This window comes from Blastococcus sp. SYSU DS0617, from assembly GCF_054051075.1.
Genome location: NZ_JBJHAO010000014.1, coordinates 1 through 56,508, shown reverse-complemented (window position 1 = coordinate 56,508; position 56,508 = coordinate 1). Strand labels below are relative to the sequence as shown.

Here is a 56,508-nt window from a genome sequence, read left to right as displayed (position 1 = left end):
GGCTGGGCGCGGCCGCCCTGCTGGCGGCCGGCCACGCGGTCGGGCTGCTCTGGGCGCTGGTCGCGCTGCTGGGGCTGCTCCTGGTGCAGATCCGCAACTGGTACGGCCTGTGGTCGGTGCTGGTCAGCGGCGGCCTGGTGCTGGCGGCCACCTGGTGGCTGCCGGCGGAGGCCCAGGCGGCCTTCGCCGCCGTCACCACCTGGTTCCTGCTGCTGGCCGCGCCGCGCGCCGTCCTCGAGCTGCAGCGCGCCCGCCGCCGGCGGCAGGCCGCGGACTCCGACGCCGACCAGCTGGCCCGGCTGACCCGGATCCCCGGTGTGGTCTGGGTCGGGCTCTTCCTCGTGGTCGACGTCGGGGCGCTGCTGCTCGGGGGCAGCTGGCTGCTGGCCTGACGGCTCAGCCGTGCTCGTCCACCGTCCGGTGGTCGCGCGGCGGCGTGCCGGAGCGGACCCGGCGACGGGGTTCGCAGCCGGGCGGCTGGGTCACCCGCTCGACCTGCGGCGCCGGCGGGACGTCGAGCACCAGGTCGTCGTGGTCGACGATCACCTGCCGGCCGTGGTGGCGGATCTCCAGCGGATCGCCGTCGACCAGCCGGTACGTGGCCTGCCGCTGCGTCACCGACACGACCAGCTTGCGCCCCCGGTAGACCACCCGGAACCGCATCCGGGTGAGCCGGGACGGCAGCCGCGGCGCGAAGGTCAGCTCCCCGTCGTGGTCGCGCAACCCACCGAACCCCGCCACCGCGACCGTCCAGCCGCCGGCCAGCGAGGCGATGTGCAGCCCGTGCCCGGAGTTGTGGTGCAGGTTCTGCAGGTCGGTGAGCGCCGCCTCGGCCCAGTAGTCGTAGGCCAGGTCGAGGTGCCCGGTCTCGGCGGCGACGACGCCCTGCTCGCTGGCCGACAGGGACGAGTCCCGCGTCGTGCGCGCCTCGTAGTAGGCGAAGTTCGCGATCTTCTCCTCGAGGGTGAACGCGTCACCGCGCAGGTGCAGCGCCATCACGAGGTCCGCCTGCTTGACCACCTGCTTCCGGTAGAGCTCGAAGTAGGGGTAGTGCAGCAGCAGCGGGTAGTGGTCGGCGGGCGTGCCGGCGAAGTCCCACTCCTCGTGGTGGGTGAACCCGTCGGACTGCATGTGCACGCCGCGCTGGGTGTCGTAGGGCACCGCCATGAGCGCCGCCGCCCGCAGCCACACCTCCACCTCGTCGTCCTCCACGCCCAGCCGCCCCGCCACGGTGGGCTGCCGGGCCACCGCCCGCGCCCCCTCCCGCAGGTTGCGCTGGGCCATGAGGTTGGTGAAGACGTTGTTGTCCACGACCGCGGTGTACTCGTCCGGCCCGGTCACGCCGTCGATGCGGAAGCCGTGCTCGGCGTCGAAGTGCCCCAGCGAGGCCCAGAGCCGGGCGGTCTCGATGAGCAGCTCGGCGCCGAAGTCGCGGTCGAAGTCCTCGTCCAGGGTGGCGTTGTAGTAGCGGACGACGGCGTCGGCGATGTCGGCGTTGATGTGGAAGGCCGCCGTCCCGGCCGGCCAGTACCCCGAGGTCTCCTCGCCGCGGATGGTGCGCCACGGGAACACCGCGCCCCGCAGCCCGAGCACGCGGGCCCGCTCGCGGGCCAGCTCCAGGATGGAGTGCCGCCAGCGCAGCGCGTCGCGGGCGGCCTCCGGCGCGGTGTAGGTCAGCACCGGGAGCACGTAGGTCTCGGTGTCCCAGAAGGCGTGCCCGTCGTACCCCGGGCCGGTCAGCCCCTTGGCCGCGATGGGCTGGCGCTCACCGCGCAGCCCGGCCTGCAGGACGTGGAACATGCCCACCCGCACCGCCTGCTGCAGCTCGTCGTCGCCCTCGATCTCGACATCGGCCTCGTCCCAGTGCCGGTCGAGCAGTTCCCGCTGCTCGCGCATGAGCCGGTCGAACCCGGCCAGCTTGGCGGTGGCCAGCGCGGCCTCCACCTGGTCGCGCAGGGCCGCGGCGGAGCGGCGGGAGGACCAGCCGTAGGCCAGGAACTTGACCAGCTTGAGCGACCCGCCGGGCGGGATGCGCGCGGCCAGCGTGTACCGGGCGAGGTCGCCGTTGGCCAGGATGTCCTCGGTGCTGGTGTCGGGGATGTCGACGAGGTGGTCCATGCCGGCCGCGATCCGCAGCCGGCTGCGGGCGGTCCGGTGCACCAGGACGGCACGCCGGCCGCGTCCCGCGGAGAACTCCGCCTCCAGCGGGCGGTCGAGGGACGCCGCCGCCCGCGGGTCGTCGCTGCCGGTGGCGTTGGTCTCGTTGGCCAGCAGGTCGGACTGCAGCGCCACGTAGAGGTCGCCGAGGTCGTCGATGACCTCGACCTGGTACTCGATCGCGGCGATGGACCGGCGCGCGAGGGAGACCAGCCGGGTGCTGGTCACCCGCACGCTCCGGCCACCCGGGGACCGCCACTCGGTGATCCGCCGCAGCACCCCCGCCCGCAGGTCCAGGGTGCGCCGGTGCCCGATGATCTCCCCGTAGTTGAGGTCCAGCGGGGAGTCCTTGACCAGCAGCCGGATCAGCTTGCCGTCGGTGACGTTGACGACCGTCTGCCCCTGCTCGGGATAGCCGTACCCGGCCTCGGCATAGGGCAGCGGCCGCTCCTCGAAGAAGCCGTTGAGGTACGTGCCGGGGACGACGACGGGCTCGCCCTCGTCGAACGAGCCGCGCATGCCGATGTGCCCGTTGGCCAGCGCGAACACCGACTCGTGCACGCCCAGCGAGGCGTGGTCCAGCCCCACCTCGGTCAGCGACCACGGCTCGATCGGGAAGGTGGCCCGACCTTCGGTCATGCCCCGTCCTCCAGCAGCTCGGCGAGGTCGGTCACGACGACGTCGGCGCCCGCGGCGGCCAGCCCGTCGGCCTGCCCCACCCGGTCGACGCCGACGACGTAGCCGAACTGCCCAGCGCGGCCGGCCGCCACCCCGGACAGCGCGTCCTCGAACACGACGGCGTGCGCGGGGTCGACGCCCAGCAGCCGGGCCCCCGCCAGGAAGGTGTCGGGTGCCGGCTTGCCGCGCAGCCCCTCGCGGGCGGCGACGACCCCGTCCACCCGGGCGTCGATGAGGTCGGCGAACCCGCCGACGGCGATCACCTGCTCGCCGTTGGCCGACGCCGTCACCACCGCGGTGGGCAGTCCGGCCTCCTTGACCGCGCGGAGGTACCGGACCGACCCGGGGTAGACCTCCACGCCGTGCTCGTCCAGCTCGCGCAGGACCAGCACGTTCTTGCGGGCGGCGATGCCCTGCACCGTGGCGGTCTCGGGCGCGTCGTCCGCCGCGCCCTCCGGCAGGGTGATGCCGCGACTGGCGAGGAAGTCGCGGACGCCGTCGGCGCGTGGCTTGCCGTCGACGTGGCGGTTGTAGTCGTCCTGGTCGAACGGTCGCTGCGCGGGATCGGTGGCCTGCAGGTACTCGTCGAAGGTGCGTTTCCAGGCGGCCATGTGCACGGTGGCGGTGCGGGTCAGCACACCGTCGAGGTCGAAGAGGCAGGCGCGGACGGACTCGGGCAGCCCCAGGCCGGATTCAGGCACGGCCAGGACGCTACCGGCGCGGACGTCCCGGCACCGTCTCGGCGGGGGCACGCTCGCGTTCCCTTCCCCGCACGACCGCGCCCGGCCGACGCGCGCGGCGTCCCGCCGCTGCCTAGGGTCGCTCCGAGGACGCGTCCCCGGGACGACGTCCGCGTCCGACCCGCCGTCGAGAGGACCGACATGGCCGACCGGCCGACCCCGCCGAACCCCTACGACTTCCTGCCCCAGGTGCCGTCCTTCACGGTGACCAGCACCGACGTGTCCGATGGCGCGACCCTGCCGATGCCGCACGTCAGCGGCGTGATGGGTGCCGGTGGCGAGGACCGGTCGCCGCAGCTGTCGTGGTCGGGCTTCCCCGAGGGCACCCGCAGCTTCGCCGTCACCGTCTACGACCCCGACGCCCCCACGGCCAGCGGCTTCTGGCACTGGGCGGTGGCCAACATCCCCGCCTCGGTCACGGAGCTGCCCGCCGACGCGGGGAGCAAGGACACGCCCCGGCTGCCCGACGGGGCGCTCCAGCTGCGCAACGACGGGGGCTTCGCCGGGTACGTGGGTGCCGCTCCCCCGGCGGGTCACGGGCCGCACCGCTACTTCGTCGTCGTGCACGCGGTGGACACCGAGACGCTCGACGTCGACGGCGACACCACACCGGCCGTGCTCGGCTTCAACCTGTTCTTCCACACGCTGGCACGGGCGACGCTGGTCGCCACCTACGAGCAGTAGGCCCCCCACGTCCCGGGTGCGCGCGGCTCCCTCCCGTCGAGCGCAACCGGGAGGCGTGCGATCCGGAGGAGTGGCGTCGATCCTGCCGGCCGGGGTACCGCCCGTGGGGTGCCGACGACCACGACTCGTTCCGCATCCCGTAGCCGCTCTGCCGCTGGGGCTGTCCTGACGGCCCTGGCCCTCGCCGCCACCGCATGCTCCGGCGCCGCAGGCGGGGGCAGCCTGCCCACCGCGGAGGACTCGCCGGCCAGCACGGACGCCGGCATCCGAACCGGCACCGAGACCGGCACGGAAACCGGCACGGAAACCGGCACGGAGACCGAGGACCCGACGAACCGCGTGGCGACCCAGGCGACCGCGGCGACCGCGGCCGACGCCTTTGGCGACGTCGGGACGGTGTCGGTAGCGCTGGCCGCGGTGCGCCCCGGCGCCGGTCCGGACACGAACTGTGCCGGCGATGCGGTGCCGGTGGCCCGTGCCGGGGATGCCGAACCGTCCGCCACCGCGTCGCTGGTCAAGGTGTACGTGATAGCCGAGCTGCTCCACCGGGACCGCGCGGGCGAGCTGCAGCTCAGCGGCGACGACCGCGCTCTCATGGAGGCGATGGTGGTCGAGTCCGACGACCGCGCCATGTCCGAGCTGTGGGTCCGGCACGGCGGGGGTCGGCTCGTCACCGACCTGGCGGCGCGGTACGGACTCACCGGGACCGCCCCGCCCTCGGACGACCCCGGCCAGTGGGGGCAGACCACCACCACGGCCGGTGACCTGGCCTGCTTCTTCGCGTTGCTGCCGTCGCGGGCCGGAACGGAGGACTCGGCATTGCTGCTGGGCTGGATGCGCTCGACCGCGCCGATCGCCGCCGACGGCTTCGACCAGCGGTTCGGGCTCTTCGGCGCCGGCGACGGCGAGGCGGCGGTCAAGCAGGGCTGGTCCTGCTGCCTGGACGGGATCCGGGTGCTGCACTCGGCCGGCATCCTGGACGGCGTCGCGGTGGCACTGCTGGCGCGTTCCGGGCCGGAGGTCGGCTACCCGACGCTGGCGCGGGGACTCACCGCCGCTGCGACCACGCTCGCCGGTCGCTCCTGATCGTGCGGTCCCGCAACCGTCAGCCGGCACCCTCGCGAGGGCCGGCCACTCCGACCCTGGCGAGCCAGGCGAAGCCGATCCGCTCGTAGACCCGGGCCACGTCGTCGTCGCCGGCCGCCAGGAAGACCAGGTCGGCCGTCTCGCGCGCGTGGGCGACCAGCGCCGAGGCGATACCGGCGCCCAGCCCGCGCCCGCGGAGCCGGGGCGTGGTCGCGAGGCCCAGGATCTCGCTGACCACCGCGCCGTCGATGTCCACCGGCTGGTGCAGCCCGACGGCCACCGGTGCCTCGTGCTCGATGGCCACCATCATCACGGTCGCGCCGGTCGCGATGCGCTCGCGCAGCACCGCGATCGCGGCGTCGTCCTGCCGCGAGGGCTCCGCCGGGGTGGCCGGCACGTCGTCCGGTGCCCCCGGGTTGGCGAAGGCGACCGCGGAGACCTCCAGGTAGCGCGGCAGCTCCGGGTCCTCGGCGCCCACGACGTAGAGCCGCACCCCGGCGGGGAACAGCAGCTCCACCGGTTCGTCGGCGACCAGCAGCGGCAGCTCCTCCACCTCGAGCCCTGCCGCACGGGCCGAGGCCGCCACCTCCGGTCTGCACTCCGGGATCCACTCCAGGGCGACGGGCAGGCCCGCGGCCTGCTGCAGGTCGGCGGCGGCCCGCACGTCGGCGACGGTGACCCGGGACTCCGTGCCCCGCGTGGGGCGCGCCGGATAGGGCCACGAGGGGTCACCCAGCGGGACGTCGAGAGCGCCGGCCTGCTCGATCCGCGCGTCCGCGAGCGGGGCGGCGGCGTAGTAGCGCTCGATGCACTCGAGCAGTCCCGGGCGGGCTGACACAGGGCGAACCCTAGACCGCCCCGGCTGCGGTGCACGGTCGCCGGCGCCCGCCACGGCCGCTTCCCTACCCGCACGGGTGACCCGCGCGCAGGGGTCCGGGGTGCCGGACGGCACGATGGGGGCGTGACGGCAGGGACACGCGGCTCCATCTCGCCCTACGCGGTCTTCGACCGCGCCTCGTGGCGAGCGCTCGCCGCCGGCTCCCAGCTCCCCCTGGACGAGGCGGACCTGGCCTCGCTGGCCTCGCTGGGCGACCGCATCGACCTCGACGAGGTGGCGACGGTCTACCTGCCGCTCGCGCAGCTGCTGGGGCTGCATGTCACCGCCAGCCGGCGCCTCTGGGCCGCGCAGAGCGCGTTCCTGGGCGACTCGACGGCGAAGGTGCCCTTCGTCATCGCCGTCGCCGGCAGCGTCGCAGTCGGCAAGAGCACCACCGCCCGGCTGCTCCAGACGCTGCTGGCCGCCAGCCCCGGCGCGCCCCGGGTCGACCTGGTGACCACCGACGGCTTCCTCATGCCCAACGCCGTGCTGGAGGCGCGGGGCCTCATGGGCCGGAAGGGCTTCCCCGAGAGCTACGACCGCCGGGCCCTGCTGCGCTTCCTCGCCGACGTGAAGAGCGGCCGCGAGGAGGTCTTCGCCCCGGTGTACGACCACCAGTCCTACGACATCGTGCCCGGGATGCAGCAGGCGGTGGACCGTCCCGACATCCTCGTGGTCGAGGGGCTCAACGTGCTGCAGGCGGGGCGCCGCTCCGACGGCACCGCCCCGGAGGTGTTCGCGTCCGACTTCTTCGACTTCTCCGTCTACGTCGACGCCTCGGAGAGCGACATCCAGAGCTGGTACGTCGAGCGCTTCCTGGCGCTGCGACGGACGGCCTTCGCCGACTCGTCGGCCTTCTTCCACCGGTTCGCCGCCCTGACCGACGAGCAGGCACGGGACACCGCTCTGGGCATCTGGTCGGCGGTCAACGCGCCGAACCTGCGCTCGAACATCGCACCCACGAGGTCGCGCGCCCGGCTGGTGCTGCAGAAGGCGGCCGACCACTCGGTACGCCGGATCCTGCTCCGCAAGCTCTGACCCGCCGACCGGCGACGGCGGCGGTGTTGGCAACATCGCACCACTCGACGGGATGATCTGGTGACCTGGATCACTTCTCGACCCGCGGTGCCATGCGCACACTGGAACCGTCCGGTGATCGACCATTTACTCTCAGCTACAAGGGCCCTCCGGGGCCCGGACGGACGGAACCGCCATGTGCTCTCACGTAACCCCGTGCCCCGACGCCGCCAGTGACGCGCGTGACCTCGCCGCCGTCATCCGCAGCCACCCCGAGCAGGGCTGGAGCCTGCTGTGCAACGGCGTCGTCCTCTTCGACGACGACGGCGAGCTGCTCCCGGACGGACGCGCGATCGCCCATCCGCACACCTGGCTGGCCGCCGAGCTCGTCAGCGCCTGACCCCCGCGCTACTCCCCCGCGGCCTGGCGCGCCACGGTCTCGAGCCGTTCCCGGTACTCCTGCCACCAGGCGGCGTCGTGCTCGGGCAGGTTGTCCCCGACCGACTGGGCGCCGGCCGATCCGTCGACCAGTTCCCGGACGATGTCGGCGTGCCCGGCGTGCCGGTGGGTCTCGGCGATGACGTGGACGAGCACGCGGTGCAGCGACACCTGCGGGCGGGACCACCACGGCACCGTCCCGGCGGCGTCGAGCGGCAGCTCGGCCACCGTCGCGTCGGTCACCGCCCAGGCCCGCCGGTAGAGCGCGACGACGTCGGCCCGCGACTCCTCGGCCGTGGCCCACATGTCGGCGTTGTCCTCCATGTCCTCGGTGATCCACGGCTCGATCTCGGGCACGGGCCGGCCGAACGTCGGGCCGAAGTAGCCCATCTCGACGTACGCCAGGTGCTTGAGCAGGCCCAGCAGGTTCGTGCCGGTCGGGGTGAGCGGACGGCGGAGGTCGTACTCCGACAGCCCGTCCAGCTTGAACACCAGGACGTCGCGGCCCCTCTGCAGGTAGGACAGCAGGTCGGCCTTGACGTCGTCCGCAGCGGTCATGCGGGGCACCGTGCCACGCGGGTACGACAGGTCACCAGCCCCGGGCGCGCGCCCGGCCCTGCTCCCCCGCCGTACGCCGGCCACGGAGCAGCGCGACCAGCGAGCCCACCGCGGCGAGGAGGAGCAGCAGCCCCGTGCCGGGGCCGGTCACCGCCGTCGGAGGGACGTCGGTGAGCGCTCCCACCAGCAGGGCCGCGCCGGCGACCGCCGTGACGCCCGTGCCGAGCAAGGGCAGGCCGAGACCAGGGAGGACGCGGGCCGGCGGGAGGAAGTGCAGGCCCACGACGGCGCGGGCCAGCGTGGGCCCGTCGGCGGTCATCGGGCCCGTCGCCCTCCGGGTCAGGCCCGCGCGCCCACCACGTCGGCCGTCGTCCCCAGGTCGTCCGGAGCCCCGGCCGACCGCTCCGGCGTCGAGCCGTTCGCAGCAGGCGCGTGGTCACCGAAGTCGTGCTCGGCGAAGGCCTCCGGCGGCGGGCAGGCGCAGACCAGGTTCCGGTCGCCGTAGGCCTGGTCGATCCGCCGGACGGGGCTCAGGTAGCTCCGCCCCTGCAACCCGCGGACCGGGTAGATCGCGGTGGTCCGCGGATAGGGCCGCTCCCACTCCCCCGCCAGCATGGCCAGCGTGTGCGGCGCGTTGCGCAGCGGGTTGTCGGTGCGGTCGTACTCGCCCGACGCCACCTTCTCGATCTCGCCGCGGATGGTCACCATCGCCTCGACGAAGCGGTCCAGCTCGGCCTTGTCCTCGCTCTCGGTCGGCTCGACCATGAGCGTGCCGGCGACCGGGAAGCTCATCGTGGGGGCGTGGAAGCCGAAGTCGATGAGCCGCTTGGCGATGTCGTCGTTGGTGATCCCGGTGGCCTTGGTGAGCGGCCGGATGTCCAGGATGCACTCGTGGGCGACCATGCCGTCCGCACCGGTGTAGAGCACCGGGAAGTGCTCGCGCAGCCGAGTGGCCAGGTAGTTCGCCCCGAGGATCGCGTGCTCGGTGGCCCGGGTCAGGCCGTCGGGCCCCATGAGCCGGACGTAGGCCCACGAGATGGGCAGGATGCCGGCCGAGCCGAACGGCGCACCGGAGACCGCGGGCCCGGACGCCCCGGTGTCGACCAGCGGGTGGCCCGGCAGGAAGGGCACCAGGTGCTCCGCGACGCCGATCGGACCGACGCCGGGCCCGCCGCCGCCGTGCGGGATGCAGAAGGTCTTGTGCAGGTTGAGGTGGCTGACGTCGGAGCCGAAGCGGCCGGGCCGGGCGAGCCCGACCAGGGCGTTGAGGTTGGCCCCGTCGACGTAGACCTGCCCGCCCGCGTCGTGCACCGCGGCGCAGATCTCGCGCACCTCGGTCTCGTAGACGCCGTGGGTCGAGGGGTAGGTCAGCATGATGGCCGCCAGCCGCTCGGCGTGCTGGCCGACCTTGGCGCGCAGGTCGGCGAGGTCGACGTTGCCGGCCTCGTCGCAGGCCACGACGACGACCCGCATGCCGGCCATGACCGCGCTGGCCGCGTTGGTGCCGTGCGCGGAGCTCGGGATCAGGCAGACGTCGCGGTTCTCGTCCCCGCGGGAGCGGTGGTAGCCGCGGATGGCCAGCAGGCCGGCGAACTCGCCCTGCGACCCGGCGTTGGGCTGCACGCTCACGGCGGCGTAGCCGGTCACCTCGGCCAGCCAGCCGCACAGCTCGTCGATCAGCCGGGTGTAGCCGCGGGCCTGCTCGGCCGGCGCGAAGGGGTGCAGCCCGGCGAACTCCGGCCAGGTGATGGCGGCCATCTCCGTGGCCGAGTTGAGCTTCATCGTGCACGAGCCCAGCGGGATCATCGTGCGGTCCAGCGCCAGGTCCTTGTCGCTCAGCATGCGCAGGTAGCGCAGCATCGCGGTCTCGGAGCGGTGCGCGGAGAAGACCGGGTGCGTCAGGTAGGCGGTCCGCCTGCGGAGGTCGGCCGGGAGGGCGTCGCCGCCGTCCTGGTCCAGCGCCGCGTCGTCGAGGGCCACGCCGAAGGACTCGGCCACCGCGCGCAGGACCGCCGGCGTGGTGGTCTCGTCGCAGGCGACCGCCACCGTGTCGGCGTCGACCAGGCGCAGGTTGATCTTCCGCTGCGCGGCCGCGGCGACCACCTCGGCCGCCCGGCCGGGTACGGGGACGGTCAGGGTGTCGAAGAAGTGCTCGTGCACCGGCACCAGGCCGCCGTCGCGCAGCGCGGTGGCCAGCGCGTGCGCGCTGCGGTGCACGCGGGCGGCGATCGCCGCCAGGCCCTCGGGCCCGTGGTAGACGGCGTAGGCGCCGGCCATGACGGCGAGCAGCACCTGCGCGGTGCAGATGTTGCTGGTCGCCTTCTCGCGGCGGATGTGCTGCTCGCGGGTCTGCAGCGCCAGCCGGTAGGCGACGTCGCCGTCGGCGTCGACCGAGACCCCGACCAGCCGGCCGGGCAGCTGGCGGGCCAGCCCCTCGCGGACCGACAGGTAGCCGGCGTGCGGACCGCCGTAGCCCATGGGGACGCCGAAGCGCTGGGTGGTGCCGCAGGCGACGTCGGCGCCCCACTCCCCCGGGGCCTCCAGCAGCGTGAGGGCCAGCAGGTCGGCGGCGACGACGACGGAGGCACCGGCCTCGTGCGCAGCCGCGGCCAGGGCGCGGTGGTCGCGGACGGCGCCGCTCGCTCCGGGGTAGGACAGCAGCACGCCGAAGGCGCCGGCCTCGGGCAGGTCGGTGGGCCAGCCGGCGGACAGGTCGGCCACGTGCAGGGCGATGCCCAGCGGCTCGGCACGGGTCTCGAGCACCGCCAGCGTCTGGGGCAGCGTGTCGGCGTCGACCACGAACACCGCGTTGGCCTTGGCGCGTCCGGCCCGGCGCACGAGGGTCATCGCCTCGGCGGCGGCGGTGGCCTCGTCGAGCATCGAGGCACCGGCGACGTCGAGCCCGGTGAGGTCGGCGACCATCGTCTGGAAGTTGATCAGCGCCTCGAGCCGGCCCTGGCTGATCTCGGGCTGGTAGGGCGTGTAGGCGGTGTACCAGGCCGGGTTCTCCAGCACGTTGCGCTGGATGACCGTCGGGGTGACGGTGCCGTAGTAGCCCAGGCCGATCATCGAGGTGTGCACGTCGTTCTCGGCGGCCCGCTCGCGCAGCTCGGCCAGCACGGCCGCCTCGTCCGCGGCCGGCGGGAGCGCGAGCGGCGTCCGGTCCCGCACCTTCTCGGGCACGCAGGCGTCGGCCAGCGACTCGAGGCTGGGGTGGCCCACCACCTCGAGCATCGCGGCGGTCTCGTCGCCCCGCGGCCCGATGTGCCGCCCCGCGAAGGACCCGGCGGGGTCCAGTGAGTTCAGCGACGGGAGTGATCCGGTCAGCGGCGGAAGCGCTCCGCCCTCGGTTCCAGCGACGGTCTCAGCGTGGTCTGCCACTGGCGGAACGCTACCAGCGGGATGTCACCCGGAGCGGGGGCCCGGAGGGTCCCCCGAGGGGTGACGGGACGCGACACGAAGACGCTATGACTCTGTCGTCCTGCCGGACGACACCGCGACCACGTGCCGAGCCCAGACAGCTGAGCCGCTACGTCGTGCCTGCGCGGATCCCTCCGGGGCCCACTCGGCACGACAGAACCGAGATGAACTACATCGCCCGGCGGCGGCGGCGCATCGCGAGCTCGTCGTCGGCGGTGGCCAGCGGCGCACCGTCGAGACGCTCGGCCGGGAGCTCGGCCAGCTCACCGGAGAGCTCGCGCAGTGCGCCGGAGACGGCGATGCCGAAGACACCCTGACCGCCGGCCAGCAGGTCGACGACCTCCTCGGCGGAGGTGCACTCGTAGACCGTGGCACCGTCGGAGAACAGCGTGACGTTGGCGAGGTCCTTGATCCCGCGGTTGCGGAGGTGGTCGACGGCCTTGCGGATGTTCTGCAGGGAGACGCCGGTGTCCAGCAGCCGCTTGACGACCTTGAGGACGAGGATGTCGCGGAAGGAGTACAGCCGCTGCGTCCCCGAGCCGGTGGCGCTGCGGACCGACGGGGCGACGAGCCCGGTGCGGGCCCAGTAGTCGAGCTGCCGGTAGGTGATCCCCGCAGCGGCACAGGCGGTCGGGCCGCGGTAACCCACGAGGTCGGTGTCCACCTCGTCGTACGCGGGAGCCCCGACTGCGGCGTCGCTGAAGAGCTGACCCTGGGAGCCCTTGTCCTGGTCGCTCACGTCGGCGTCCTCCTCTGTCCCGGTCCGTTCGCACGGACCGGGTCGACGGCTTGCCACTCCTGCGCGCCGGGCTGGTTCGCCGCCCGGTGACCTCAGGTGTCACACCGTTGTTGTTCGCCGACCGTAAGCCGGGCCCGGGGGCCGGTCAACTGAGCGGGGCGGCGTGTCGCCTCGCTCATCATTTCGAGTGGAGCGCCGCGCGGCGCTGCCGATGGTCTCGGGATGGCCGCGTTCAGGCGGGGCCGCCGGACCCTCCGCCCGATCCCGAGCCGGCGCCGAAGTCCTCCGGCGAGATCTGGTCGAGGAACTCGCGGAACTTCTCGACCTCGTCCTCCTGCTCGTCGGGGATCTCGATGCCCACCTCGTCGAGCAGCTCCTCGGAGCCGAAGATCGGTGCCCCGGTCCGCACGGCCAGGGCCACGGCGTCCGAGGGCCGGGCGCTGACCACCCGCTCCTCGCCGAGGACGAGTTCGGCGATGTAGATGCCGTCGCGCATCTCGGTGATGTGCACGGCCTCGAGCTCGGCGCCCAGGGCGGTGATGACCTCGCGGAGCAGGTCGTGGGTCATGGGCCGCGCCGGGCGGACGCCCTGCTGCTCGAACGCGATGGCCGCGGCCTCGACCGCGCCGATCCAGATCGGCAGGTAGCGCTCCCCCTGCGTCTCCTTGAGCAGCAAAATCGGCTGGTTGCCGGGCAGCTCGACGCGGACGCCGACGACTCGAAGCTCCTGCACGGTACGGCTCCCTCGGCTGCGTGCCCGGACGGACCGACGTCGGCCGGTTGCGGGCGGTGTGGTGGCGGAAACGGTTCGGCGGTCGGGGACAGCGACGCCGTCCACGGTACGCCGGAGTCAGGGGCGCAGGAGATCCCGGAGGCGTGCCTCCAGCAGGGCGGTGTGCAGCTGCGCGGACAACCCGGCCAGCTCGCGCAGTTTCTCGGTGGCCCGCGTCCGGGCCTCCTCGGACCGCGCGCGCAGGACCGGCGCGACGAGCTGCTCCACCAGGCCGGCCTCGCGCTCCACGCCGCTCTTGTAGACCCGCAGGTGCCGCGGCTCGATGCCGTGGCGGGCCAGGCCGGCGGCCGCCCGGGCGATCGCGAGGTCGCCCACCGGGTGCCGGCCGTCGGCGTCGGTCGCCAGGAGGCCGAACTGCACGCAGTCGGCGAGCTGCTCGGGCTCCAGCCCGGCCGCGCGCGCGAACTGGTCCGGGGTCAGGGGCGCCGCCTCGCCGCTCCCGTCGCCCGGTGCGGGCGGGGGCACGGTCGCCGGCGCGGCCGTACCCGGGATCGGCTCTCCGCGGTCCAGCGCCTCCAGGTGGTCCTTGATGACCCGCAGCGGCAGGTAGTGGTCGCGCTGAGCGCTCAGCACGTAGCGCAGCCGGCTGACGTCGGCCCGGGAGAACTTCCGGTACCCCGACGGCGTGCGCTGCGGGTGCACCAGGTCCTCGGACTCGAGGTAACGGATCTTGCTGATCGTCACGTCGGGGAAGTCGTCGCGCAGCACCGCGAGCACCTCGCCGATGGTGAGGCGCGGCGTGTGCTGGTCGCCGGCGTCCCCGGGCGCGTTCTCGCGCTCGGGCACTGCCGTCATGTCCTAGCGAGCAGCCGGCTCGCCGGTCCGCGGACCGGTCAGGTAGACGAGGCGGAACTTGCCGATCTGCACCTCGTCGCCGCCGGCCAGGTTGGCGACGTCGACCGGCTCCCGGTTGACGTAGGTGCCGTTCAGGCTGCCGACGTCGTGCACCGAGAAGCCACCACCCTCGCGGTGGAACTCCACGTGCCGGCGGCTGACGGTGACGTCGTCGAGGAAGATGTCGCTGTCGGGGTGGCGCCCGGCGGTCGTGACGTCCTGGTCGAGCAGGAACCGGCTGCCCGCGTTCGGGCCCCGCTTCACCACGAGCAGCGCGGACCCTGCGGGCAGGGACTCGACGGCGCCGGCGTGCGCGTCGGCGGGCGACTCGGTCGTCTCCGGCTGCTCACCGGAGTCCTCTCCCCCGACCTTGGGGATCACGCTGGTCGACTCGCCGATCCGCTCCGGGGGGAGCGCCGAGCCGCACTGCGCGCAGAAGCGACTGCCCTCGGGGTTCTCGTGTCCACATCGAGTGCAGTGCACGTTGCGTCTCCTCCGGTACGAGGGGCGTCGCCGCGGGCCTTGACAGGCCGCGGGCGGCCGGCGGTCGACGGGCCGGCTGGCCCGCCGTGTGTCGGCCACCGCGGATGCGGCGGGCCGTGGTCATGGAACCAGCGGTCGACCCGAGGGTCAACCGCACGTGCGGGGTCGGGGTGGGGAGCTGCGTTGCTGGTCACCCGCGTCTCCGTGCCCCGTCGCGATCATAGTGATCGGCAGGCGTTCCGGCCCCGCAGGCGGGGCCGTCAGGACCCGTCGACGAGGGCCTGGTAGGCCTCGGCGTCCAGCAGCGCACCGATGGGGTCGCCCCCTTCGCCGGGCACGCTGATGTCCACCAGCCAGCCCGAGCCGTACGGATCGGCGTTGACCGTCTCCGGGGCATCGGTCAGCGCCTCGTTGACCGCGGCCACGACGCCCGCGACGGGCGCGTAGACGTCGGAGACCGACTTGGTGGACTCCACCTCGCCGATCGGCGTCCCCGGGGTCACCTCGTCGCCCACGGCGGGTAGCTGCACGAAGACGATGTCCCCCAGGGCGTCCTGGGCGTGGTCGGTGATGCCGACGCGGACGACCGTCGACGTGCCGTCGGTGCCCTGCACCAGCGCCCACTCGTGCTGGTCGGTGTAACGGCGGTCGTCCGGAGTGGCCATGCGGGGATCTTCTCCCAGGGGTGCGGCGGGGCGGCGCCCGGGGGCGGCCGGCTGGTCAGTCGTCGACCGGATCAGCGTATTGAGCCTCCGGGAGCGGCCGCAACGCGTCGACGACGAGTTCGGGCACCTGCTCGACCGTGACCGACCCCCCACGGCTCCCGATGTTCTGCACCACTCCCCCGGGGATGTTCAGCGCCGTCTCCATGTCCTGCGGAGAGCCGAGCACGAGCACCTCGTAGGGAGCGGTGATCGGCCGGCCGTCGATCATCAGCGCGCCCGAGGTGCCGGTGACCGCGGTGCTCAGGCCCACGCGGACGCCGTCGATCTGCATCGTCTCCGCCCCGGCGCCGCGGAGCTCCTGGATCACGTCGACCAGGTCGGTGACCCGCAGCGCGTCGTCCGGGTCCCGGAGCGTCATGCGCAGCCCCGGACCCAGCGCGGGATCGGTGCCGTTGAGCACGCCGAGGGACGCCGCCCGGTTGCGCGCCTCCTCGAGCGCCGAGGCGGTCTCGCTGTCGGAGCTGGTGAGCTGCCGCAGCGCCCGGCGCTCGTCCGCGATCAGCTCCCGGAGGCGGACGCCCCGGGAGCTGACCTCGTCGACGATGCGCACGAGGTCCTCCTCCCGGGCGCCGGCGAGCAGCTGCTCGTCGTCGGAGTTGCGCACCTGCACGGTGAAGGCGAAGCCGAGGAGCAGCGTGAGGACGCCGATCAGGGCGGCGGCCCGCAGGTCGCGGCGACGGCCGGGGCCCGGCTCCTCGGGCGCGGACGACCCCGGGGCCGACGACTCCGGCGCGGACGACTCCGGCGCGGACGACCCCGGCGCGGACGACCCCGGCGCGGACGACCCCGGCGCGGACGACTCCGAGGCGGACGACTCCGGCCCGGACGACTCCGGCCCGGACGACTCCGGCCCGGACGACTCCGAGGCGGACGACTCCGGCGACGACGGGGTGCCGGGTGTCGGGTCGGTGGTCATGCCCGGAAGACGTGCCGCCGGATCGCCGCGGCGTTGCCGAAGATCCGGATGCCGAGCACGACCACGACGGCGGTGGACAGCTGGGCGCCCACGCCGAGCTGGTCCCCGAGGAACACGATGAGCGCCGCCACGACGACGTTGGAGACGAAGGAGATGACGAAGACCTTGGCGTCGAAGATGCCGTCGAGCCGCGCGCGGAGACCGCCGAAGACCGCGTCCAGCGCCGCCACGACCGCGATCGGGAGGTAGGGCTGCAGCCACAGCGGCACGGTGGGGTCGACCAGCAGGCCGAGCAGGACGCCGGCCACCAGGCCGAGGATCGGGATCACGGGTCAGTCTCCGGTCACGGGGTCGGTCGGCGGGGTGCGGGGCTCGTCGGGCACCGGCCGCGCCCAGCGCAGTTCCGGGGTGCTGGCGGCAGGCAGGCGCAGGTCGTCCTTGCGCCCGAAGTCGAAGCCGAGCCCGAAGGACTCCTCGACGAGGGCGAGCGCAGCCACGTCGGGGCTGGCGAGGAACCCGCTGCGGAGGGTCTCGGGGTCGCCGATCGCACTGATCTCGTAGGGGTTGGTCACCGGGCGGAAGTCGACGAGCACCGCCTCGCCGGCGAACCTGATGGCGCTGGTGGGGCCCAGCCGCTGGCCGTTGATGCTGATCGCCTCGGCTCCGGCCGCCCAGAGGGCGTTGACCACCAGCTGGAGGTCGCCGTCGCGGACCCGGCCCCGGACGTCGGCCTCGGTGACCCCACCGACGGGGTCGTCGTCGGCGTCGGACCCAGCGTTGGCGAGGGTGACCAGCAGGCCCGGACCGCTGACGGGGACCGCCGCGGCGCCGACCTCGGCGCGGGCGAGCTCGTCGAGCGCGCGCTGGCCCGTCGCGGAGGACGCGAGCAGCTCGTCGCGGGCCCGGCTCACCTCCGCCCGCAGCTGCTCCAGCTCGGTGGCGAGCTCGTCACTGGCGTCGGACTCGGCACGGATGTCGTCGACGAGAGTGGCGCGGATCTCCTGCCGGCCCTGCACCCGGGCGGCGGCCTGGTCGTACGTGACCGCGGCGAGGACGCCGGCCACCACCATGGTCAGTGCCACCACCGCCGCTCCGCGCCATCGGGGCGCGGTGGTGGCCGGGCCGGCGGCCGCCCGGGCCTCCGCGGCCTGGGCGTAGGAGGGGTCCAGGGTCTCGGCGAGCACGTCGTCGAGCAGCGAGGCACCCAGGGAGCGCTGGCCACCGCCCGGCGGGTGCGCGGTCACGACACCGCGCCCGTGGGAGCGGCCCGCTCGGCGCGCACGATCCCGACGACCTGCACGACGTAGAAGACGCCGGCCAGCAGGTAGAGGGCGGTGCCCCAGATGGCGAACGCCCAGGCGAAGGGGGCGATGGCCGTGGCCAGCCAGCCGCTGCCGTCGGCGAGCAGCAGCCCGGGGAAGGCGTAGAGGAGCAGGAAGGTCGCGGCCTTGCCGAGGTAGTGCACCTGCAGCGGCGGATAGCCGTACCGGCGCAGCACGAGCAACCCGACGCCGAGGACGAGCTCGCGGCCCAGCAGGAGCGCGACCATCCAGACCGGCGCGATGTCGCGCAGCGCGAGGGCGACCAGCGTGCAGACGATGTAGAGCCGGTCGGCCGCCGGGTCCAGGAGGGCGCCGAGGCGGCTGCCCTGGTCCAGCCAGCGGGCAAGCTTGCCGTCGGCCCAGTCGGTGATGCCCGAGATCATCAGGACGATCACCGCCCAGCCGTCGGCCTCCGGCCCCAGCAGCAGCCAGAGGAACAGCGGCACGCCCAGCAGGCGCAGGACCGACAGCGCGTTGGGCAGCGTCCACACCCGGTCGGGCAGTTCGTCCCGCCCGACGGGGACGGCGCCGTGCGACGTCGTCGACTCGGCCGATGGCCCGTTCGACGACGTCACGATCCCTCCAGCCCGCTGATCACCCTGCGCAGAGGCTAGTAGAAGGACCCCGTGCCCCCCGCCACTCGCCTGCTCGCGGCGGGTCCCCGCACGGGGCCTCGCCTCAGGCGGGGACCGACAGCGACGCGGGAGCGGGCTCGTGGCCCAGGGGACGCCGGTCGAAGGAGCCGGTGCCGTGGCTGATCGAGCGCAGCGCCCCGGGATACCCGAGCAGCTCCACCTCGGGGATCTCCGCGCGGACGGTCGCCCGGCCCGCGGCGGGATCGGTGTCGCTCCCGGTGACCCGCGCCCGTCGGGCGGACAGGTCGCTCATCACCGCGCCGACGTACTCCCCCGGGACCTCCACCGCCACCTCGCACCACGGCTCCAGCACCCGCGTCCCGGCCGCCGCCGCGAGCTCGCGGAGGGCGAGCGCGCCGGCTGCCTGGAACGCCGCGTCCGAGGAGTCCACGGAGTGCGCCTTGCCGTCGACCAGGGTGACCCGGACGTCCACGACGGAGCGGTCCGCGCCCAGGCCGCGCTCGGCCTGCGCCCGGATGCCCTTCTCCACGCTCCCGTGGAACTGGCTGGGCACCGTCCCGCCGACGATGCGCTGCTCGAAGACGATCCCGCTGCCCGGCGGCCCCGGTTCCCCCTCGACGACGACCACGGCGTACTGCCCGTGCCCGCCGGACTGCTTGACGTGCCGCGCCGTCACCCGCGCCGGCCCGGCCAGCGTCTCCACCAGGGGCACCCGGACCGGGACGGTGGTGACGGAGACGCCGTGCCGGCTGCGCAGCCGCTCCAGCAGCACCTCGGCGTGCGCGTCACCGACGCACCACAGCAGCAGCTGCCCCGTCTCCGGCCGGCGTTCCAGGCGGACCGTGGGGTCCTCGGCGACCAGCCGCCCCAGCGCGGTGGCCAGGCGGTCCTCGTCGCCGCGCGAGGCGGCCTCCACGGCCACCGGCAGCTGCGGCGTCGGCAGGTCCCAGGGCGGGACGAGCAGCGGGTCCTCCGGGGAGGACAGCGTGTCCCCGGTCTCGGCGCTGGTGAGCCGGGCGATCGCACACACGTCGCCGGCGGGGCAGGCGGGGACGAGCCGCAGCAGCGATCCCAGGGGCGAGCTGACCGCGCCGATGCGCTCGTCGACGTCGTGGTCGGGGTGCCCGCGATCGGCCATGCCGTGCCCGGAGACGTGGACCGCGATGTCCGGGCGCAACGTGCCGGAGAAGACGCGCACCAGCGACACCCGGCCCACGTACGGATCGGTCGTCGTCTTCACCACCTCGGCGACCAGCGGTCCGTCCGGATCGCAGGACACCGCCGGTGCCGCTGCGCCGTCCGGCCGGGTGACCGGCGGGCAGCCGTGCTCGCCCGGGCACGGGAAGCCGGAGACGACGAGCTCGAGGAGAGCGGCGACGCCGATCCCGGCCGGCGGCGCCGCGCACAGCACCGGGTGGAAGTGGGCCCTGGCGACGGCGGTCTCGAGATCGGCGATCAGATCGGACTGCACGAGCTGGTCACCGGCGAGGTAGCGCTCCATGAGCACCTCGTCCTCGCTCTCGCCGATGATGCCCTCGATCAGCTCGGCACGGAGGCGGCCGGCCCCCTGCCGGCCGGCCGGTCCGCTCGCCGCGTCGGGATCGAGCAGGGAGACGAGGTCGCGCACCGAGCCGTCGGGGGCCCGGTCGACCAGGTGCACGGGGAAGACGCCCTCTCCCAGCAGCGTCTGGCACAACCGCACCGCCTCGTCCACGTCGGCCTGCGGCCGGTCGATCTGGGTGAGCACCACCGCGCGCGGCATGTCGACGGCCGCGCACTCCTGCCACAGCGCCACCGTGGTGGCGTCCACCCCGTTGACGGCGGAGACGACGAACAAAGCGGCGTCCGCCGCCCGGAGCCCGGCGCGCAGCTCGCCCACGAAGTCAGGTGCCCCCGGGGTGTCGAGGAGGGTGATCCGGTGCCCGGCGTGCTCGACGGTCGCGACGCCCAGCGACACGGACCGCCGCTGCCGGATCTCGACGTCCTCGGTGTCCAGGCACGTCGTGCCGTCCTCCACCCGGCCGGCCCGGGGCAGCGCCCCCGTGGCCACCAGCAGCGCCTCGGCCAGCGTCGTCTTGCCCGCGCCGGTGTGCCCCACGAGCGCGACGTTGCGCACCCGTTCGGCCGCCCGTGGCGCGGGCGCCGCTGCGATCTCCTTCGCCATCGGCCCGGCTCAGCTCTGCGCGCCGGCGGAGCGCGACACGGACGCCGTGCCGGCCGAGGACGGTGGGCGACGGTCGGCGATCCGGTCTCCGGCGAGCACTTCCACGGCAGCCTCCTGGCGACGGGACTGTGGTCTGGCTCACAGCCTGCCCCGCCGTGGTTCGTGGATCAAGGGAGACCGGAGCGGCGGCCGCACCTCTGGCCGTGTCCGCCCGGTTCCCGGCGCACCCGCCACTATCGTTCGCGCTGCACCTGTGACCCATGACGTCTGGATTTCCGTGATGACCACCAGCCGGATTGGGCAGCTCCCCCCGGTGCCGCCGCCCCTGGAGCGAGCGGCACCCGCACGGCCCTCGCGGACCGGGAGCCGGCGCAGGGGCGTGGTCGTCACCGTCGCGCTCCTGCTGCTCGCGGGCCTGCCGGCCCTGGGCGGTCTGGCCGGCCTGTGGCAGGGCCGTGGGGATCCCTACCTGCCGATCGGCGATCACGCGCTCATGGCCCTGGTCGTCGATGCCGTGGGCGAGCACGAGGTGCTCCTCGGGGCCTACTCGCGCTTCGACTGGTACCACCCCGGGCCGATGGCGGCCTACCTCCTCGCGGTTCCGTACAACCTGCTGGGCGAGGCCCTCCAGGGCCTGTCGGCGGGAGCGCTGGTCATCAACGGGGTCAGCGTGGCCGTGGCGGTGTGGCTGGTCCGCCGGCGCGCAGGTCTGGTGCCGGCCGTCTGGACGCTGCTGGTGATCACGCTGAGCGTGCAGATCATGGGCGAGGGCTTCCTCCGGGATCCCTGGAACCCCTATCTCCCGGTCCTGCCCTTCCTGGCCGGGGTGCTGCTGTGCTGGACCGCGCTCCGCGGGGACGCATGGGCGCTGCCGCTCGCCGTCGTCCCGCTCTCGCTCGCGGCGCAGAGCCACGTCGGATTCCTCCCGGCGGTGGGGGCCGTGGGCGCGCTGCTGGTCGCGGGGCTGCTGCTCCGGGCGGTGCGGCGGCGGGTTGCGGCGGACGCTCCCCGTGGATCCGGGCAGGCGGTGCGGCAGTCCCGTCGATGGCTGGTCGCGGGCATCGTCGCGGTGGCCGTCGGCGCCCTGCTCTGGACACCGACCGTCGTCCAGCAGCTCACCGGGACGCCCGGCAACGCCGGGGTGCTCTACGACCACCTGCTGCGGAGCTCGCCCGAGCAGACCGCGGGCGTGTCCGTCGGTCTGCGCGCCGTTGCGGACGAGTTCGGCAAGGTGCCTGCGCACCTCGTGGGGGCGGGCCTCACCGGAGCCCCCCTCCTGCCCGCTCGGTGGCCCGCACCGGCGATCGCGGTCGGCCTCGCCCTGTTCGCCGTGGCGCTGGGCGTGGCCGCCGCTCGGCGGCGCGGGGACGTGCTGTGGCTGGGCGGGCTCACGCTGGCCGTCGCCGCGGCCGGGGTCGTGGCGGTCGCCCGGATCGAGGGTCTCGCCTTCACCTACCTCGTGCAGTGGACCGTCGTCATCGGCATCCTGGCCTGGACGACGGTCGGGCTCAGCCTGCTCCCGGAGCTCGAGGGCGGGCTGCGGCGGGTGCTCGGTGGCCGGTTCCCGGCACTGCCACCCGGAACCGTGCTGGGGGTCCCGCTGGCGGCGCTGACCGTGGTGGCGGTGGGGGTGGCCGCGGTCGGCACGGCCCGGGCGGACGCCCCGACGACCGATTCCACCGGCGAGGTCGCCGCGCTCGCGGATGCGGTGGTCGCCGACCTCGACCGGCGGGGACCGGGGCCGGGCGAGGACCCGCCCGTCGTCCGCATCGACTTCGCCCCGACCACCACGCCGGTCATCGTCGGCACGATCCACCCGGGCGCAGGGGTGGCGCTCGCGCTGCACCGCGCGGAGGTCGACGTCCAGGTGCTCGACGTCTGGCGCATCCCCTTCGGGTCGCGTTTCACCGACCGGGCGGACGACGCCGGCTACGTGGCCACCGTGGCGTTCGCGGACGGGACCTCGCCGCCTCCGGAGCCCTGGCAGGAGGTGCTCGCCGTGCGTGGCGGTTACCAGGTCTACGGCGGGGTGCCACCGACCCGGTGAGCCCGAGGCCCCGGTGGCGAGGTCCTCGCCCCGCGGTCGCTCCTCCACCGGCCGGGTCTGCCGCGGCGGCTACCCTGCCTGCGGTTCCGCGCCCTACGACGTCTGGACAGCCCGAGTGACCACCAGCCGCACCGGCGAACCGCCCACGGCCACCGCGACGGTCCCCCAGGCGGCGCCCGGCGACGAGGGAGCCCCGACCTCCCGCACCGCCCGCCGGGGGCTGGGCGTGGCCCTGGGACTGCTGGCCGCGCTGCCGGCGATCCTGGGCCTGGTGGCGCTCGCGCTCGACCGGGACGAGCCCTACTTCTCCTTCGGCGACCAGGCCATCCTGGCGCTGTCGGTGGACGCCGTCGGTGAGCACGACGTGCTGCTCGGCGCGTACTCGCGCTTCGGCTGGTACCACCCCGGGCCGATGGCCACCTACCTGCTGGCCGGCGTCTACCGGTTGCTGGGCGGCGCGACCCAGGCCATGGCCGTCGGGACGCTGATCATCGGGGGGCTCGCCTCGGCGCTCGCGGTGTGGCTGGTGTACCGCCGCGCGGGCGCGCTGCCCGCCCTGTGGACCGTGCTCGTCCTGGCGCTGAGCGTGCGCATGCTCGGCGCGGGCTTCCTCTACGACTCGTGGAACCCCCTCCTGCCGGTGCTGCCGTTGCTGGCCGGGGTGCTCCTGTGCTGGACGGCGATCCTCGGGCACTCCTGGGCGCTACCGGTGGCGGTGGTGCCGATGTCCCTGGCCCTCCAGGCACACATCGGCTACCTGCCCGTGGTGGGCGCGGTCGGCGCGGTGCTGGCACTGGGGCTGCTGCTCCGCGCCGTCCGACGGCTGCGGCAGAGGAACGCCCCGGCGCCGGACGGGCCCGGCCGGCCGCGCGGGGCCCTGCGCTGGCTGGTCGCGGTCGTCGCCGCCCTCGCCCTGGCCGCTCTGCTCTGGACGCCGCCCCTCGTCCAGCAGGTGACCGGGTCGCCGGGCAACCTCGGCGAACTGACCGAGTACCTGCTCGAGGGCTCACCCGAGGATCCCGCCGGGCTCGGCGCCGGTCTCCGCGGCGTCGCCGACGAGTTCGGGAAGATCCCGGCCTACCTGGTGGGCGCCGGGTCCCCCACCGAGCCGTTGCTGCCGGAGTCGTGGCCGCCGGTGGCCATCGCGGTCGGCCTGGCGCTGTTCGTGCTCGCGCTGGCCAACGGCGTCCGCCGCAGGCAGGAGGACGTCGTCTGGCTGGGCGTGCTGACCCTCGCCGTCGCCGCCGCCGGAGTGGCCGCGATCGCCCGCATCGACGGCTCTCCCTATCCCTATCTCACGCGGTGGACCGTCGTCGTCGGCATCCTGGCCTGGACGACGGTCGGGGCGAGCCTTGTGCCCGAACTGCGAGCGGTGGTCCAGCGGTGGGCCGGCCCACGCCGCGGCGCCGCCCTGCTGGCGGTCCCGCTCGCGGCCCTGGCGACGGCCGCCGTGCTCGTCACCGGCCTCGGCACGGCCCGGGCGACTCCCCCGATGACCGACGTGACCGGGCAGATCGGCCGCCTCGAGGAGGCGGTCCTGGCAGACCTCGACCAGCGGGGCCTGCGCTCCGGCGCGGACGAGCCGGTGGTCCGGGTCGACTTCCCCGGCACCACCCGTCCCGACGACCTGGTGGGGACCTTCTGGCCGGGCACGGGCCTGGTGCTGGAGCTGCTCCGCGACGACGTGGACGTACAGGTGTCCCCGTTCTGGCGCATGCCGTTCGGGGACCGCTACACGGATCGGGCCGACGACGCCGGCTACGTCGTCACGCTCGCCTACTCCGACGGGACCTCGCCGCCGCCGGAGCCGTGGCAGCAGATCCTGCTCGTCGACGGCGAGCTGCAGGTCTACGGCGGGGTTCCTCCCACCGGCTGACCGCGTCGCGCGGATCGCCCGGCCGCCGCCGGTCAGGCGCGGGCCGAGGGCGCCGGCCGGGCGTCGGCACGGCGCCGCAGGTCGCGCACGCCGCGGCGGTGCACGAGCCAGCCCACGGCGATGAGCGCGACGCCGGAGAGCAGGAAGCCGATGTCCCAGCTCAGCGGGGCGCCCAGGTCGTCGCGCACGTGGTGGACGCCGAGGATCTGGTGGTCGATCAGCCCCTCGACGAGGTTGAACAACCCCCAGCCGGCGACGACGAGGCCGAGGTGGAAGCTCCAGCTGGGCGCGATCCGCCCCTGGCGCCAGGCGACCAGCGCCGTCACCATGCCGGCGACCGCCGCCACCCAGGTGCCGAGGTGGAAGAACCCGTCGGCGACCGTGTTGGCCTCCAGACCGGCGAGCGTGCCGGGGTCGTGGTCCTCCACCGAGCTCACCATGTGGTGCCACTGGAGGATCTGGTGCAGCACGATGCCGTCGACGAAGCCGCCGAAGCCGATGCCGTAGAGCAGCCCGGAGGCCCGCGAGGGCAACCGCTCCCCCGCCGTCGTGGTCGCTGTCGCCATGCCCGGGCGCTACCCCGGCGCCGGCCCGCGCACCCGCCATCCGGTGAGGGCGCCTCCGGCCGGTCAGGGCCACCGCTCCCCCGCCGTCCGCCCGCGCGACGCGCCCCGCATGCTGGAGCACATGAGCAGCAGCGACCACGCCGCCGGCCGGAACCAGAGCACGGGCACGGCGCACGCCGTGCTCGCCGCCACCGCGGATCTGCCCGCGCCCTGGGCCGCGGTCTGCGGGGCGTCGGTCGACGTCGTCCAGGGGAAGTGGAACGGCCCGCGCGGACTGGGCGCGGCCGACCCCTGCTCCGAGTGCCGCCGCCTCACCGGGTCCTGAGGGCCACCCCGCCCCTTGTTGCGGGGCTTGTCGTTCGACGCCTTCGGCGGATGGTTGTTGGGGATAACGGTCGTAGCCGGCTCGCGACATCGACGATCCGGTCGGCACCCGGGGTGGATGGCGACCGGATCGGCGAGGTCGTGCCGGGTCAGCTCTCGACGAAGCGGGTGAGCCGCTCGACGGCCTCCACGAACTCCTCGACCATCTCGTGCACCACCCGCCGGGTGGGCCGGACCGAGCTCATGCTCGCGCTCCCGACGATCTGCCCGACGAAGTAGGTGGCCAGGTCGTTGGCCGGCGTGCCGGGTGTGCCCGCGACCCGGTTGATGCGGGCCTGCGCCTCCCCCACGAGCATCGGCTGCAGCGGCATCGGCAGCGTCCCGGGACCGTCGGCCGACTCCCACTCCTCGGTCCACGGGCTGCGCAGCATGCGGGCCGGCTTGCCGGTGATCGACCTCGAGCGGACGGTGTCGCTCAGGCCGGCGCGGAGGAACTTCTCCTTGACCGCCGGGTTGGTCTCGGCCTCCTCGGTGGTCAGCCACACCGAGCCGCACCACGCGCCGTCGGCGCCCAGGGCCATCCCCGCGGCCAGCTGGCGGCCGCGGCCGATGCCCCCGGCGGCGAGGACCGGCAGCGGGCCCACGGCGTCGACCACCTCGGGCACGAGCACCATGGTGGCGATCTGGCCGGTGTGCCCACCGGCCTCGGTGCCCTGGGCGACGACCAGGTCCGCGCCGGCGGCCTTGTGTCGGACGGCGTGCTCCACCGATCCGGCCAGCGCCGCGACCGGGATGCCGGCGCCGTGCGCCCGCTCGATGAAGTGCGGCGGCGGCGGGCCCAGCGCGGAGGCCACCAGCTTGGTCTCGTGGGCGAAGAGGACGTCGAGCAGGGGCGCCATGCTCTTGGGGTCCACCCGCATGCCGCCGACGCCGGAGCTGCGGCCCCCCGTCGGCGTGTCGGCGGGCAGCGGCGGGATGCCGTACCGGTCCAGCAGTCCGTCGAGCCACTGCCGGTGCCCGGCAGGCAGCAGGTCGCCGAGGGCCGCCCGGTCCAGGCCGCCGGACTCCGAGCCGGCGAACTTCTCGGGCACGAGCAGGTCGACGCCGTAGGGCCGGCCCTTCACCTCCCCCTCGATCCAGGTGAGGTCGATGTCGAGCTGCTCCGGGGTGTGCGCCACGGCCCCCAGGACGCCGAGCCCGCCGGCGTTGGTGACCGCGGCGACGACGTCGCGGCAGTGGCTGAAGGCGAAGATCGGGACGTCGATGCCGACGAGGTCGGTGGCGGCAGTGCGCACGGGAGTGCCTCTCTGGTGGGTCTCGGGGTGGCTTTCGGGGTGGGCTGGAGGTGCGTCGTCGAGGGCGGTCGAGGGTGGGGCGGGTCCGTCAGCGGTTCCGCGAAGCAGGCCCGGTGGTCGCTGGGGTGGGCGTGGCCCACTGCGCGTCGGGCAGCTCACCGAGGACGGCGTCGAGCGCCTCGTGCTCGGCGACGAGGTCGGCGGCGACCGCGGAGACGTCGCTCATCGCAGCAGTCCCTTCAGGATGATCTCGACCGCTTCGTCGGCGGCCTGCGGGGGCGAGCTGCGCAGCGTGCGCGCGACCTCGGGGTCGGCGAAGCTCCGGCCGAGTCCGGCGAGCACCCGGGCGACCGCGGCGGTGTCGACGTCGGCGATGTCGCCGCGGCCGACCGCGGTGTCCAGGAGGATGCGGGTGACGTCGATCAGGTACTGGTTGTGGCTGTCGACGAGCGCCTTCACCGCCGGGACGGTGCCGATGTCGCGGGACCAGGCGTCGGTCGCGCGGCTCACCGCGACGTGCGCTGCCCGCAGGTAGGCCCGGATCGCGTCCAGCGGGGGCATCTCGTCGGCGATGATCCGCTGGGCGTTGCCGCCGATCCGCCACAGCTGCCGGTCGACGACCATCAGCACGAGCTCGTCCCGGCTGGGCGCCAGTGCGTACAGCGTGCGCAGCGAGCAGCCCGCCCGCGCCGCGATCTCGGCCATGGTGAGCTCGGCGAAGCCGTCGCGGAACATGGCGTCGAGCTGCCGGAGCACCTCGCGCTGCCGCTCGGTGAGCTGCTCCTCGCGCTCCCGGCCCAGCACCGGGCGGGGGCGCTCGACCGTCGCCAGGTTGCTCATGCGCCGTCCTCCAGGAGGGCCACCGGGACGTCGGCGTACCGGGCGCGCAGCCGCTCCCCCAGGCTCTCGGTCTGCCCGGCCTGGCGCGTCGAGGCGGCCACGCCCTCACCGAGCAGCCCGTGCACGACGACGTCGAGCGAGCGCGGCGCCGGCAGCCGGTGGCGCTCGACCCGCAGCGGCGCGGTCTCGGGCAGCAGGTCGGCGAGCCGCTCGGGGGTCAGGACCCCGTCGAGCCAGGCGGGGCCGCCGATCTCGCGGCGCTGCGGCGAGGTCACGGTGCCCACCGACACCTCGCCGCCTGCGCCGTCGTGCTCGCCGATGACGCTCGTGCCATGCGCGGAACCTAGGACGGTAATCAAGCCACGTCAACGTTACCGGCGTGGCGCGGCTCCGTGGCCCGACCCGCCGAAGGAGGGCCTCCTGCGCCCGCACGGCGGCCACCGTCCCGCGGTCGGCCCACCCGGGCGAGCCGACGTGCAGCCGCGCCGGTCCCACCGTGCCGCCGCGCCGTCCGCGCGGTACCGTCGGTGATAGTTGAGCGCGCAACGACCTGCCCGCTCAGCACCCCGACCTCGCACCACCGAGCCACCCAGGAGCGACCATGACCAAGATCGCCGTCGTCTACTACTCGTCCACCGGCAACACCCACCAGCTGGCCCAGGCGCTCGCCCAGGGCGCCGAGGAGGCCGGCGCCGAGGTCCGCCTCCGCCGGGCCGCCGAGACGGCCCCGGCTGCCGCCATCGACAGCAGCCCGGCCTGGCGGGCGCACCTCGACGCCGTCGCCGACATCCCGCTCGCCGAGCCGGGCGACCTGGAATGGGCCGACGGCTACGCCTTCGGCACCCCCACCCGCTTCGGCACGCCGTCGGCCCAGCTCAAGTCCTTCATCGACACGCTCGGCCCCCTGTGGGCCACCGGCAAGCTGGCCAACCGGGGCGCGACCGCCTTCACGAGCGCGCAGAACACCCACGGTGGCAACGAGTCGACGATCCTCACGCTGTTCAACATCTTCTCGCACTTCGGTGCCGTCATCGTCCCGCCCGGCTACACCGACCCGCTGCTGTTCGCCGCCGGCGGCAACCCCTACGGCGCCGCGGTGGCCTCGGGTGGCGAGGCCGGCGCCGCCTCGGACGAGGTCCTCACCGCCGCCCGGTACCAGGGCCGCCGGCTCGCCGAGATCAGCGCCAAGCTCGTCGCCTGACGGCCCGCGACGTCGTCCGGGGCGGCCCCGCCGGGCCGCCCCGGAGACGGTGGGCACCGCTCACGTCGGATCCGCGGTGTCGGCGCGGACCGCGACCGGGGCGACGTCGTCGAGGGCACCCCGGACCGGGGTGTCAGCGCTGCACCTCGACCTCGATGATCGGGTAGCCGGAGGCGCCGTCCGGCGCGACCCGGGTCCGCTCGTCGGTCTGCACCTCCCCTGCGCCGTCGGTCGCCCGCGCGGCGATCACGTGCCGGCCGGGAGTGGCCTCCCAGGGCAGGAACCACTGCCGCCAGCAGTCGACGTCCAGCGGCTCGGCCAGCTCCGCCTTCCGCCACGGCCCGTCGTCGATCCGCACCTGGACGCCCTCGATGCCACGCGTGGGTGCCCAGGCCACCCCGGCGACGACCGCCCGTCCGGCGGGCACGGACCGTCCCGACCGCGGGACGTCGATCCGGGCCTGGGTCTTGATCGGGCCCTCCTTGGCCCAGCCGCGCGGGATCCAGTACCCGTCGACGTCCCAGTCGGTGAGCTCGATGGCCGAGAGCCACTTGGTGGCCGAGACGTAGCCGTACAGCCCCGGCACGACCAGCCGCGCGGGGAACCCGTGCTCGGCCGGCAGCGGCTCGCCGTTCATGGCGACCGCCACCATGGCCTCCTCCACGTCCAGGGCGGTGAGCACCGGGAACCCGGCCGTGAAGCCGTCGACCGACCGGCCCACGAGCTGGGTGGCGCCCTCCTGCAGCCCGGCCCGGTCGAGCAGGGCCCGGAGCGGCACGCCCTGCCAGCGGGCGTTGCCGACGAGGTCGCCGCCGACCTCGTTGGAGACGCAGGCCAGCGTGACGTCGGCCTCGATCTGCGGCAGCTCCATCAGCTCGGCGTAGGTCAGGGTGAACGGCTCGTCGACCATGCCTTGCACCTCGAGCTGCCACTCGTCCGGGTCGACGATCGGCACCCGGAGGGCGGTGTCGATCCGGTAGAACTCCTCGTTCGGGGTGAACAGCGGGGTCAGGCCCGGGATCTCGAGATCCGCGCCGGCCGGGACGGGGCCGGCCTGCCGTACCGGCCGGGGCAGGCGGATGGCCGCGCGCAGCTCGGTCAGCCGCTCACGCCCGGAGAGCAGGTAGCCCCCGACCCCGGCCAGGACGGCGAGCGCCGTCGTCCCGCCGGCCAGGGACAGGAACCGCCGCCGGTCGACCGGCGGCCGCCCGGCCGCGACGGACGTGCTGCCCGCCGGCGCCCCGGCCACTCCGGCGCCGTCGCCCCCGTCTGCGGCAAGTGCCGAGGGGCCGGCGCGGGCCACGCGCAGCAGGAGGACGAGCACGGCCACCCCGACCGCCGCCCCGACCGCCCCGACGAGAACCGTGATCCCGACCTCGCTGCGCGGGTCGGACAGTGCGGCCACCACGCCGAGAGCGGCGAAGGCGACGAAGCCGGCGGCCGCGACGGCGAGCCACCGCCTGGCCAGCACGCCCAGGGCCGCACCGAGGAGGACCGAGACGACCAGCACCCCACCGATGAGGACCGGCTTGTCCGCGGTCCCGAGCGTCGAGATGGCCGCCCGCTCCAGCCAGCCGGGCACGCTGTCGATGACGGCGTCACCGACCGAGACGACCAGCGATCTGGCGTCCGGGATCAGGCCGGCGACCAGTTCGGCCACGCCCAGCGCCGCCGCCACCGCCGCGATGCCCGCGACCGCGCCGGTGCTCCGGCGCACCGCCCGGGGACCGACGTCCTGCACCGGCGACCGTGCTCCGCTCTCCGTCACACGGGACGCGATGTCCCGGCTCGCGGGCGGCGACACGGGGGCCGGCGGCTTCGACTCCGGATCGTCATGCTCGCACCGTGGGCGGGATCACCGGCCGGATCGGCCGGTTTCCCGGCCACATCGGCCGGTGCCTCGTAGCCTCGTCGAGGTGAGCGCGTTCCGGCAGCAGGCGGAGGACCAGATCCTCGACCGCGCCGCCGCCCTCCTGGCCCGGCGCGGCGCCAAGACCTCCGTGCAGGAGATCGCCGACGCGGTCGGCCTGTCCAAGGCCGGCCTGCAGCACCACTTCCCGACGAAGGACTCGCTGCAGGCCGCCGTGGTGGCCAAGGCGGGCCAGATCGGCCAGCAGGTGCTCGACGTGGTGGCCGGGCTGCCGATCGGTCCCGAGCGCGACCTGCGCGCGATCGAGGCCTGGGTCGACGTCGCCCTGGCGCACCCGGGACTCGTGTCGCTGCTGCTGACGCCGGTCAGCAGCGGCGTTCCCGGCGAGGCGGCCGACAGGGACGCCGAGGCGATCCTGGCCTCGGCCACCGCGGCCCTCGCCGCCTTCGGGGTCGACCCCGACGCAGGCACCGCCGAACGCACCGTGCGGGTCGCGGCCGCCCTGGCCGCCCTCGGCGTCCTGACCCTCGCCGCCCACCAGCAGAACCTCACCGTCGCGTGGCGGCCGCACATGGTCGTCGCCTGCTTCGACGCACTCGGCCACCGCCGATCCGTCCCCACCCCGGAGGCCTGACCCCATGGCTCACCTGCTGTCCCGGATCGGGGCGTTCTCGCACCGCCGCCGGCTCGCCGTCGTGCTCGTCTGGCTGGCGGTCCTCGTCGCCGGTGGCGCGGGCGCCCTCACGCTGTCCGGCGCGACGTCGAACTCCTTCTCGATCCCCGGCCAGGAGTCCACGGTCGCGCAGGAGAAGATCACCGAGGAGTTCGGCGCCGGCGGTGCCACCGTGCGCGTCGCCCTCGCCGCGCCGGAGGGGCAGACGCTCACGGACCCGGAGACCGCGGCGACCGTGGCCGACGTGGTCGACACCCTCGGCGCGCTCCCCGGCGTCGTCTCGGTCTCGAACCCGCTGGACCCGGCGGCGCCCGCGGTCAACGCCGACCAGACCATCGGCTACAGCACCGTGGCCTACGGCGGCCTCGTGGAGGACGTGACCGACGACCAGCGGGCCGCCCTGCTGAGCGCGGTCGAGGACGCCGGCGCCGGTGACCTCACCGTCGAGGCGTCCGGCGAGGCGCTGAACGCGGGCGCCCCCCACATGGGCGTCGGCGAGGTCATCGGCGTCGTGCTCGCCGTGATCATCCTGGCGCTCACGTACGGCTCGCTGGTGACCGCCGGGATGAACCTGCTGACCGCCTCGGTCGGCGTCGGGGTCGGCGTCCTGGGCATCACCATCGCCACCGGCTTCCTGGAGCTGTCCTCCACGACGTCGGCCCTCGCGGGCATGCTCGGCCTGGCGGTCGGCATCGACTACGCCCTGTTCATCATCAGCCGCTACCGGCAGGAGCTGCTCCGCGGGGCCGACGTCCCGACGGCCATCGCGACGGCCACCGGCACGGCCGGCTCGGCCGTGGTCACCGCCGGGCTCACCGTGGTCATCGCCCTGCTCGGCCTGTCCGTGGTCGGCATCCCGTTCCTGACCCAGATGGGCGTCGCCGCGGCCGCGACGATCGTCATCGCCGTCCTGGTCGCGCTCACCCTGGTCCCGGCCGCGATGAGCTTCCTGGGCGTACGGGCCCTGCCGCGGAAGGCGCGCGCCGGTGCCGGCAGCCCGGACGACGCCGGCCGGCGCACCCGCGGTCCGGGGTTCCTCGCCCGCTGGGTGGCCACGGTGACCCGGCAGCGCGTCCTCACCGTGGTCGCCACGGTCCTGGCGCTGAGCGTCCTCGCCATCCCGTTCGCCTCGATGCAGACCACGCTGATCCCGACGCCGGAGCCGGGCAGCACCCAGGCCCGGGCGCAGGAGCTCCTCGCCCAGGGGTTCGGGGAGGGCATCAACGGCCCGCTGGCCGTCCTGGTCGAGGGCGACGGCGCCGCGCAGGCGGCCGCCGGGGTCAGCGAGCCGATCTCCGCGCTGTCCGACGTCGCGCTGGTCACCCCGCCGGTGCCCAACGCCGACGGCACCGCGGCCCTGCTCACCGTCATCCCGCTGTCCGGCCCGGACACCGAGGCCACCGAGAACCTGGTCGGGGACCTCCGCGCCGAGCTCGCCGGCCTCGACGGGGTCGACACCTACGTCACGGGTGCCACCGCGGTGAGCGTGGACGTCGCGCAGGCCCTCGACGAGGCGCTGCCCGTCTACCTGGTCCTGGTCGTCGGCCTGGCGTTCGTGCTGCTGGTCCTGGTGTTCCGCTCCCTGCTGGTGCCGCTGGTCGGCGTGCTGGGCTTCCTGTTCACCGTGGGCGCCTCCCTGGGTGCCACCGTGGCCGTGTTCCAGTGGGGGTGGCTGTCCGACCTGATGGGGCTCACCGGCACCGGGCCGCTGATCAGCCTCACCCCGATCCTGGTCATCGGGATCCTCTTCGGCCTGGCCATGGACTACCAGGTGTTCCTGGTCAGCCGCATGCACGAGGCGCACACCTCCGGGGAGGCGCCGCTGGAGGCCATCCGCGCGGGCTTCCGGCGCTCGGCCCCCGTCGTCGTCGCGGCCGCGCTGATCATGTTCGGCGTCTTCGCCGGCTTCGCCACCAGCCCGGACCCGACCCTGAAGTCCATCGCGTTCGCGCTGGCGGTGGGCATCGTCGTGGACGCCTTCGTGGTCCGCATGGTGCTGGTGCCGGCCGCCCTCGCCCTCATGGGCGAGCGCGCCTGGTGGCTGCCCCGCTGGCTGCGGTGGCTGCCCCACCTCGACGTCGAGGGGACCGCGCTCAAGGGCGACACCCCGGGCGTCGCGGTTCGCGACGAGGAGCACCCCGTCGGTTCCGGGGTCCGCTGACCCGCTCCGGCCCTGAGACCCTTACGTGACAGGCAGGCTGCCATCTTGGCAGCCTGCCTGTCATGTCATCGCTGAGCTCTCCTGGGCAGGGCCTCCCGGCCGCAAGGCCGGCTGCCACGCCGGGCGACGAGGTGCCCGGCCCCGGCGGCTCCGCGTACCAGCTGCTCGTGCAGGTGCGCCCGCTGTACCAGGCAGCCGAACGCGCCGTGAGCGGCGCCCTGCGCGGCACCGACCTGACGGTGCCTCTGCGCGCCGTGCTGGAACTGGTGCTGCACCGGGGCCCGATGACCGTCCCCGAGGTGGCACGGGAGTTCGGCGTGACCCGCCAGAGCGTCCAGGCGCTCGTCGACTCCGGCGCGCAGCTCGGGCTGCTGGCGTTCCAGGACAACCCCCGGCACCGGCGCTCCCGGTTGGTCACGGCTACCCGGCACGGGGAGCAGACCTTCGCCGAGGTGCACCGCCGGGAGCTCTCGAACCTCGACGGCGTCGCCGGCGACCTGGACGCCGACGACCTCGTCCGGTGCGCCCGCGTGCTCGCCCTGCTCACCGACCGCATCCGGCAGATCCCCGACCACGACCAGGACAACGACCAGGCCCAGGACCAGGCCCAGGACCAGGAGCGCGCATGAACCAGCCGCCCGACCTCATCGTCCCCACCGACCTCGTCGACCCGGTCGACCGTGGCAAATTCGACCTCTACCTGCCCGGCCAGGGTGCACGGCCGCCCGTCGTGGTCCTGGTGCACGGCCTGTTCCCGCAGCCCCCACCGGTGAGCCCGCGCCGGACCCCGTTCTTCCGGGCCTACGCCTCGCAGCTCGCCCGGCGGGGCACGGCTGCCGTGGTGTTCGACCACGAGCTGACCGGCGGGACGCGCTACCCCGAAGCGGCGGCGACACTCGACCGGATCCTCTCCGAGGCCCGCGCCGACAGCGAGGTCGACGGCGACTCGGTGGCCGTCTGGTTCTTCTCCGGCGGCGGCCCGCTCGCCTACCCGACCCTCGCAGGAGGGCACGCCTGGCTGCGCTGCGTGGCGCTGACCTACCCCCTCCTGCCCACCGAGGACGTCCCGGGGTGGCCCTCCATGTCCGACGCCCTCCGCGGCCTGGGGCCGACCCCGGTGGTGCTCACCGTCGTCGAGGACGAGATCCCCGACTTCGTGGCCGGGCAGCGCGCACTGCTCGCCGCCGCGCCCGGCGGGCTGACCACCATCGAGGTCCCCGCGGCAGCGCACGGCTTCGACACCGGCCCGGCGACGGAGCACGGCCGGGCCGCGGTGCTCCGGGCTCTGGACGCCGTCGCCGGCCACGTGCTCGGCGCGTCCCGTCAGCCGGCGGCGCCGAGCCGGTAGAGCGCGGTGTGCTCGACGTGCAGCACGGGCTCGCCGTCGGCGAGCACCAGGGCGTCGTAGCGCACCTCGTCGTTCGAGCCCCTCCGGCCGACGGAGGTCACGCGCCCGTGCGACGTCACCAGGGCGGGCAGCCGGGCGACGCCGAGGAAGCGGCAGTCGCTCGCCGTGTGGATCCACGGGCCCAGGGCGACGTTCCGGGTGAGCAGCCGGTGCACCGCCTTGACGAGCATCCCCGGATGCGCCCACGCGTTCTCGCGGTACAGGTCCAGCGGTTCGCCGACGGCGTCGAGGTACCACTCGTTCTGCTCGACGGGGACGACCTCGGAGACGCTGCCGAACGGGCCGACGACCGGATCGGCCACCTGCCCGGCGGCGGGCACCTCGGCGAAGCCGGTGAGATCGGGCCGGTCGGCGGTCCGGCCGGCCGAGCCCACGCAGCGCACCTCGCCGTCGGCGCCGGTGGCGGTCAGCCGGCCGTCGGCCAGCTCCACGAGGAGCTCCTCGCCGTCGTACACCGGCCGGCGGAAACGCACGCCCACCCGCCCGCCGGACAGCCACTCCTCCCCCCAGGCCGCCACCAGCGGTGTGGTGATGCGGGCGAACAGCTCGACCCCGGGGACCAGCGCGCCGGTGAAGCCGAACTGCCGGGCGACGTCGTCGTCGTGGATCTTGTTCTGCGCCTCTTCGATGACGTGGGCGACGAACCGGTGCGGCGCAGGGGCGTCCATGCCGCGGATCGTGGCACGTGCGGTCGGTCCTCGCCCTCCTGCGCCACCGCGGGCGGTCAGCTCCCGGGCGGTGCCGGGAGCGTCTCGATCCTGGTGGCCGCGATGGCGACCTGCCCCTCGGCGTCGTCCAGCCACGCCCGCGGGTCGTCGAAGAGCTCGTCGGCCGCGATGCCGAAGTCCGCCTCGAACGTGTCGGGGTCGACGTCCACGACGGTGCCGGACACCTCCACCTGGTCGCCGGTGCCGATCTCCGGGGACGGCGTGACGGTGACGACGACGACCGGTTCGCCGGCCTCTCCGGCGACGCGGAGCGCGCTGGCGACCGGGGTGGAGGTCAGCACGTCCACGACCTCACCGCGCACGGTGACCTGCTCGCCCAGTGGGGCCTCGGGCTCGCCGAAGAACGACCGGTCGGGATCCGGGGGCGCCTCACCCGGGGGCTCGCCATCCGGGCCATCCGGGGCATCGGGTTCCTCCACCGGCTCGTCCTCACCACCCTCGGCGAGGCTGTCCTGCAGCTCGCCGACCCGGTCCTCGAGGGTCGCCACCCGGTTCCGCAGGCCGGCGAGCTCCTCCCGGACCTCCGTCAGCTCCGCCGCAGTCGCCCCCGTCGGCTCCGTCGCGGACGGCCCGCTGCACGCGGCGAGGCCGATGGCGGTGGCGGTGGCGGTGGCGAGCAGGGCGCCGGCCGGGGCACCTCTCCGCACGGCGGTCCTGCGTGGGCTGTCCATCCGCTTCCTCCGGTCGGGGATGTCCGGGAGACCGCGCGGGCGTCCCGGGGGCTCGTCGACGCGGTGCCCCTCCGGCCCGCCGCCATCCCGGTCCGGCCGCTTCCGACACCAAGTCGCAATGCCCGCACCCCCGCGGTCCGGTGCGCAGCGTGCCCGCTCCGGTCCGCCGCGTCCATGACGATCGGCTGACATCCGGGCCCGTACCGTCCGAGCCGCGTGGTTTGGGGCATGGAGCCCGCTGGAACAGGATGACGACCGGTTGACAGGCCGGCAAGGCAGGCAGGAGCCGTGCATGTCCGAGAAGCGCGGGCTGGACGGCGCGCGGGAGCGGCCGACCGCCGCCGGCGGAGGCGGGGAGGAATCTCCGGCGCCGGACGGTCCCGGAGCGCCCGGTCGCCCCGGGACCGTCGTGCCCGACGCGGAGGCCGCGCCACGGCAGCGCAGGCTCGGCCCGGGTGCACCGCGCTGGACCGTGCACGTGCTGGCCGTCAGCGGGGCGATCCTCGCCCTCGCCGCGATGGGCTGGCTGGTGTTCTGGCTGGTGCTCCGGCTGCCACTGGTCACCTTCGCCGTGGCGCTCGCGGTGCTCCTGGCGGCACTGGCCACACCCGTCTCGCACGCGCTGCGACGCCGCGGGATGCCCGACGCGCCCTCCGCGCTCCTGGCGGTGCTCACGCTCCTCGCCGTCATCCTCGGCATCGGTTTCCTCGTCGGCTTCCGTGCCGCCACCGCCCTGCGGGACCTGACCAGACCCCTGGCCGCCGGGATCGACCGCATCCGCGTCTGGGCCATCGAAGGTCCACTCGGCCTGGACCCCCAGCAGGTCGCCGACATCCGCAACCAGATCGTCAGCTTCCTCTACCAGGCCAGCCCCAGCCCCACGGCCGGCGCCCGCATGGCCGTGACCGCGCTTGGCGGGATGATCCTGGTCGCCTTCCTCGTGTTCTTCCTGCTCAAGGACGGCGCGGTCATGTGGGCCTGGGTGCTGGAGCGCGTTCCCGCCCGCCGGCGGGAGCAGGTCGACGGTGCCGGTCGCTCGGCCTGGGACACCCTGGCCAGCTACGTGCGCGGGGTCGTGGTCGTCGCGCTGATCGACGCCGTCGGTATCGGCGCCGCGCTGCTGATCCTCGGCGTGCCCCTGTGGGTGTCCCTGACCCTGCTCACGTTCGTCGGAGCCTTCGTCCCGTTGCTGGGTGCGACCGTGAGCGGGGCCGTGGCCGTGCTCGTCACCCTCGTGACCAATGACATGACCGACGCGATCATCGTGCTGGTGGTGGTCCTCGTCGTCCAGCAGGTCGAGGGGAACCTGCTGCAGCCGCTGATCATGGGGCGGGCGCTCAACCTGCACCCCGCTGTCATCCTGCTCGCGGTGACGGCCGGTGCTCTGCTGTTCGGGATCGCGGGCGCACTGCTGGCCGTCCCGATCATGGCGGTGACCTACCGCGTCGTCGAGTACGTGCGGCTGCACCCCGTCGAGCCCGTCGGCGCCGCGGTGGAGGGCCCGGCCTCCTCGGGGACGGAGACCGCGGCGGGCACCACCGGGGACGAGCACGCACCGCGGCGCGGGGCCACCCCGCTGTCCGAGCCGGTGGGTGCGCCGGCCGGGACGCGGTGACGACGGGATCACGCCCCCGGACGACGGACGCCCGGCCCCACGGATCGTGGGGCCGGGCGTCCGGGTGCATCTGAGAAGAGCACAGATGTCGGGCTGACAGGATTTGAACCTGCGACCCCTTGACCCCCAGTCAAGTGCGCTACCAAGCTGCGCTACAGCCCGCGCTCCGTCGCACCGGCCCGGAACCCCGGGGCGCGCGATGGCCGCCCCGGAAGATTACCGCACCGCCAGGTCTGTCCGGCGCGCCCCCTGTCACGTCCGGGCGGCCTGCCCCGTCACATCCCATGACACCTCGGCACGACCCTGCCAGCCCTGCGCGCACGGGGCCGTCGCCATCCTCTCGACCAGGGCACCACGGGTGCCGGAGGGACGTTCGTCATGGGTAGGTCGTTCGCATCCCGGGTGAGCCACCGCCGGCTCAAGTGGGTCATCCTGATCGTCTGGCTGGTCCTGGCCGCGGCCTCGGGTCCACTGGCCGGGGCACTTCCCGACGAGCAGGACAACGAGGTCTCCTCGTGGCTGCCCGGCGACGCCGAGTCCACTCTGGCGCTCGAGCGGCAGACCGAGCTGGGCTCCGACCCCGACGTCATCCCCGCCGTCGTCGTCTACGAGCGGACCGACGGTCTCACCGCCGCCGACCTCGCCGCCGTCGCCGATGACGCGGCCGCCTTCGGCCGGATCGACGCGCTCGCCGGCGAGGTCACCGGGCCGATCCCGTCCGAGGACGGGCAGGCGGCGCAGCTGGTGGTGCCGCTGGACATGGGCGACGGCGGCTGGGAGGCGATCGCCCCGATCGTCGAGGACGTGCGCGGGATCGCCGGCGACGGGCCCGACGGCCTGGAGAGCTGGGTCGCCGGACCGGCGGGGAACGCGGCCGACTCCTCCGAGGCGTTCGAGGGCATCGACGGCACGCTGCTGTTCGCCGCCCTGGGCGTGGTCATCCTGATCCTGCTGTTCACCTACCGCAGCTCGGTCCTGTGGATCCTGCCGATCTTCTCCGCGGTGGTCGCGCTCTTCTGCTCGCAGGCGGTCATCACCCTGCTGGCCCGGCACGCCGACCTCACCGTGAACGCGCAGAGCGCCAGCATCCTCACCGTCCTGGTCATCGGCGCAGGCACCGACTACGCGCTGCTGCTTGTCGCGCGCTACCGGGAGGAGCTGCGGCTGCACGCCGACCGGCACGAGGCGATGACGGAGGCGGTGCACCGCGCCGGACCGGCGGTGCTGGCCAGCGGCGGCACCGTGGTCCTCGGCATGCTGTGCCTGGCCGTCGCGGACATGAACTCCACCGCGGGCCTCGGCCCGGTCGCGGCCATCGGCGTCGCCGTCACCCTGGTGGTGCTGATGACGCTGCTGCCGGCTCTGCTGGTCATCTGCGGCCGCTGGGTGTTCTGGCCGGTGCGCCCGGCCCTGGGCAGCCCCGAGCCCAGCGCGACCGGTCTGTGGGCGCGGGTGGGTGCGCTCATCCGGCCGCGTCCCCGGGCCGTCTGGGTCGTCACCAGCCTGCTGCTGGCCGCCTGCATCGGCATGTTCGGCCTCGACGCCAAGGGGCTGACCCAGGCCGACTCCTTCCGCGGCACCCCGGAGTCGATCACCGGTGAGCAGGTCGCGAGCGAGCACTTCCCCGCGACGGCGGGCAACCCGGTCTACGTGCTGACCACCGCCGGGGACGCCGACGCGGTGGCCGACGCCGTCGCCGGCACCGAGGGCATCGGTGCGGTCGAGGCGCCGCAGGTCACCGGCGACGCCGCGCTGGTGCAGGCGGCCCTCGCCGACCCGGCGGACAGCGAGGCCGCCTACGACACCATCGAGCGGCTGCGCACCGGCCTCGACGACGTCGGCGACGGCGCGGCGGTGGTCGGGGGCAACACCGCCGTCAACCTCGACGTCCAGACGGGGTCGCAGCGCGACAACCGGGTGATCATCCCGCTGATCATGGTGGTCGTGCTGCTCGTGCTCGGCGTCCTGCTGCGGGCGATCGTGGCGCCGCTGCTGCTCATCGGCACGGTCGTGCTGTCCTACGGCGCGGCGCTCGGCATCAGCGCGCTGATCTTCGACTGGACGCTGGGCGTCGGCACCACCGACAGCTCGTTCCCGCTGTTCGTCTTCGTGTTCCTCGTCGCGCTGGGCATCGACTACAACATCTTCCTCATGACCCGGGTGCGGGAGGAGGCCTTCGACCACGGCACCCGGCGGGCGGCGCTGATCGGCCTCTCGGCGACCGGCGGGGTGATCACGTCGGCCGGGCTGGTGCTCGCCGCCACGTTCTCGGTGCTGGGGACGCTGCCGCTGACGTTCCTCACCCAACTCGGCATCGCCGTCGCGCTCGGCGTGCTGCTGGACACGATCGTCGTGCGGTCGGTGCTGGTCACCGCGCTCACGCTCGACGTCGGCCGGTGGATGTGGTGGCCCAGCCGGCTGGCGCACCGCAGGGACGAGCCCGAGCACACCGGCGGGGACGACGTCCGGGTGCCCGTGCCCCGGGCCCGTCCGGGCGCCCAGCACGACGTCCGCCCCCTGCCCTGACGGGCGGGAAGGGCAGGCCCGCGCCGGCCCTCCGTCAGCCCTTCTTGCCGTCCCTGTCGCGCCCCTCGCGGACCTTGACCGAGACCTCGATCGGCGTCCCCGAGAAACCCCACTGCTCGCGCAGCTTGCGCTCCAGGAACCGCCGGTAGCCGGCCTCCAGGAAGCCGGTGGAGAAGACGACGAACCGCGGCGGGCGGACGTCGGCCTGCGTCACGTACTTGATCTTCGGCGCCCGCCCGCCGCGCGCCGGCGGCGGGGTCTCCTGCACCAGGGCCCGGACGAACTGGTTGAGCTCGGCGGTGGGCACGCGCTTCTCCCACGACGCCAGTGCCCAGCGCAGGTGGTCGGCCAGCTTGCCGACACCGCGTCCGGTCGTGGCGGAGATGTTGACCCGCGTGGCCCACTTGATCCGGGCCAGGTCGCGCTCGATCTCGCGCTCCAGCTGGTCGTGCCGGTCCTCGTCGAGGGTGTCCCACTTGTTGAACGCGATAACCAGCGCGCGGCCGGACTCGACGACCTGCGTGATGACCCGCTGATCCTGCTCGCTGATGACCTCGTCGGCGGCCAGCAGGACGACGGCGACCTCGGCTGCCTGGATGGCGGCCTCGGTGCGCAGGCTGGCGTAGTACTCCATGCCGCTGGCGGTGTTGACCTTGCGGCGCAGGCCGGCGGTGTCGACGAACCGCCACTCCTCGCCACCGAGGGTCACGATGGAGTCCACCGGGTCGACCGTCGTGCCCGCGACCGAGTCGACGACGGAGCGCTCGTCCTTGGCCAGCCGGTTGAGCAGGCTGGACTTGCCCACGTTCGGGCGGCCGACCAGGGCCACGCGGCGCGGGCCCTCCTCGTGCTCCTGCTCGCGCGGCGCGTCGGGCATCGCGTCGAGGATCAGGTCGAGCAGGTCACCGCTGGAGCGTCCGTGCAGCGCGCTGACCGGCTGCGGCTCCCCCATGCCCAGGCTCCACAGCTCGTGGACGTTGGCCTCGCTGCGCTCGTCGTCGACCTTGTTGGCCACGAGGATCACCGGCCGGTCGCTGCGGCGGAGGATCCGCGCGGCGGCCAGATCGGTGTCGGTGGCGCCCACCTTGCTGTCGACGACGAGCACGATGACGTCGGCGGTCTCCATGGCGAACTGCGCCTGGCGGGTGATCGACGCGCCGATCCCGACGGCCTTGGGGTCCCAGCCGCCGGTGTCCATGACGGTGAAGCGCTTGCCGTTCCACAGCGCCTCGTAGGAGATGCGGTCCCGTGTCACCCCGGGGACGTCCTGCACGACGGCCGCGCGCCGGCCGAGGATGCGGTTGACCAGCGTCGACTTGCCGACGTTCGGCCGGCCGACGATGGCGACGACGGGCAGCGGCCCGTCCTGGTTCCCGGTCGTGCTCTGGTTCTCGGTCATGTGCGGTCCCCTGTCACCAGCGCGGCTTCGGCCAGCGCCACGATGCGGTCCACCACGGCCTGCTGGCTCAGCTCGCTGCTGTCCACGACCACGGCGTCCGCGGCCGGTCGCAGCGGGCTGTCGGCCCGGCTGCTGTCGTACTCGTCCCGCCGGCGGAGGTCCGCGGCCAGGGCGTCGATCTGCGCGGGGTCGGTGACCCCGAGCTGCCCGGCCCGCCGCTGGGCGCGGACCTCGGGGGCTGCGGTGAGGTAGATCTTGAGCGTCGCGTCGGGCAGCACGACGGTGCCGATGTCACGCCCTTCGACGACGACGGTGTCCGCGGCGCCCACGAGGTCGCGCTGCTGGGCTACCAGCTGCCGGCGGACGGCCGGGACGGCGGAGACGGCGGAGACCGCCCGCGTGACCTCGGCGCCCCGGATACGGACGGCGACGTCGACGCCGTCGACCTCCACCCGCTCGAGGCCGGCCTCGGTCCCGACCGCGATCCGGGCGCCCGCGACGACCCGGGCGACCGCCTCGGCGTCGTCGAGCTCCACGCCGGCGTCCAGGACGGCGACGGTCGCGGCCCGGTACATGGCCCCGGTGTCCAGGTAGGCAGCGCCCAGACGGGCGGCCACCCCCCGGGCGACGCTGCTCTTGCCGGTGCCCGACGGGCCGTCGAGGGTCACCGCCCCGCGGAACGGGTACCCGTCGCTCACTGGGCGATGTCCCGGCGCAGAGCCGCGGCACCGCGGAGGTAGACGTGCTGGATCTCGGCGCGCGGCCGCGGGGTCTCCACGTGCGCCATGAGCCGCAGCACCCGCGGGAGGGCGTGCGGGACGGCGATCTCGGTGGCGCACATCAGCGGCACGTCGCCCATCCCGAGCTCGCGCGCGGCGAGGGCCGGGAACTCCGACACCAGATCGGGCGTGGCGGTGAAGACGATGCTGATGACGTCGTCGTGCTGCAGCGCGTTGCGCTCCAGCACGGTGCTCACCAGCTCGCGGGTCGCCTCGAGCACCTGGTCCCGGTCGTCGGCGTCGACCTGGGTCGCGCCCCGGATGGCTCGGACGGCCATGCACACTCCTCGTTCGGATCCCGGCACCCGGAAGGCCGGGCGCCTCGGTCGAGTCTAGGGAGGCGCCGCCAGCGCACCGCCGGGCGTCAACCCAGGGGCCGGATGCCCCACGTCGACGTCGTCGACTCCCCCGGCCCGAGTCGCCGCACCCCCTCGCCGGTGCGCAACGCGTCCGGCGGGCAGGTCATCGGCTCCACCGCCAGGCCCTGGCGGCGCCGCGGCTCCGGCACGACGTCGCCGGTGAACAGCTGGAGGTAGGGATATCCCTCGTCCAGCCAGACCTCCGCCCCCGTGCCGTCGGGTCCCGTGAACCGCACCCGGGCCAGGCCGTCGGGAGTGCGTGCCAGGCCGGTGAAGCACGAGTCCACGACGAGGTTCCCCAGCCTCCGTCCGCCGCGCAGGTCGAACGGCGTGCCGCGCACCGGCTCACTGCCGGTGGGCAGCCCCCGGTCGTCGGTCCGCAGCCGGACCGCACCCGGCGCGGTGAGCGTGCAGTCGTCGACCCGCAGACCCGCCCCCGCGGCCAGGTAGGGGTGGTGGCCCTCCCCGTAGGGCAACGGCCGGTCCCCCGCGTTGGTCGCCGTCGTGCTGACCCGCAAGCCCCCGGCACCCAGCTCGTACCGGACCCGCAGCCGCAGGGTGAACGGGTAGCCGGGCTGCGGGTGCAGCACGTGCTCGAGCTCCACCGCGTCCCGGGCCCGGGCCAGCGGACGCCAGGCGACGAACCGGACCAGCCCGTGGATGGCGGTACCGCGCTCCGGCTCGGTCACCGGGGTGCGGTGCTCCTCGCCCTCCCAGCTCCAGCAGCCGTCGGCGAGCCGGTTGGGCCACGGCGCGAGGACGTGCCCCCGGGCGTTGGCCGCCATCTCCCCCACCGCATAGCCGTCGACGACGTCCCGGCCGCCGCACCGGTAGGTCCGCAGCCCCCCACCCACCTCGACGACGGTGGCCTCGGCCGAACCCGAGCGCAGGACGAACTGCTCGCCGGTGGGCGGCAGGCTCATCCGAGCCGGTTCCCCGAGCGCAGGTCGAACAGGTGCACGTGGCCGCTGCGCGGCCGCACGAGCAGGTGCTCGCCCGGCGCCGGCGGCCGTCGGCCGTCGACCCGCGCGGTGATGTCGTGCTGCGTCCCGTCGATCGTGGTGTGCCCGTACACGTAGGCGTCGGCACCGAGTTCCTCGACGACGTCCACCTCGACCGGGAGCCCGCTCCCGGCGATCTCCAGGTCCTCCGGCCGCACGCCCACGACCACCCGGTCGTCGGCGGTCCGGCCCAGCACGTCGCGCGCGACCGGGTGGATCTCGTCGCCGAACGCCACGCCGCCGTCGGTGACGCCCAGCTCGAACAGGTTCATCGCCGGCGAGCCGATGAAGCCGGCGACGAAGACGTTGGCCGGGCGTTCGTAGAGCTCGCGGGGCCGGCCGGCCTGCATGAGCAGCCCGTCCTTCAGCACCGCGACGCGGTCGCCCATGGTCATCGCCTCCACCTGGTCGTGGGTGACGTAGACGGTGGTGATGCCCAGCCGGCGCTGCAGCTGGGCGATGTGCGTGCGGGTCTGCACCCGCAGCTTGGCGTCGAGGTTGGACAGCGGCTCGTCCATGAGGAACACCTGCGGTTCGCGGACGATGGCCCGCCCCATCGCCACCCGCTGCCGCTGGCCGCCCGAGAGCTCCTTGGGCTTGCGGTCCAGGTACTGCTCCAGGTCCAGCAGCCGCGCCGCCTCGCGCACCCGGGTGCCGATGTCGGTCTTCGGGACCCCGGCCATGCGCAGGGCGAAGCCCATGTTGTCGGCGACGGTCATGTGCGGGTACAGCGCATAGTTCTGGAACACCATCGCGATGTCGCGGTCCTTCGGCGGCACGTCGGTGACGTCGCGGTCGCCGATGAGGATGCGGCCGCCGTCGACGTCCTCCAGCCCCGCCAGCATCCGCAGCGAGGTCGACTTGCCGCAGCCCGACGGCCCGACGAGCACGAGGAACTCGCCGTCCTCGACGGCCAGGTCGAGGCCGTCGACCGCCGGCCGGTCGGCGCCGGGGTACACCCGGGTCGCCTGCTCGTAGGTCACTGTCGCCATCGCCGATGGTCCTCTCTGCGCGCTGGTCGGGCGGGTACGGATGGGCAGGTGCCGGGGGCGCCGGGTCGGGCCGCTACTTGCCGGCGCCGGCGGTGAGACCGCTGAGCAGGTAGCGACGCCCGAACAGGTAGAGCAGGAAGATCGGGACGACCGACAGCGTCACCGCCGCCAGCAGCGCCGGGACGTTGGTGCCGAACTGCCCCTGGTAGTCCCACAGGCCCAGGGTGAGCACGCGGGTCTCGACCGACTGGGTGAGCACCAGCGGAAAGAGGAAGCCGTTCCAGGCGGTCAGCGAGGTGAACACCGCCACGGTGGTGATGGCCGGCTTGGCCAGCGGCAGCACCAGGTGCCGGAGCACCCGGAAGGGTCCGGCGCCGTCGAGGGTCTGCGCCTCGTAGAGCTCCTTGGGGATGTCGCGCAGGCTGTTGGTCATCACCAGCAGCGCCACCGGCAGCGCGAAGGCGGCCGTGGGCAGGATGACCGCCGCCAGGGTGTCGTACATGCGCAGCTGGGTGATCATCAGGTAGACGGGGATGATCGCCGCCTGGGCCGGGATGGCGAGCCCGACGAGCATCAGCGAGAACCCCCGATGCACGCGGCGGCCCGCGTTCCGCGCGACGGCGTAGCCGGCCGGCACGGTGAGGCCCACGACGATGGCGATCGTCGACAGCGTCACGATCAGCGTGTTGACCAGGTAGGTCGGGAAGTCTCCGCTGAGGACGGTGGCGTAGTTCTCCAGCGTCGGGTCCGACGGCGGCAGCAGCGGATTGCTCGACAGGTAGTCCTGCCGGGTGCGCAGGCTCCCGGCCACCAGGTAGTACAGCGGCACGGCGACCAGCACCAGCCACACCGCCGCGCCCACGCCGGCCAGGACGTTGGGCCGGCGCCCGCCCCGCGGCCGGCGCCAGATCCGCCGCCGCTGACCCGCGGGCACCTCGGGGACGGGTGCGATCGGCGAGGGCGGCGCCTCGGCCGTCCCCACGCCACCGGTGCCGCGGTCGGTCGCGCTGCCCGGCACGCCCAGCTCCGCCCGGTCGGTCACATCCCCTCCTGCTGGCTCTGCATCGCACGGAAACCGGTCAGCCGGGTCACCGCGAGGGACAACCCGGCGCCCAGCACCAGCAGCAGCACGGCGATCGCACTGGCGTAGCCGAACTCGAACCCGCTGAAGCCGGTGATGTACATGTGCAGCGGCAGGACACGGGTGGCCGTCCCGGGGCCGCCACCGGTGAGGATCAGGATCGTGTCGAAGGTGGTCACGGAGCCGACCAGCATGAGCACCGTCGAGGTGATGACCGTGTACTTCAGCAACGGCAGGGTGATCGCGAAGAACTGCCGGTAGCGGCCCGCGCCGTCGATGGTCGCCGCCTCGTACAGGCTAGGCGGGATCTGCCGGGCCGCGGCCTGGTAGAGCAGCGTGTGGAACGGCACGTACTGCCAGCTGACCACCCACACCACGGTGTAGACGACGAGGTCGATGTCGCCGAGGAAGTTGAACCGGTCCAGCAGTGGCAGGGCCTGGGTGACCCCGAAATTGGGGTCGAGCACCGCGGCCCACAGCAACGCGATGGCCGCGGTCGAGAGCAGGAGCGGCAGGAAGAACAGCGAGCTGAGTACCGCCCGGTTGCGCTGGCGGCCGGCCGCCCAGACCCCGATCAGGATCGCGACCGGGGTCTGGACCAGCCAGGTCATGACCATGAACCCCAGGGTGAGCCAGAGCGAGTCCAGCGCCCGGTCGTCCTCGGCCAGGCGGGACCAGTTGTCCGTTCCGGTCGGCTCGGGCAGGCCCAGGCCGTCCCACGAGGTGAAGCTGAGGTAGACCACCAGCACCATCGGGAGCACCGCGAACGCCGTGAAGAACGTGATCGCCGGTGCCAGGTACCAGCCCGAGGGCCGGTCCCGCCGTCCTGCCGCCATGCTCCCTGCCTCTGTCCTGGTTGGTCCGGTGGCCGACCGTGCCGGGCCGCCCCGCCGGCGCGCACGAGCTGCGCCGGCGGGGCGGGTGCGGATCAGACCCCGGACATCGCGTCCACGAAGCCCTGCGGCGTCTGCGTGCCGAGGAAGAGCTGCTCCAGCTGGGTCAGCATCTCGGTGGCCTCGTCGGCGGGCAGGTCCTGGTCCCAGGAGAGCTGGAAGCTCGGCGCGTCCTCGACCAGGTCGTACACCCACGTCGCGTAGTCGGCGTTCTCGGTCTCCTCGAGCAGGTCCCGGACCCCGCTCACCGCGGGCACGTCACCGGCGTCGATCAGGTCCTGCACGTACTCCTCCTCGTGCAGGGCCGTGGAGACGTACTCCAGCGCGGTCTCCTTCTGGTCGGAGTCCGCTGCCACCGAGTAGAAGTTGGTCGGGTTGCCGACCACGTTCTGCGGGTCGCCCGCGCCGCCCTCGATGGCCGGGAAGGCCGCCCAGCCGAGGTTGCCCGACTCGACGAACTCCGGGCTCTCGCCCAGCTGGTTCGTGTACTCCCAGGACCCCATGAGGTGGAACCCGGCGTCACCCTGGGCCAGGATCGTCGACGCCCCGCCGACGTCGTAGCCCACCGAGGCGAAGTCGGCGCCGAAGGCACCGCGCTCGATCAGCTCGCGCAGCAGGGTGAGCGCCTCCAGCACGGCCGGGTCCTCCCACGCCCCCTCCTCGCCGTTGCGGATCGCCTCGAAGACCTCCGGGCCGCCGACGCGGTCGAGGATGTACTCGATCCACATCAGCTCGGTCCAGGGCTGGCTGCCCGCCAGCGCGATGGGAGTGACACCGGCGGCCTTCAGCTGGTCGACGGCGGTGAGCAGCTCGTCCCAGGTCTCCGGCACCTGGGCACCGGCGGCGTCCAGCACCTCCTGGTTGTAGTACAGGACGACCGGCTGCACCCCGCGCATCGGCAGGCCGTAGTAGCTGCCGTCGAGCTGGGCGGCCTCGAGCACGCTGGGGATGAAGGCGTCCTCCAGCTCGGGGTTGTCCTCGAACAGCTGCGTCAGGTCCTCGACCTCGCCGGCGTCGACGTACTCCTTGAGGTTGCCGCCGCCCCAGTTGAAGAACACGTCGGGGCCCTGCTCGGACCCCAGCGCGACACGGAGGCGCTGCTTGTAGGGGTCGTTGCCGAAGGTGGCCAGCTCCGCGTCACCGGTCTCGGAGTCCTCGTTGAACCGCTCGATCGAGGCTTCCTCGATGGGGTTCAGCACGGAGTCCTCCAGGGCCCACACCTGAGCGGTGTCACTGTCACCCCCGCCCCCTCCGCCGCCGGGGCCGGAGGAGCCGCAGGCGACCAACGTTCCTGCCATGACGAGTGCGCCGGCCTGCGAGGCCGCGCGGGTCAAACGCCGGGAGGACATCCCACCGCCACCTTCCTGATTCACCGTTGAAGCCGAAAGTTTCGAGCAGTTGCGAGAATGTAGGCCCGGTCACAAACGGGTGTCAACGGAGCCTGTGACCGCGGCCGAATCGTGACCTCTTGACGCGGATCCCGGTCTCCCGTCTACCGTGCGCCAGAACAGGAGGCTGTCGAAATCCCGAAACTTTCGATACCGTGGCGCGGCCTTCTGGGGCGGATGCGCGGCTGATCCGCCCCGGTCGGGTAGGGGCACAGGACGACGGAGGAGAAGGGGCGACCATGGCGTCTCAGCAGCTCGGCCGGCCGACGCTGGCCAGCATCGCGGCCGCGGCAGGCGTCTCCCTGCCGACGGTCTCCAAGGTCGTCAACGGCCGGCAGGACGTCGCCCCGGCGACCCGCGCGCTGGTCCTCCAGCTGCTCTCGGAGCACAACTACGTCCCTGTGGTCCGCAAGAAGGCCGAGCCGGAGAACCCGCTCGTCGAGGTCGTCTTCACCGCGCTGGACAGCCCCTGGGCCGTGGAGATCCTGCGCGGCATCACCGAGAGCGGCCTGGACGTCGTCGTCACCACCCTCGCCCGCTCCCCCGGCGCCGACTGGGTGCAGTCGCTCATCGACGGGGGACGGCGCGGCGCCATCGTGGTGACCTCGCACCTGACCGCCGCCGACCAGCGCCGCCTCGGGAACTCGCACCTGCCGGTCGTGGTGATCGACCCGGTGGACATGCCCGGACAGGACGTGCCCAGCGTCGGCGCCACCAACTGGGCCGGTGGCCTGTCGGCGACCGAGCACCTCGTCGAGCTCGGGCACCGCCGGATCGCCGTCATCGGTGGCCCGGAGGACTTCCTCTGCAGCCGCGCCCGCATCGACGGCTACCGCGCCGCCCTCGAGCGGGCCGGGATCGGGGTCGACCCCGACCTCGTGCGGCACGGCAACTTCCACCACGAGGGCGGGTACGACCAGGCCCGCATGCTGCTGGAGCTGCCCGACCCGCCGACGGCGATCTTCGCGGGCAGCGACGAGCAGGCCTTCGGCGTCATGGAGGCCGCCCGTCAGGCCGGCCTGTCGGTGCCCCGGGAGCTCAGCGTCGTCGGCTTCGACGACCTGCCGATGGCCCGGTGGTCCTCGCCCCCGCTCACCACCGTCCGTCAGCCACTCGCCGACATGGGCCGGATGGCCGGCCGGATCCTGCACCAGCTCATCGACGGCAACGCGCTGGACAGTCAGCGCCTGGAGCTCGCCACGCACCTGGTCCCCCGCGCCTCGACCGCCCGCCTGCGCTGATCCGCCTCCCCACCGCACACCAGGAGCGCTCCCCCGTGACCCAGATCCCGGCCGGCTTCCCGGGCACGACCGTCCACGATTCGACGGGCCGGCCCGGCGCCGTGGTGTGGGGAGATCCCGCACGCCCCCTGCATGAGCGGGTCCGCGCCCTGATGGACGTGATGACGCTCGAGGAGAAGGTGGCGCAGCTCTACGGCGTGTGGACCTCGATCGGCGACGGCGACGAGGTGGCCCCCAACCAGCACGATTTCGCCGAGCCGCTGCCCCCCTGGGCCGAGCTGACCGCGCCGGGCCTGGGCCAGCTGACCCGGATGTTCGGCACCGCTCCGGTCGAGCCGGAGACCGGGGCGCGGGTCCTGGCCCAGACGCAGCGCGACCTGGTCGCCGGGTCCCGCCTGGGCATCCCGGCCGTCGCCCACGAGGAGTGCCTCACCGGGTTCGCTGCCTGGCAGGCGACGGTCTTCCCCACCCCGCTGGCGTGGGGCGCCTCCTTCGACCCCGGCACGGTGCACGCGATGGCCGCCGGCATCGGGGCGCTCATGCGCTCGGTCGGCGTCCACCAGGGGCTGTCCCCCGTGCTCGACGTGACGTTCGACCCCCGCTGGGGCCGGACGGAGGAGACGATCGGCGAGGACCCCTACCTCGTGGCCGTCCTCGGCGCCGCCTACACGCGGGGCCTGGAGGACGCCGGGGTCGTCGCCACGCTCAAGCACTTCGCCGGGTATTCGGCGTCCGGCGCGGGGCGCAACCACGCCCCGGTGCACCTGGGGCCCCGCGAGTTCGCCGACGTCGTCCTCCCGCCGTTCGAGGCCGCGCTCCGCGAGGGCGGTGCACGGTCGGTCATGAACTCCTACGCCGCCGTGGACGGCGTCCCGCCGGCGTCGGACCCGGCCCTGCTCACCGGGCTGCTGCGTGGGGAGCTGGGCTTCGAGGGCGTCGTGGTCGCGGACTACTTCGCCGTCTCGTTCCTGGAGACCATGCAGGGCCAGGCCGCCTCGCCCGGGGAGGCCGCGGCGCTGGCCCTCACCGCCGGCATCGACGTGGAGCTGCCGACGGTCCGCTGCTACGGCGAGCCGCTGCTGGACCTCGTCCGGTCTGGGCGGGTGCCGCTGGAGATCGTGGACCGCGCGGTCGAGCGCGTGCTGCTGCAGAAGGGGCAGCTCGGGCTGCTCGACACCGGCTGGGACCCCGAACCGCCCGCGCTGCGCGACGGCGGGCCGATCGACTTCGACCCGCCGCACCTGCGGGCCCTGGCGCGCACGCTCGCCGAGCGGTCCGTGGTCCTGCTGGACAACCGGTCCGGCGTGCTCCCGCTGGCGGGGCCGGCGCGGATGGCGGTCGTGGGCCCCTGCGCCGACGACGTCCTCGCGCTCATGGGCTGCTACGCCTTCCCCAACCACGCCGGCGCCTTCCACCCGGACATGCCGGTCGGCATCGAGCTGGCGACCGTGCTGCAGGCCCTGCGGGCGGAGTTCCCGGACGCCGAGGTCACCGGCGCACCGGGCTGCCCGGTGCAGGAGGTCGACCACAGCGGCATCCCCGACGCCGTGCACGCGGCCCGGTCCGCCGACGTGTGCGTCGCCGTCCTCGGTGACCGCGCGGGGCTGTTCGGTCGCGGCACCTCCGGCGAGGGCTGCGACGCCGAGGACCTGCGGCTCCCCGGCGCCCAGGCCGACCTGCTCGACGCCCTGCTGGACACCGGCACACCCGTCGTCCTCGTCCTGCTGACCGGGCGGCCCTACGCCCTGGGCGGGGTCGTCGACCGGACGGCGGCGATCGTGCAGGCCTTCTTCCCGGGCGAGGAGGGCGCCGGCGCCGTCGCCGGGGTCCTCAGCGGACGGGTCAACCCCTCGGGGCGGCTGCCGGTCCAGGTGCCGCGGACGCCGGGTGGCCAGCCGGCCACCTATCTCGCCCCGGCGCTCGCCCGGCAGAGCGACATCAGCTCTGCCGATCCGACGCCGGCGTTCCCGTTCGGGCACGGGCTGGGCTACACCTGCTTCGAGTACGCCGACCTGCGGATCGACGGCGCCGCCCCCGGAGACGGGCCCGTCGCGGTGCCCACCGACGGCGAGGTGCGGGTCTCCTGCACCGTCGCCAACACCGGCGACCGGGCCGGGACCGAGGTGGTGCAGCTCTACCTCGAGGACCCGGTCGCCAGCGTCGTCCGGCCGGTGCGGCAGCTGATCGGGTTCGCCCGGACCGAGCTCCGGCCCGGCGAGCGGGCCCGGGTCGGGTTCACCGTGCACACCGACCGCACGTCATTCACCGGCCGCGACCTCCGCCGGATCGTGGAGGCCGGCGACCTCGCGCTGCGCCTCGGCTCCTCCAGCGAGGACCTGCGGCTCGACGCCCGGGTGCGCCTGACCGGCCCCGACCGGGTGGTCGGACCCGGCCGGGTCCTCACCACGCCGGCCCAGGTCAGCCGCTGCTGAACTCCCCGCGAGGACGCCGGTCAGGCGTCCTCGCGGGTGACCCTCCCGGTCGGGTCGACCGCGCCGGACGGCGTCGGTCGACCGCGCCGGACGGCTCAGAGGCCGACGAGCTCGGAGAGGGTGCCGAGCTCCTGCCGGCTGAGCTTGCGGATCGTCCCCGAGCGCATCGCCCGCAGCTCGATCGGGCCGACCGCGGTGCGGGTCAGCCGGGACACCGGCAGGTCGACCGCGGCCAGGAGCCGGCGCACGATGTGCTTGCGGCCCTCGTGCAGCACGACCTCGACCACGGACTGGCCCGCGTGGGTGTCCACGACCCGGAACGAGTCCACCTTCACCGGGCCGTCGTCGAGGTCGATCCCGCCGCGCAGCCGCTTCGCCAGGTCCCGGGGCACCGAGCCCGACACCTGGGCGAGGTAGGTCTTGCGCACCCCGTAGGAGGGGTGGGCCAGCCGGTGGGCCAGCTCCCCGTCGGTGGTGAGCAGCAGCAGGCCCTCGGTGTCCTGGTCGAGCCGTCCCACGTGCACCAGCCCGGGCGCCAGGTCGCCGACCATGTCGCCGACCGTCGGGCGGTTGCGGTCGTCGCTCATCGCGGTGAGGACGCCCGGCGGCTTGTTCATCGCGTAGGTGACGCGGTCGTCGCGGATCTCGAGCCGCACGCCGTCGACGGCGATCTTGTCCCGCGCGGGGTCGACCCGCATGCCCTGCACCTGGACGACGGCGCCGTTCACGCTGATCCGCCCGGCGTCGATCATGTCCTCGGAGACGCGGCGCGATCCCACGCCCGCCCGGGCCAGGACCTTCTGCAGCCGCTCCCCCTCGCGGTCGTCGCCGTCGGTCTCGGGGGCACGGTCGGCGGGGTGGACGGGAGCGAGCTCCATGTCCTCGGACCAGCCCTCGCCGGAAGCGGTGGGGACGTCGTCGTTCGGGGTCGCAGCGTTCATCGCCGCCCAGTCTCCCACCTCGGCGCCGGTGCTCCCGCCGCGCCGTCGTGCACCCCACCGCGTCGGGCGGCCGGATAGCGTGCGGGCGCCGGCGGGTGGAACGGACGGAGTGGACCGATGCGGCGGTGGGCGGGGCTCCTCCTGGTGACGACGCTGGGTACGCCGGGCGCGCTCATGGCGTGCTCGTCCGATCCCGTCGAGCGCGTGCCTCCGGTGAGCGAGAGCGGTCGGGACGACCTCGCGCGCTACCGGATCGAGCCCGGGGGCGACCACCCGCTCGCCTGGGTCGACGGCGGCGACTACCTGGCCGTGACCATCCGTGGCAGCTCCAGCTGTCCGCGGGGGCCGGGTTCCCTGACGGTGACGGAGCCCCAGCACCTGACGATCGACGTGGTGGACCTGCGCCCCGGCCAGGAGGTGTGCAGCGCCGACGACGCGCCGCACGTCACGGTCGTGGAGGTGCCCGACGGACTCGATCCGACGCGTCCGGTGACCGCGGTGCTCGACTGGGGCCCGTCCTCGGACGACACCACCACGGCGACGCTCGCCCCGCCGGGGTGAGCGACGACGTCGCCGGACGGGTCAGCTGTCGGGGTGCTCGTCGAGGACGGTGGAGGTCTCCGGCAGCAGCGGGGCGAGCTCCGGCAGCTCGGCCAGGCTGCGCAGGCCCAGCCGCTCGAGGAACAGCGGCGTGGTGGCGTAGAGGCCTCCCCCGCTGTCCGGATCGCTGCCCACCTCCGACACCAGCCCGCGGGTGATCAGCGTCCGCATGACGCCGTCGACGCCGACGCCGCGGATCGCGGCGACCCGGGCACGGGTGACCGGCTGCCGGTAGGCGATGACGGCCAGGGTCTCCAGCGCGGCCTGGGTCAGCCGGCTGCGCTGCCCGTCCACCAGGTACCGCTCGACGACGCCGGCGTGCTCCTCCCGGGTGTAGAGCCGCCACCCCTCCCCCACCCGGCGCAGCGTGATCCCGGCCGACCGGGCGTCGTAGCCCGCAGCCAGGTCGGCCAGCCCGGTGCGGACCTGCGCGACGTCGCAGTGCAGCGCCCCGGCGAGGGTGACCTCGTCGACGGGGTCGTCCATGACGAACAGCAGCGCCTCGAGCCCGCCGCGCAGCTCGTCCGGGTCCAGCAGCTCCAGGGGCTCCGGTTCCGGCTCGGGCTCGGGTTGCGGCTCGAGCTCGGGCTCGGGCTCCGGGGCGGTGACCGGTGCCGCGTCGCCGTCGTCCTCGAGCGGCACGGGCGCGACGTCCGGGACGTCGACCGGCAGGTCGGACACCCGGGCGGCGAGCTCCGCTGCGACGGCGTCCCAGGCGGCGGGGTCGTCGTGCCCCCGGCGCTCGGCCTCCTCACGCGTCGCCGCCAGCTCCGCGGCCAGGGCCTCCCACGAGATGGGTGCCGGCTCCAGGCGGGACCGGTCGTCGTCGCCGTCCACGGGCTCGCTCACGAGTACTCCTCGTCGATGTCGATGTCGATGTCGATGTCGCTGCCGCCGTCGGTGGCGGGCGGAACGCTGCCGTCCGGGCCCGGCTCGGGCAGCGCGCCGTCCACGTCGACCGCCGTCGTCGTGCCGCCGGGCAGCTCTCCGTCCACGTCGACCGCGCCGTCGGCCTCCCGTCCGGCCCAGCGCACGTGCAGGTCGCCCAGCGGCGTCAGCTGCTCGAAGGTGACCCGCTGCTGGCGGTAGAGCTCCAGCAGCGCCAGGAACCGGGCGACGACCTCGAGGGTGTGCGTGCAGTCGGCGGTCAGCGCGCGGAAGGAGACGGTGCCGGCGCGGGCCAGGTGGTCGCGCACCACCATCAGCTGCTCGCTGACGCTCACCGCCGGGGCGTGCAGGTGGCCGACGCCGACGACCTCGGGGGCCTTGGGCGCCAGGGCCCGCGCGGCGAGGGCGGCGAACTGCTCGGGTGTCAGGTCGAGCCGCACCTCCGGCACGAGCTCGGCGAACCGCGCCTCCAGCCCGACCGCGCGGGGGAACCGGCGGGCGGCCTCGGTCTCCCGCTCGCGCAGGAAGGCGGCGGCCTGCTTGTAGGCCTTGTACTGCAGCAGGCGGGCGAAGAGCAGGTCCCGGGCCTCGAGCAGCTCGAGGTCCTCCTCGTCGTCGACCTCGGCCGCGGGCAGCAGCCGGGCGGCCTTGAGGTCGAGCAGCGTGGAGGCGACCACGAGGAACTCGCTGGCCTGGTCGAGGTCGAGCTCGTCGCCCAGCGCCCGCAGGTGGGCGATGAACTCGTCGGTGACCGTCGACAGCGCGATCTCGGTGACGTCGAGCTTGTGCTTGCCGATCAGCTGCAGCAGGAGGTCGAAGGGACCCTCGAAGTTGGTCAGCCGGACGGTGAAGCGCGATGCCGGCTGCGCCTCGGTCACGACCGCAGCCTAGAAGAGACCGTCAACGCACCAGCTTGTCCTGACGAGCGGGGGCCCGGAGGGCTCCCCGAGGAAGGACGGGGTGGCTCCGCGTGCCAGGGAACGGCACGTGGTCGCGGTGTCGTCCGGAGGACGACGTCGTCGCGGCTCAGCCCTTGAGCCGGCGCACCAGGACGGACTCCTCGCCGCGGTCGGCCAGGTCGGCGAGGATCACCGAGATCGCCTCGCGGACGATGCGTCCCCGGTCGGCGGCCACGCCGTGCTGCCCGCGGAGCGTGAGCCGGGCGGTCTCCAGCTCCATCAGGTCGTCGGCCGAGATGTAGACGGTGATCTTCTCGTCGTGCTTCGTCCGCTCCCGGCCACGGGCGGGCCGGCCCCGGGTCGGCACGTGCGGCTTGAGCACCGGAGCCGGTGCCGGGGCGCCGCGGAACGCCTCCAGCTCGTCGTTCGCGGGTGCGGCCGGCGTCGCTCCGCCGGGCACCAGGGTGAGCGGGCTCGCCGGTGCCGTCTCCTCGGCGCGGCGGCCCGCCGCCGCGTTGCGGAGGGCGGGCGAGCTGACGGTGGTGCTCAGGCTGGGCAGCTCGGTGACCTCGGGGACGGCCGAGGCGGCGTCGGTGCGGCGGAACAGCTCCGAGGCCCCCGGCAGCACGGGACGACGCGTCATAGTGCGATGACCTCCTTGGCGAGGTCGCGGTAGGCCGCGGCACCCGAGGAGGTCGGCGCCCAGGTGGTGATCGGCTGGCCGGCCACCGTGGTCTCCGGGAACCGGACGGTGCGCTGGATGACGGTCTGGAAGACGGTGTCCCCGAAGGCCTCGACCACCCGGCTGAACACCTCCTTGCAGTGCACCGTCCGCGCGTCGTACATCGTGGCGAGGATGCCGGAGATCTCCAGCTGCGGGTTGAGCCGCTCCTTGACCTTGTCGATGGTGTCGACGAGCAGGGCCACCCCGCGCAGCGAGAAGAACTCGCACTCCAGCGGGATCATCACGCCCTGCGCGGCGGTGAGGGCGTTGACCGTGAGCAGCCCCAGCGAGGGCTGGCAGTCGATGAGGATGTAGTCGTACTCGTCGCGCACGTCGGCGAGCACCCGCATCAGGGTCTGCTCGCGGGCGACCTCGCTGACCAGCTGCACCTCGGCGGCGGACAGGTCGATGTTGCTGGGCACCAGGTCCAGGCCGGGGATGTCGGTGTGCACCCGGACGTCCCGGAGCGTGGTCTGCCGCTCCATCAGGGCGTTGTAGATCGTCCGGTCCATGTTCTGGGCCGGGATGCCCAGCCCGACCGACAGGGCACCCTGCGGGTCGAGGTCGATGAGCAGCACCTTGCGGCCGAACTCGGTCAGCGCGGCGCCCAGGTTGATCGTCGACGTCGTCTTGCCGACGCCGCCCTTCTGGTTGCACATCGCGATGACGTGGGCCGGACCGTGCTCGGTCAGCGGCTTGGGGTCCGGCAGCCGGCGCTGCCGGGCGCGCGCGGGGTCCAGCCGCGAGGCGGCGGCACCCATCTCCGGGTCGGTGGGGGGGGGGGGGGGGGGGGGGGGGGGGGGGGGGGGGGGGCGGCCGTGGGGGCGCTTGCGTTGTGCTTCTTCCACGAAAATCCAGCAAAA

The 56,508-nt window shown here is 74.2% G+C and carries 55 protein-coding genes and 1 tRNA gene (1 of these 56 only partly in view); 18 read left to right on the top strand and 38 right to left on the bottom strand.

Annotated elements, in window-relative coordinates; genetic code table 11:
• Positions 1-392: the 3' portion of a M50 family metallopeptidase gene (locus ACI793_RS15285; protein WP_456607233.1), read on the top strand. The gene continues 313 nt to the left of window position 1, outside the view; 392 of the gene's 705 nt are visible here — the last part of the coding sequence; its start codon lies beyond the left edge, outside the window; it ends in the stop codon at positions 390-392.
• 4 nt (positions 393-396) lie between these two features.
• On the opposite strand, the gene ACI793_RS15280 is transcribed toward ACI793_RS15285, so the two are convergent.
• Together ACI793_RS15280 and ACI793_RS15275 are read right to left on the bottom strand one after the other, a co-directional pair.
• Positions 397-2,796 (bottom strand): glycoside hydrolase family 65 protein, encoded by a 2,400-nt coding sequence (locus ACI793_RS15280; RefSeq protein ID WP_456607232.1) that lies wholly within the window; start codon positions 2,794-2,796, stop codon positions 397-399.
• Complete coding sequence (locus ACI793_RS15275) at positions 2,793-3,536, bottom strand: HAD family hydrolase (RefSeq protein ID WP_456607231.1); 744 nt, start codon at positions 3,534-3,536, stop codon at positions 2,793-2,795. Before ACI793_RS15275 ends, ACI793_RS15280 begins: the two co-directional genes overlap by 4 nt.
• Positions 3,537-3,716: 180 nt before the next feature.
• Between ACI793_RS15275 and ACI793_RS15270 the strand changes: the two genes are divergently transcribed.
• Together ACI793_RS15270 and ACI793_RS15265 are read left to right on the top strand one after the other, a co-directional pair.
• The gene (locus ACI793_RS15270) at positions 3,717-4,259 is read left to right on the top strand and encodes a YbhB/YbcL family Raf kinase inhibitor-like protein (RefSeq protein WP_456607230.1); all 543 of its coding nucleotides are present in this window, start codon (positions 3,717-3,719) and stop codon (positions 4,257-4,259) included.
• A gap of 339 nt (positions 4,260-4,598) precedes the next feature.
• Positions 4,599-5,345, top strand: a complete 747-nt coding sequence (locus ACI793_RS15265; protein WP_456607229.1) for a serine hydrolase — start codon at positions 4,599-4,601, stop codon at positions 5,343-5,345.
• A gap of 19 nt (positions 5,346-5,364) precedes the next feature.
• Here the strand turns inward: ACI793_RS15265 and ACI793_RS15260 are convergent, their stop codons facing one another.
• Entirely contained in the window at positions 5,365-6,183 is an 819-nt protein-coding gene (locus ACI793_RS15260) for a GNAT family N-acetyltransferase (protein ID WP_456607228.1), read from the bottom strand.
• 123 nt (positions 6,184-6,306) lie between these two features.
• Between ACI793_RS15260 and coaA the strand changes: the two genes are divergently transcribed.
• Positions 6,307-7,260, top strand: a complete 954-nt coding sequence (gene coaA, locus ACI793_RS15255) for a type I pantothenate kinase (protein ID WP_456607227.1) — start codon at positions 6,307-6,309, stop codon at positions 7,258-7,260.
• Between the two features lie 175 nt (positions 7,261-7,435).
• A complete protein-coding gene (locus ACI793_RS15250) occupies positions 7,436-7,639 on the top strand; it encodes a DUF5999 family protein (RefSeq protein ID WP_456607226.1) in 204 nt (67 codons plus the stop codon).
• Between the two features lie 8 nt (positions 7,640-7,647).
• Here ACI793_RS15250 and ACI793_RS15245 read toward each other — a convergent pair whose 3' ends face one another.
• From ACI793_RS15245 to ACI793_RS15185, 13 genes are all read right to left on the bottom strand, one after another.
• A complete protein-coding gene (locus tag ACI793_RS15245; protein WP_456607225.1) occupies positions 7,648-8,235 on the bottom strand; it encodes a DinB family protein in 588 nt (195 codons plus the stop codon).
• A 31-nt stretch (positions 8,236-8,266) separates the two neighbouring features.
• A complete protein-coding gene (locus ACI793_RS15240; protein WP_456607224.1) occupies positions 8,267-8,554 on the bottom strand; it encodes a hypothetical protein in 288 nt (95 codons plus the stop codon).
• Positions 8,555-8,574: 20 nt separating this feature from the next.
• On the bottom strand, positions 8,575-11,616 hold the full coding sequence (gene gcvP / locus ACI793_RS15235; protein ID WP_456607223.1) for an aminomethyl-transferring glycine dehydrogenase: 3,042 nt from the start codon (positions 11,614-11,616) through the stop codon (positions 8,575-8,577).
• A gap of 208 nt (positions 11,617-11,824) precedes the next feature.
• Entirely contained in the window at positions 11,825-12,394 is a 570-nt protein-coding gene (locus ACI793_RS15230) for a MerR family transcriptional regulator (RefSeq protein WP_456607222.1), read from the bottom strand.
• A 232-nt stretch (positions 12,395-12,626) separates the two neighbouring features.
• Positions 12,627-13,127 carry a bifunctional nuclease family protein gene (locus ACI793_RS15225; RefSeq protein ID WP_311345888.1) on the bottom strand — a complete coding sequence of 167 codons (501 nt, stop codon included), beginning with the start codon at positions 13,125-13,127 and terminating at the stop codon, positions 12,627-12,629.
• Between the two features lie 117 nt (positions 13,128-13,244).
• Positions 13,245-13,982, bottom strand: a complete 738-nt coding sequence (gene ftsR, locus ACI793_RS15220; RefSeq protein ID WP_456607221.1) for a transcriptional regulator FtsR — start codon at positions 13,980-13,982, stop codon at positions 13,245-13,247.
• Between the two features lie 3 nt (positions 13,983-13,985).
• Positions 13,986-14,504: an oxoglutarate dehydrogenase inhibitor Odhl gene (gene odhI, locus ACI793_RS15215; RefSeq protein ID WP_311345890.1), complete on the bottom strand. Its 519-nt coding sequence runs from the start codon at positions 14,502-14,504 to the stop codon at positions 13,986-13,988.
• Positions 14,505-14,764: 260 nt separating this feature from the next.
• Entirely contained in the window at positions 14,765-15,169 is a 405-nt protein-coding gene (gene gcvH, locus ACI793_RS15210; protein ID WP_456607220.1) for a glycine cleavage system protein GcvH, read from the bottom strand.
• A gap of 55 nt (positions 15,170-15,224) precedes the next feature.
• Positions 15,225-16,145, bottom strand: a complete 921-nt coding sequence (locus tag ACI793_RS15205) for a DUF881 domain-containing protein (RefSeq protein ID WP_456607219.1) — start codon at positions 16,143-16,145, stop codon at positions 15,225-15,227.
• On the bottom strand, positions 16,142-16,474 hold the full coding sequence (locus ACI793_RS15200; RefSeq protein ID WP_311345893.1) for a small basic family protein: 333 nt from the start codon (positions 16,472-16,474) through the stop codon (positions 16,142-16,144). The genes ACI793_RS15205 and ACI793_RS15200 overlap by 4 nt, the downstream gene beginning before the upstream one ends.
• Before the next feature lie 3 nt (positions 16,475-16,477).
• Complete coding sequence (locus tag ACI793_RS15195) at positions 16,478-17,389, bottom strand: DUF881 domain-containing protein (RefSeq protein WP_456607218.1); 912 nt, start codon at positions 17,387-17,389, stop codon at positions 16,478-16,480.
• Positions 17,386-18,042: a CDP-alcohol phosphatidyltransferase family protein gene (locus ACI793_RS15190; RefSeq protein ID WP_456607217.1), complete on the bottom strand. Its 657-nt coding sequence runs from the start codon at positions 18,040-18,042 to the stop codon at positions 17,386-17,388. The genes ACI793_RS15195 and ACI793_RS15190 overlap by 4 nt, the downstream gene beginning before the upstream one ends.
• Positions 18,043-18,145: 103 nt before the next feature.
• Entirely contained in the window at positions 18,146-20,227 is a 2,082-nt protein-coding gene (locus tag ACI793_RS15185; protein WP_456607216.1) for an elongation factor G-like protein EF-G2, read from the bottom strand.
• A gap of 379 nt (positions 20,228-20,606) precedes the next feature.
• Here ACI793_RS15185 and ACI793_RS15180 point away from each other — a divergent pair, with 379 nt between their 5' ends.
• Positions 20,607-22,274, top strand: a complete 1,668-nt coding sequence (locus tag ACI793_RS15180; protein WP_456607215.1) for a hypothetical protein — start codon at positions 20,607-20,609, stop codon at positions 22,272-22,274.
• Between the two features lie 115 nt (positions 22,275-22,389).
• Positions 22,390-24,150, top strand: coding sequence for a hypothetical protein (locus ACI793_RS15175; RefSeq protein WP_456607214.1), 1,761 nt, complete (start codon positions 22,390-22,392; stop codon positions 24,148-24,150).
• A gap of 32 nt (positions 24,151-24,182) precedes the next feature.
• On the opposite strand, the gene ACI793_RS15170 is transcribed toward ACI793_RS15175, so the two are convergent.
• Positions 24,183-24,716, bottom strand: a complete 534-nt coding sequence (locus tag ACI793_RS15170) for a DUF2243 domain-containing protein (protein WP_456607213.1) — start codon at positions 24,714-24,716, stop codon at positions 24,183-24,185.
• Positions 24,717-24,837: 121 nt separating this feature from the next.
• On the opposite strand from ACI793_RS15170, the gene ACI793_RS15165 reads away from it, so the two are divergent.
• Positions 24,838-25,041: a hypothetical protein gene (locus ACI793_RS15165; RefSeq protein WP_456607212.1), complete on the top strand. Its 204-nt coding sequence runs from the start codon at positions 24,838-24,840 to the stop codon at positions 25,039-25,041.
• A gap of 148 nt (positions 25,042-25,189) precedes the next feature.
• On the opposite strand, the gene ACI793_RS15160 is transcribed toward ACI793_RS15165, so the two are convergent.
• The 4 genes from ACI793_RS15160 to ACI793_RS15145 all read right to left on the bottom strand — a co-directional run bounded on the left by ACI793_RS15160 (position 25,190) and on the right by ACI793_RS15145 (position 27,450).
• Positions 25,190-26,335 (bottom strand): NAD(P)H-dependent flavin oxidoreductase, encoded by a 1,146-nt coding sequence (locus tag ACI793_RS15160; protein ID WP_456607211.1) that lies wholly within the window; start codon positions 26,333-26,335, stop codon positions 25,190-25,192.
• 88 nt (positions 26,336-26,423) lie between these two features.
• A complete protein-coding gene (locus ACI793_RS15155; protein WP_456607210.1) occupies positions 26,424-26,561 on the bottom strand; it encodes a hypothetical protein in 138 nt (45 codons plus the stop codon).
• Positions 26,558-27,175, bottom strand: coding sequence for a TetR/AcrR family transcriptional regulator (locus ACI793_RS15150; RefSeq protein ID WP_456607209.1), 618 nt, complete (start codon positions 27,173-27,175; stop codon positions 26,558-26,560). The genes ACI793_RS15155 and ACI793_RS15150 overlap by 4 nt, the downstream gene beginning before the upstream one ends.
• A complete protein-coding gene (locus ACI793_RS15145; protein WP_456607208.1) occupies positions 27,172-27,450 on the bottom strand; it encodes a hypothetical protein in 279 nt (92 codons plus the stop codon). Before ACI793_RS15145 ends, ACI793_RS15150 begins: the two co-directional genes overlap by 4 nt.
• Positions 27,451-27,776: 326 nt before the next feature.
• Here ACI793_RS15145 and wrbA point away from each other — a divergent pair, with 326 nt between their 5' ends.
• A complete protein-coding gene (wrbA, locus tag ACI793_RS15140; protein WP_456607207.1) occupies positions 27,777-28,376 on the top strand; it encodes an NAD(P)H:quinone oxidoreductase in 600 nt (199 codons plus the stop codon).
• Positions 28,377-28,509: 133 nt separating this feature from the next.
• Here wrbA and ACI793_RS15135 read toward each other — a convergent pair whose 3' ends face one another.
• On the bottom strand, positions 28,510-30,117 hold the full coding sequence (locus ACI793_RS15135) for a molybdopterin-dependent oxidoreductase (RefSeq protein ID WP_456607206.1): 1,608 nt from the start codon (positions 30,115-30,117) through the stop codon (positions 28,510-28,512).
• A gap of 175 nt (positions 30,118-30,292) precedes the next feature.
• Here ACI793_RS15135 and ACI793_RS15130 point away from each other — a divergent pair, with 175 nt between their 5' ends.
• From ACI793_RS15130 to ACI793_RS15115, 4 genes are all read left to right on the top strand, one after another.
• Entirely contained in the window at positions 30,293-30,880 is a 588-nt protein-coding gene (locus ACI793_RS15130) for a TetR/AcrR family transcriptional regulator (protein WP_456607205.1), read from the top strand.
• Between the two features lie 4 nt (positions 30,881-30,884).
• Positions 30,885-33,080 (top strand): MMPL family transporter, encoded by a 2,196-nt coding sequence (locus tag ACI793_RS15125; protein ID WP_456607204.1) that lies wholly within the window; start codon positions 30,885-30,887, stop codon positions 33,078-33,080.
• Positions 33,081-33,142: 62 nt separating this feature from the next.
• Positions 33,143-33,709: a MarR family winged helix-turn-helix transcriptional regulator gene (locus ACI793_RS15120; RefSeq protein WP_456607203.1), complete on the top strand. Its 567-nt coding sequence runs from the start codon at positions 33,143-33,145 to the stop codon at positions 33,707-33,709.
• Positions 33,706-34,428 carry a hypothetical protein gene (locus tag ACI793_RS15115; protein ID WP_456607202.1) on the top strand — a complete coding sequence of 241 codons (723 nt, stop codon included), beginning with the start codon at positions 33,706-33,708 and terminating at the stop codon, positions 34,426-34,428. Before ACI793_RS15120 ends, ACI793_RS15115 begins: the two co-directional genes overlap by 4 nt.
• On the opposite strand, the gene ACI793_RS15110 is transcribed toward ACI793_RS15115, so the two are convergent.
• Both ACI793_RS15110 and ACI793_RS15105 read right to left on the bottom strand, forming a co-directional pair.
• Positions 34,404-35,156, bottom strand: coding sequence for a hypothetical protein (locus ACI793_RS15110; protein WP_456607201.1), 753 nt, complete (start codon positions 35,154-35,156; stop codon positions 34,404-34,406). The genes ACI793_RS15115 and ACI793_RS15110 overlap by 25 nt on opposite strands.
• A 56-nt stretch (positions 35,157-35,212) precedes the next feature.
• A complete protein-coding gene (locus ACI793_RS15105; RefSeq protein WP_456607200.1) occupies positions 35,213-35,863 on the bottom strand; it encodes a hypothetical protein in 651 nt (216 codons plus the stop codon).
• 316 nt (positions 35,864-36,179) lie between these two features.
• Here ACI793_RS15105 and ACI793_RS15100 point away from each other — a divergent pair, with 316 nt between their 5' ends.
• The gene (locus ACI793_RS15100) at positions 36,180-37,502 is read left to right on the top strand and encodes an AI-2E family transporter (RefSeq protein ID WP_456607199.1); all 1,323 of its coding nucleotides are present in this window, start codon (positions 36,180-36,182) and stop codon (positions 37,500-37,502) included.
• Between the two features lie 88 nt (positions 37,503-37,590).
• On the opposite strand, the gene ACI793_RS15095 is transcribed toward ACI793_RS15100, so the two are convergent.
• Positions 37,591-37,664: transfer RNA gene (locus tag ACI793_RS15095), tRNA-Pro, on the bottom strand.
• 216 nt (positions 37,665-37,880) lie between these two features.
• Here ACI793_RS15095 and ACI793_RS15090 point away from each other — a divergent pair.
• Positions 37,881-40,028 (top strand): MMPL family transporter, encoded by a 2,148-nt coding sequence (locus ACI793_RS15090; protein ID WP_456607198.1) that lies wholly within the window; start codon positions 37,881-37,883, stop codon positions 40,026-40,028.
• 34 nt (positions 40,029-40,062) lie between these two features.
• Here the strand turns inward: ACI793_RS15090 and der are convergent, their stop codons facing one another.
• The 8 genes from der to ACI793_RS15050 all read right to left on the bottom strand — a co-directional run bounded on the left by der (position 40,063) and on the right by ACI793_RS15050 (position 47,731).
• Positions 40,063-41,427: a ribosome biogenesis GTPase Der gene (der, locus tag ACI793_RS15085; RefSeq protein WP_456607197.1), complete on the bottom strand. Its 1,365-nt coding sequence runs from the start codon at positions 41,425-41,427 to the stop codon at positions 40,063-40,065.
• A complete protein-coding gene (gene cmk, locus ACI793_RS15080) occupies positions 41,424-42,125 on the bottom strand; it encodes a (d)CMP kinase (RefSeq protein WP_456607196.1) in 702 nt (233 codons plus the stop codon). Before cmk ends, der begins: the two co-directional genes overlap by 4 nt.
• Entirely contained in the window at positions 42,122-42,484 is a 363-nt protein-coding gene (gene aroH / locus ACI793_RS15075; protein WP_456607195.1) for a chorismate mutase, read from the bottom strand. Before aroH ends, cmk begins: the two co-directional genes overlap by 4 nt.
• Before the next feature lie 86 nt (positions 42,485-42,570).
• Positions 42,571-43,488, bottom strand: a complete 918-nt coding sequence (locus tag ACI793_RS15070) for an aldose 1-epimerase family protein (protein ID WP_456607194.1) — start codon at positions 43,486-43,488, stop codon at positions 42,571-42,573.
• Positions 43,485-44,558 (bottom strand): ABC transporter ATP-binding protein, encoded by a 1,074-nt coding sequence (locus ACI793_RS15065; protein ID WP_456607193.1) that lies wholly within the window; start codon positions 44,556-44,558, stop codon positions 43,485-43,487. The genes ACI793_RS15070 and ACI793_RS15065 overlap by 4 nt, the downstream gene beginning before the upstream one ends.
• A 73-nt stretch (positions 44,559-44,631) precedes the next feature.
• A complete protein-coding gene (locus ACI793_RS15060; protein WP_456607192.1) occupies positions 44,632-45,600 on the bottom strand; it encodes a carbohydrate ABC transporter permease in 969 nt (322 codons plus the stop codon).
• Positions 45,597-46,475 (bottom strand): carbohydrate ABC transporter permease, encoded by an 879-nt coding sequence (locus tag ACI793_RS15055; protein ID WP_456607191.1) that lies wholly within the window; start codon positions 46,473-46,475, stop codon positions 45,597-45,599. Before ACI793_RS15055 ends, ACI793_RS15060 begins: the two co-directional genes overlap by 4 nt.
• A gap of 92 nt (positions 46,476-46,567) precedes the next feature.
• Complete coding sequence (locus tag ACI793_RS15050) at positions 46,568-47,731, bottom strand: extracellular solute-binding protein (RefSeq protein WP_456607190.1); 1,164 nt, start codon at positions 47,729-47,731, stop codon at positions 46,568-46,570.
• A 428-nt stretch (positions 47,732-48,159) separates the two neighbouring features.
• Here ACI793_RS15050 and ACI793_RS15045 point away from each other — a divergent pair, with 428 nt between their 5' ends.
• A complete protein-coding gene (locus tag ACI793_RS15045) occupies positions 48,160-49,161 on the top strand; it encodes a LacI family DNA-binding transcriptional regulator (RefSeq protein ID WP_456607189.1) in 1,002 nt (333 codons plus the stop codon).
• Positions 49,162-49,196: 35 nt separating this feature from the next.
• Positions 49,197-51,593, top strand: coding sequence for a beta-xylosidase/alpha-l-arabinosidase (locus ACI793_RS15040; RefSeq protein ID WP_456607188.1), 2,397 nt, complete (start codon positions 49,197-49,199; stop codon positions 51,591-51,593).
• A 95-nt stretch (positions 51,594-51,688) separates the two neighbouring features.
• On the opposite strand, the gene ACI793_RS15035 is transcribed toward ACI793_RS15040, so the two are convergent.
• Positions 51,689-52,534, bottom strand: coding sequence for a pseudouridine synthase (locus ACI793_RS15035; RefSeq protein ID WP_456607187.1), 846 nt, complete (start codon positions 52,532-52,534; stop codon positions 51,689-51,691).
• 117 nt (positions 52,535-52,651) lie between these two features.
• On the opposite strand from ACI793_RS15035, the gene ACI793_RS15030 reads away from it, so the two are divergent.
• Positions 52,652-53,095: a hypothetical protein gene (locus ACI793_RS15030; protein WP_456607186.1), complete on the top strand. Its 444-nt coding sequence runs from the start codon at positions 52,652-52,654 to the stop codon at positions 53,093-53,095.
• 21 nt (positions 53,096-53,116) lie between these two features.
• On the opposite strand, the gene scpB is transcribed toward ACI793_RS15030, so the two are convergent.
• From scpB to ACI793_RS15010, 4 genes are all read right to left on the bottom strand, one after another.
• The gene (scpB, locus tag ACI793_RS15025; RefSeq protein WP_456607185.1) at positions 53,117-53,983 is read right to left on the bottom strand and encodes an SMC-Scp complex subunit ScpB; all 867 of its coding nucleotides are present in this window, start codon (positions 53,981-53,983) and stop codon (positions 53,117-53,119) included.
• A complete protein-coding gene (locus ACI793_RS15020; protein ID WP_456607184.1) occupies positions 53,980-54,900 on the bottom strand; it encodes a segregation and condensation protein A in 921 nt (306 codons plus the stop codon). Before ACI793_RS15020 ends, scpB begins: the two co-directional genes overlap by 4 nt.
• 148 nt (positions 54,901-55,048) lie before the next feature.
• The gene (locus ACI793_RS15015; RefSeq protein ID WP_456607183.1) at positions 55,049-55,564 is read right to left on the bottom strand and encodes a hypothetical protein; all 516 of its coding nucleotides are present in this window, start codon (positions 55,562-55,564) and stop codon (positions 55,049-55,051) included.
• A complete protein-coding gene (locus ACI793_RS15010) occupies positions 55,561-56,406 on the bottom strand; it encodes a ParA family protein (protein WP_456607182.1) in 846 nt (281 codons plus the stop codon). Before ACI793_RS15010 ends, ACI793_RS15015 begins: the two co-directional genes overlap by 4 nt.
• Positions 56,407-56,508 lie beyond the last annotated feature (102 nt).

Coding starts and splice junctions, on each gene's coding strand:
- ACI793_RS15280 (WP_456607232.1), bottom strand. CDS start 2,796: ATGACCGAAGGTCGGGCCACCTTCCCGATCGAGCCGTGGTCGCTGACC.
- ACI793_RS15270 (WP_456607230.1), top strand. CDS start 3,717: ATGGCCGACCGGCCGACCCCGCCGAACCCCTACGACTTCCTGCCCCAG.
- ACI793_RS15250 (WP_456607226.1), top strand. CDS start 7,436: ATGTGCTCTCACGTAACCCCGTGCCCCGACGCCGCCAGTGACGCGCGT.
- ACI793_RS15245 (WP_456607225.1), bottom strand. CDS start 8,235: ATGACCGCTGCGGACGACGTCAAGGCCGACCTGCTGTCCTACCTGCAG.
- ACI793_RS15240 (WP_456607224.1), bottom strand. CDS start 8,554: ATGACCGCCGACGGGCCCACGCTGGCCCGCGCCGTCGTGGGCCTGCAC.
- ftsR (WP_456607221.1), bottom strand. CDS start 13,982: ATGACGGCAGTGCCCGAGCGCGAGAACGCGCCCGGGGACGCCGGCGAC.
- gcvH (WP_456607220.1), bottom strand. CDS start 15,169: ATGGCCACTCCGGACGACCGCCGTTACACCGACCAGCACGAGTGGGCG.
- ACI793_RS15205 (WP_456607219.1), bottom strand. CDS start 16,145: ATGACCACCGACCCGACACCCGGCACCCCGTCGTCGCCGGAGTCGTCC.
- ACI793_RS15185 (WP_456607216.1), bottom strand. CDS start 20,227: ATGGCGAAGGAGATCGCAGCGGCGCCCGCGCCACGGGCGGCCGAACGG.
- ACI793_RS15170 (WP_456607213.1), bottom strand. CDS start 24,716: ATGGCGACAGCGACCACGACGGCGGGGGAGCGGTTGCCCTCGCGGGCC.
- ACI793_RS15165 (WP_456607212.1), top strand. CDS start 24,838: ATGAGCAGCAGCGACCACGCCGCCGGCCGGAACCAGAGCACGGGCACG.
- ACI793_RS15155 (WP_456607210.1), bottom strand. CDS start 26,561: ATGAGCGACGTCTCCGCGGTCGCCGCCGACCTCGTCGCCGAGCACGAG.
- ACI793_RS15150 (WP_456607209.1), bottom strand. CDS start 27,175: ATGAGCAACCTGGCGACGGTCGAGCGCCCCCGCCCGGTGCTGGGCCGG.
- wrbA (WP_456607207.1), top strand. CDS start 27,777: ATGACCAAGATCGCCGTCGTCTACTACTCGTCCACCGGCAACACCCAC.
- ACI793_RS15125 (WP_456607204.1), top strand. CDS start 30,885: ATGGCTCACCTGCTGTCCCGGATCGGGGCGTTCTCGCACCGCCGCCGG.
- ACI793_RS15120 (WP_456607203.1), top strand. CDS start 33,143: ATGTCATCGCTGAGCTCTCCTGGGCAGGGCCTCCCGGCCGCAAGGCCG.
- ACI793_RS15115 (WP_456607202.1), top strand. CDS start 33,706: ATGAACCAGCCGCCCGACCTCATCGTCCCCACCGACCTCGTCGACCCG.
- ACI793_RS15110 (WP_456607201.1), bottom strand. CDS start 35,156: ATGGACGCCCCTGCGCCGCACCGGTTCGTCGCCCACGTCATCGAAGAG.
- ACI793_RS15100 (WP_456607199.1), top strand. CDS start 36,180: ATGTCCGAGAAGCGCGGGCTGGACGGCGCGCGGGAGCGGCCGACCGCC.
- ACI793_RS15090 (WP_456607198.1), top strand. CDS start 37,881: ATGGGTAGGTCGTTCGCATCCCGGGTGAGCCACCGCCGGCTCAAGTGG.
- der (WP_456607197.1), bottom strand. CDS start 41,427: ATGACCGAGAACCAGAGCACGACCGGGAACCAGGACGGGCCGCTGCCC.
- aroH (WP_456607195.1), bottom strand. CDS start 42,484: ATGGCCGTCCGAGCCATCCGGGGCGCGACCCAGGTCGACGCCGACGAC.
- ACI793_RS15070 (WP_456607194.1), bottom strand. CDS start 43,488: ATGAGCCTGCCGCCCACCGGCGAGCAGTTCGTCCTGCGCTCGGGTTCG.
- ACI793_RS15065 (WP_456607193.1), bottom strand. CDS start 44,558: ATGGCGACAGTGACCTACGAGCAGGCGACCCGGGTGTACCCCGGCGCC.
- ACI793_RS15055 (WP_456607191.1), bottom strand. CDS start 46,475: ATGGCGGCAGGACGGCGGGACCGGCCCTCGGGCTGGTACCTGGCACCG.
- ACI793_RS15045 (WP_456607189.1), top strand. CDS start 48,160: ATGGCGTCTCAGCAGCTCGGCCGGCCGACGCTGGCCAGCATCGCGGCC.
- ACI793_RS15035 (WP_456607187.1), bottom strand. CDS start 52,534: ATGAACGCTGCGACCCCGAACGACGACGTCCCCACCGCTTCCGGCGAG.
- ACI793_RS15030 (WP_456607186.1), top strand. CDS start 52,652: ATGCGGCGGTGGGCGGGGCTCCTCCTGGTGACGACGCTGGGTACGCCG.
- ACI793_RS15015 (WP_456607183.1), bottom strand. CDS start 55,564: ATGACGCGTCGTCCCGTGCTGCCGGGGGCCTCGGAGCTGTTCCGCCGC.
- ACI793_RS15010 (WP_456607182.1), bottom strand. CDS start 56,406: ATGGGTGCCGCCGCCTCGCGGCTGGACCCCGCGCGCGCCCGGCAGCGC.